48 protein-coding genes and 1 rRNA gene are annotated in these 53,682 nt (G+C 61.2%); 21 read left to right on the top strand and 28 right to left on the bottom strand.

The features are described from left to right. Window positions 1–116: 116 nt before the first annotated feature. Window positions 117–713: a Yip1 family protein gene (locus tag BLT26_RS03640; protein ID WP_091508466.1), complete on the bottom strand. Its 597-nt coding sequence runs from the start codon at window positions 711–713 to the stop codon at window positions 117–119. 441 nt (window positions 714–1,154) lie between these two features. Further along, window positions 1,155–2,222, bottom strand: coding sequence for a branched-chain amino acid aminotransferase (locus BLT26_RS03645; protein WP_175453004.1), 1,068 nt, complete (start codon window positions 2,220–2,222; stop codon window positions 1,155–1,157). Window positions 2,223–2,847: 625 nt separating this feature from the next. On the opposite strand from BLT26_RS03645, the gene BLT26_RS03650 reads away from it, so the two are divergent. Further along, on the top strand, window positions 2,848–4,149 hold the full coding sequence (locus BLT26_RS03650) for an energy transducer TonB (protein ID WP_091508841.1): 1,302 nt from the start codon (window positions 2,848–2,850) through the stop codon (window positions 4,147–4,149). 508 nt (window positions 4,150–4,657) lie between these two features. Here the strand turns inward: BLT26_RS03650 and BLT26_RS16450 are convergent. Both BLT26_RS16450 and BLT26_RS03660 read right to left on the bottom strand, forming a co-directional pair. Next, the gene (locus BLT26_RS16450; RefSeq protein WP_175453005.1) at window positions 4,658–4,831 is read right to left on the bottom strand and encodes a hypothetical protein; all 174 of its coding nucleotides are present in this window, start codon (window positions 4,829–4,831) and stop codon (window positions 4,658–4,660) included. Window positions 4,832–4,858: 27 nt separating this feature from the next. Further along, window positions 4,859–5,224, bottom strand: coding sequence for a hypothetical protein (locus BLT26_RS03660; RefSeq protein ID WP_091508471.1), 366 nt, complete (start codon window positions 5,222–5,224; stop codon window positions 4,859–4,861). Here BLT26_RS03660 and BLT26_RS03665 point away from each other — a divergent pair. The 14 genes from BLT26_RS03665 (at window position 5,190) to glpQ (ending at window position 21,332) form a co-directional block, all read left to right on the top strand. Next, entirely contained in the window at window positions 5,190–5,654 is a 465-nt protein-coding gene (locus BLT26_RS03665; RefSeq protein WP_139169385.1) for a hypothetical protein, read from the top strand. The two genes, BLT26_RS03660 and BLT26_RS03665, sit on opposite strands and share 35 nt — an antisense overlap. Before the next feature lie 17 nt (window positions 5,655–5,671). Continuing rightward, window positions 5,672–6,883: a hypothetical protein gene (locus BLT26_RS03670; protein WP_245720564.1), complete on the top strand. Its 1,212-nt coding sequence runs from the start codon at window positions 5,672–5,674 to the stop codon at window positions 6,881–6,883. A 112-nt stretch (window positions 6,884–6,995) separates the two neighbouring features. Beyond that, window positions 6,996–8,567 carry a tetratricopeptide repeat protein gene (locus tag BLT26_RS03675; protein WP_091508478.1) on the top strand — a complete coding sequence of 524 codons (1,572 nt, stop codon included), beginning with the start codon at window positions 6,996–6,998 and terminating at the stop codon, window positions 8,565–8,567. Between the two features lie 298 nt (window positions 8,568–8,865). Further along, complete coding sequence (locus tag BLT26_RS03680) at window positions 8,866–10,956, top strand: PEGA domain-containing protein (RefSeq protein ID WP_091508481.1); 2,091 nt, start codon at window positions 8,866–8,868, stop codon at window positions 10,954–10,956. Between the two features lie 10 nt (window positions 10,957–10,966). Continuing rightward, window positions 10,967–11,206, top strand: a complete 240-nt coding sequence (locus BLT26_RS03685; RefSeq protein ID WP_091508484.1) for a hypothetical protein — start codon at window positions 10,967–10,969, stop codon at window positions 11,204–11,206. A 51-nt stretch (window positions 11,207–11,257) separates the two neighbouring features. Further along, window positions 11,258–12,052, top strand: a complete 795-nt coding sequence (locus BLT26_RS03690) for a MotA/TolQ/ExbB proton channel family protein (RefSeq protein ID WP_091508487.1) — start codon at window positions 11,258–11,260, stop codon at window positions 12,050–12,052. A gap of 38 nt (window positions 12,053–12,090) precedes the next feature. Beyond that, the gene (locus BLT26_RS03695) at window positions 12,091–13,398 is read left to right on the top strand and encodes a hypothetical protein (RefSeq protein WP_091508490.1); all 1,308 of its coding nucleotides are present in this window, start codon (window positions 12,091–12,093) and stop codon (window positions 13,396–13,398) included. After that, on the top strand, window positions 13,388–14,470 hold the full coding sequence (locus tag BLT26_RS03700) for a vWA domain-containing protein (protein WP_091508493.1): 1,083 nt from the start codon (window positions 13,388–13,390) through the stop codon (window positions 14,468–14,470). The genes BLT26_RS03695 and BLT26_RS03700 overlap by 11 nt, the downstream gene beginning before the upstream one ends. Then, window positions 14,467–15,471, top strand: coding sequence for a hypothetical protein (locus tag BLT26_RS03705; RefSeq protein WP_091508496.1), 1,005 nt, complete (start codon window positions 14,467–14,469; stop codon window positions 15,469–15,471). The genes BLT26_RS03700 and BLT26_RS03705 overlap by 4 nt, the downstream gene beginning before the upstream one ends. A 32-nt stretch (window positions 15,472–15,503) precedes the next feature. Then, the gene (locus BLT26_RS03710) at window positions 15,504–16,178 is read left to right on the top strand and encodes a hypothetical protein (protein ID WP_245720565.1); all 675 of its coding nucleotides are present in this window, start codon (window positions 15,504–15,506) and stop codon (window positions 16,176–16,178) included. Window positions 16,179–16,190: 12 nt separating this feature from the next. After that, the gene (locus BLT26_RS03715; RefSeq protein WP_091508498.1) at window positions 16,191–16,853 is read left to right on the top strand and encodes a hypothetical protein; all 663 of its coding nucleotides are present in this window, start codon (window positions 16,191–16,193) and stop codon (window positions 16,851–16,853) included. A 20-nt stretch (window positions 16,854–16,873) separates the two neighbouring features. Continuing rightward, entirely contained in the window at window positions 16,874–18,328 is a 1,455-nt protein-coding gene (locus tag BLT26_RS03720) for a M48 family metalloprotease (protein WP_091508501.1), read from the top strand. A 157-nt stretch (window positions 18,329–18,485) separates the two neighbouring features. Then, complete coding sequence (locus BLT26_RS03725; RefSeq protein WP_091508505.1) at window positions 18,486–20,117, top strand: long-chain-fatty-acid--CoA ligase; 1,632 nt, start codon at window positions 18,486–18,488, stop codon at window positions 20,115–20,117. Between the two features lie 99 nt (window positions 20,118–20,216). Beyond that, complete coding sequence (gene glpQ / locus BLT26_RS03730) at window positions 20,217–21,332, top strand: glycerophosphodiester phosphodiesterase (RefSeq protein WP_245720566.1); 1,116 nt, start codon at window positions 20,217–20,219, stop codon at window positions 21,330–21,332. Between the two features lie 113 nt (window positions 21,333–21,445). Here glpQ and BLT26_RS03735 read toward each other — a convergent pair whose 3' ends face one another. Then, entirely contained in the window at window positions 21,446–21,808 is a 363-nt protein-coding gene (locus tag BLT26_RS03735) for a PRC-barrel domain-containing protein (protein ID WP_091508509.1), read from the bottom strand. 278 nt (window positions 21,809–22,086) lie between these two features. Between BLT26_RS03735 and BLT26_RS03740 the strand changes: the two genes are divergently transcribed. Further along, on the top strand, window positions 22,087–22,620 hold the full coding sequence (locus tag BLT26_RS03740) for a DsrE family protein (protein WP_091508513.1): 534 nt from the start codon (window positions 22,087–22,089) through the stop codon (window positions 22,618–22,620). A 42-nt stretch (window positions 22,621–22,662) separates the two neighbouring features. Here the strand turns inward: BLT26_RS03740 and BLT26_RS03745 are convergent, their stop codons facing one another. Continuing rightward, window positions 22,663–24,636 carry a hypothetical protein gene (locus BLT26_RS03745; protein ID WP_217631364.1) on the bottom strand — a complete coding sequence of 658 codons (1,974 nt, stop codon included), beginning with the start codon at window positions 24,634–24,636 and terminating at the stop codon, window positions 22,663–22,665. A 176-nt stretch (window positions 24,637–24,812) separates the two neighbouring features. Continuing rightward, window positions 24,813–26,039: an ATP-grasp domain-containing protein gene (locus BLT26_RS03750; protein ID WP_175453006.1), complete on the bottom strand. Its 1,227-nt coding sequence runs from the start codon at window positions 26,037–26,039 to the stop codon at window positions 24,813–24,815. Window positions 26,040–26,270: 231 nt separating this feature from the next. Here BLT26_RS03750 and gdhA point away from each other — a divergent pair, with 231 nt between their 5' ends. Beyond that, the gene (gene gdhA, locus BLT26_RS03755) at window positions 26,271–27,617 is read left to right on the top strand and encodes an NADP-specific glutamate dehydrogenase (RefSeq protein WP_091508523.1); all 1,347 of its coding nucleotides are present in this window, start codon (window positions 26,271–26,273) and stop codon (window positions 27,615–27,617) included. 43 nt (window positions 27,618–27,660) lie between these two features. Here gdhA and BLT26_RS03760 read toward each other — a convergent pair whose 3' ends face one another. Further along, window positions 27,661–27,852 (bottom strand): helix-turn-helix transcriptional regulator, encoded by a 192-nt coding sequence (locus BLT26_RS03760; protein WP_091508526.1) that lies wholly within the window; start codon window positions 27,850–27,852, stop codon window positions 27,661–27,663. Further along, on the bottom strand, window positions 27,849–28,271 hold the full coding sequence (locus BLT26_RS03765; protein ID WP_091508530.1) for a hypothetical protein: 423 nt from the start codon (window positions 28,269–28,271) through the stop codon (window positions 27,849–27,851). Before BLT26_RS03765 ends, BLT26_RS03760 begins: the two co-directional genes overlap by 4 nt. Before the next feature lie 190 nt (window positions 28,272–28,461). Here BLT26_RS03765 and BLT26_RS03770 point away from each other — a divergent pair, with 190 nt between their 5' ends. Then, window positions 28,462–30,345 carry an MFS transporter gene (locus tag BLT26_RS03770; protein WP_091508533.1) on the top strand — a complete coding sequence of 628 codons (1,884 nt, stop codon included), beginning with the start codon at window positions 28,462–28,464 and terminating at the stop codon, window positions 30,343–30,345. Window positions 30,346–30,372: 27 nt separating this feature from the next. On the opposite strand, the gene BLT26_RS03775 is transcribed toward BLT26_RS03770, so the two are convergent. The 11 genes from BLT26_RS03775 to BLT26_RS03825 form a co-directional block, all read right to left on the bottom strand. Beyond that, a complete protein-coding gene (locus tag BLT26_RS03775; RefSeq protein ID WP_091508537.1) occupies window positions 30,373–30,741 on the bottom strand; it encodes a VOC family protein in 369 nt (122 codons plus the stop codon). 47 nt (window positions 30,742–30,788) lie between these two features. Beyond that, window positions 30,789–31,826 (bottom strand): RNA 3'-terminal phosphate cyclase, encoded by a 1,038-nt coding sequence (gene rtcA, locus BLT26_RS03780; protein WP_091508543.1) that lies wholly within the window; start codon window positions 31,824–31,826, stop codon window positions 30,789–30,791. An 87-nt stretch (window positions 31,827–31,913) separates the two neighbouring features. After that, entirely contained in the window at window positions 31,914–32,138 is a 225-nt protein-coding gene (locus tag BLT26_RS16670) for a GDCCVxC domain-containing (seleno)protein (protein WP_091508546.1), read from the bottom strand. Window positions 32,139–32,371: 233 nt separating this feature from the next. Then, window positions 32,372–33,583: a serine hydrolase domain-containing protein gene (locus BLT26_RS03790; protein WP_091508855.1), complete on the bottom strand. Its 1,212-nt coding sequence runs from the start codon at window positions 33,581–33,583 to the stop codon at window positions 32,372–32,374. 500 nt (window positions 33,584–34,083) lie between these two features. Further along, window positions 34,084–34,572, bottom strand: coding sequence for a glutathione S-transferase family protein (locus tag BLT26_RS03795; protein ID WP_245720567.1), 489 nt, complete (start codon window positions 34,570–34,572; stop codon window positions 34,084–34,086). Between the two features lie 84 nt (window positions 34,573–34,656). After that, on the bottom strand, window positions 34,657–35,079 hold the full coding sequence (locus BLT26_RS03800) for a GNAT family N-acetyltransferase (protein ID WP_091508550.1): 423 nt from the start codon (window positions 35,077–35,079) through the stop codon (window positions 34,657–34,659). Window positions 35,080–35,443: 364 nt separating this feature from the next. Next, complete coding sequence (locus tag BLT26_RS03805) at window positions 35,444–36,850, bottom strand: M20/M25/M40 family metallo-hydrolase (RefSeq protein ID WP_091508554.1); 1,407 nt, start codon at window positions 36,848–36,850, stop codon at window positions 35,444–35,446. Between the two features lie 14 nt (window positions 36,851–36,864). Continuing rightward, window positions 36,865–37,242, bottom strand: coding sequence for a hypothetical protein (locus BLT26_RS03810; RefSeq protein WP_091508558.1), 378 nt, complete (start codon window positions 37,240–37,242; stop codon window positions 36,865–36,867). Beyond that, window positions 37,239–38,021 carry a TSUP family transporter gene (locus BLT26_RS03815; protein WP_091508561.1) on the bottom strand — a complete coding sequence of 261 codons (783 nt, stop codon included), beginning with the start codon at window positions 38,019–38,021 and terminating at the stop codon, window positions 37,239–37,241. The genes BLT26_RS03810 and BLT26_RS03815 overlap by 4 nt, the downstream gene beginning before the upstream one ends. A gap of 12 nt (window positions 38,022–38,033) precedes the next feature. Further along, on the bottom strand, window positions 38,034–38,645 hold the full coding sequence (locus tag BLT26_RS03820; protein ID WP_245720568.1) for a lysophospholipid acyltransferase family protein: 612 nt from the start codon (window positions 38,643–38,645) through the stop codon (window positions 38,034–38,036). A gap of 70 nt (window positions 38,646–38,715) precedes the next feature. Next, window positions 38,716–40,299 carry a peptide chain release factor 3 gene (locus BLT26_RS03825; RefSeq protein WP_091508569.1) on the bottom strand — a complete coding sequence of 528 codons (1,584 nt, stop codon included), beginning with the start codon at window positions 40,297–40,299 and terminating at the stop codon, window positions 38,716–38,718. 135 nt (window positions 40,300–40,434) lie between these two features. On the opposite strand from BLT26_RS03825, the gene BLT26_RS03830 reads away from it, so the two are divergent. Then, entirely contained in the window at window positions 40,435–42,201 is a 1,767-nt protein-coding gene (locus BLT26_RS03830) for an aminopeptidase P family protein (RefSeq protein WP_091508572.1), read from the top strand. A 31-nt stretch (window positions 42,202–42,232) separates the two neighbouring features. Here BLT26_RS03830 and BLT26_RS03835 read toward each other — a convergent pair whose 3' ends face one another. The 7 genes from BLT26_RS03835 to BLT26_RS03865 form a co-directional block, all read right to left on the bottom strand. Then, window positions 42,233–43,240 (bottom strand): alpha/beta fold hydrolase, encoded by a 1,008-nt coding sequence (locus BLT26_RS03835; RefSeq protein ID WP_091508575.1) that lies wholly within the window; start codon window positions 43,238–43,240, stop codon window positions 42,233–42,235. 54 nt (window positions 43,241–43,294) lie between these two features. Then, a complete protein-coding gene (locus BLT26_RS03840) occupies window positions 43,295–44,668 on the bottom strand; it encodes an MATE family efflux transporter (protein ID WP_091508578.1) in 1,374 nt (457 codons plus the stop codon). Between the two features lie 87 nt (window positions 44,669–44,755). After that, window positions 44,756–45,277: a ribosomal protein S18-alanine N-acetyltransferase gene (gene rimI, locus BLT26_RS03845; protein ID WP_217631365.1), complete on the bottom strand. Its 522-nt coding sequence runs from the start codon at window positions 45,275–45,277 to the stop codon at window positions 44,756–44,758. Next, entirely contained in the window at window positions 45,274–46,050 is a 777-nt protein-coding gene (locus BLT26_RS03850) for a uracil-DNA glycosylase family protein (protein WP_091508583.1), read from the bottom strand. Before BLT26_RS03850 ends, rimI begins: the two co-directional genes overlap by 4 nt. Beyond that, window positions 46,050–47,585 carry a 2-isopropylmalate synthase gene (locus BLT26_RS03855; RefSeq protein WP_091508587.1) on the bottom strand — a complete coding sequence of 512 codons (1,536 nt, stop codon included), beginning with the start codon at window positions 47,583–47,585 and terminating at the stop codon, window positions 46,050–46,052. The genes BLT26_RS03850 and BLT26_RS03855 overlap by 1 nt, the downstream gene beginning before the upstream one ends. 447 nt (window positions 47,586–48,032) lie before the next feature. Further along, window positions 48,033–48,539 (bottom strand): MarR family winged helix-turn-helix transcriptional regulator, encoded by a 507-nt coding sequence (locus tag BLT26_RS16595; RefSeq protein ID WP_281245460.1) that lies wholly within the window; start codon window positions 48,537–48,539, stop codon window positions 48,033–48,035. After that, entirely contained in the window at window positions 48,536–49,015 is a 480-nt protein-coding gene (locus tag BLT26_RS03865) for a glutathione peroxidase (protein WP_091508590.1), read from the bottom strand. The genes BLT26_RS16595 and BLT26_RS03865 overlap by 4 nt, the downstream gene beginning before the upstream one ends. Window positions 49,016–49,201: 186 nt before the next feature. On the opposite strand from BLT26_RS03865, the gene BLT26_RS03870 reads away from it, so the two are divergent. Continuing rightward, window positions 49,202–51,139, top strand: coding sequence for a cytochrome c/FTR1 family iron permease (locus BLT26_RS03870; RefSeq protein ID WP_245720569.1), 1,938 nt, complete (start codon window positions 49,202–49,204; stop codon window positions 51,137–51,139). A gap of 422 nt (window positions 51,140–51,561) precedes the next feature. Further along, the gene (locus BLT26_RS03875; RefSeq protein WP_091508596.1) at window positions 51,562–52,347 is read left to right on the top strand and encodes a Stp1/IreP family PP2C-type Ser/Thr phosphatase; all 786 of its coding nucleotides are present in this window, start codon (window positions 51,562–51,564) and stop codon (window positions 52,345–52,347) included. Between the two features lie 1,000 nt (window positions 52,348–53,347). On the opposite strand, the gene rrf is transcribed toward BLT26_RS03875, so the two are convergent. Next, a 5S ribosomal RNA gene (gene rrf / locus BLT26_RS03880) occupies window positions 53,348–53,463 on the bottom strand. Window positions 53,464–53,682: the final 219 nt, after the last annotated feature.

Below are 53,682 nucleotides of genomic sequence, written 5' to 3' on the forward strand. Positions count from 1 at the left end.
AGCTTTTCCAGCACGCGATGCGCACATCCGGCAGGACCATCGCAATCGCCGCTGTAATCGAGCCTTACCGGACCAGGGGAGCCTGCCCTCCCGCAGCCCGGTTCAGGCCCGAGCTATCAGTGAAATACCGGGGCGGAAACGAAACTCCAGAACAACACTGTCCCCACCATTACCACCACGGCCATCACCAGCGATACTGTCACGATCGCACTGGCAAACAGGAAGCCGCGCTCTTCAGACAAGCCCATCACTATGGGAATACCGCTATAGAGCAGGTAAACCGCATAGGCGACAGCAAGGGTGGCGATCAGGATATCCAGCCAGAGCACCGGGTAGAAACCGGCCAGGCCGGCGATGAAAATAGGGGTCGCAGTAAAGCCGGCAATGACCATGCCTTTCATCGGGTAGGTCTCGGCCCCGTAGGTCTTCGCCATCCAGTGGATAAAGTAACCGATGGCGATCACACCCAGGACCATCGCCAGGTAGAAGGCACCGACCAGGGACAGGGCACTCTGGCTGGTGATCCGGACCGGCTCGCCACCGCCCACACTCCAGCCCACCTGAGTGGTGCCGTAGAACCAGGCCATCGCCGGCAGAAGCGCCAGCACGATAACGTAGGGAATCTGCCGGCGCAGCCCTTTTTCAGACAGGCTTCCGATTTGCTGCCACTGCTGCCGGGGGTGTACCAGCATTCCGAACATGTAGCTCAACATCCCGTTTCTCCTCACTCAACGCAAGGAACTTTCCGCCCAGGCACGCTACTGCTTCAGTACTGCTTTTACCTACTCTGATTCTTGACTGCCATGCCTCCCCGCTTCCGGCCATTGGCCCGCGGGGATAGAAGACGGCCGGGGATGACCGATCTCAATTTGCTCTGGATACGACTTGTCAAAGTGAGGAATACCGCTGAGAGGCCATTCCCGAGGTTCCAGCTTGTTTTTATTCTCACGCCCAGTTGTATCACTGCAGACATACAAGTCAACGGCCACGACGAATTAAGTGCAGAACACCACAGTAACGTTTCCACAGGAAACATGCCTGGACAGAATATGCTACCGATTCACCCGGCAGCCCAGTCCCGCGCTGCCATCACTAGCGGAAGGCCGATCGGGAGCAGGCTGAAATGGTTCACCTGGGCGCCAGCTTCGCCGCCGTCAGGTCGTGACCGGCTCTACAGCCTCCATCCAGCCAAACCTGTCCTCTGCCCTGCCCTCCTGGATATCGAGCAGCGACTGCCGCAGGTGCTCGGCCACCGGGCCCGGGACCTGCGCAAGCTCATATTGCTGCTCACCGTCGCCCAGCAGGCTGACAGGACTCACGATGGCCGCCGTGCCGCAGGCAAAGGCCTCACTGCAGGTACCGGACTTCACCAGGGCGAGCAGGTCATCGATATCGATATCGCGCTCATGCACCGTGTAGCCAAGGGCGTCGGCCAGCTGAATCAGCGAGTCGCGGGTAATGCCTTCCAGGATTGAACCATTGAGCCGCGGCGTATGCAGCTCGCCCTCCATCACGGCAAAGAAATTCATACCCGACAATTCGTCGACGGTGTGCCGGTTACCGGGGTTGAGCCACAGGGACTGGTCGTACCCCCGCGCTTTCAGGCGCGAGATGCTCAGGAGTGAAGCTGCGTAATTCCCCCCGACCTTGGCATCCCCGGTTCCGCCCACCGCTGCGCGCGAGTCCTCGCGCTCAACCCAGAGGCGCATGTGCCCGGCGTGGTATGCCGCCGAGGGGCTGGCGATGACATAGAACTCATAAGAGGTACTCGCCGAGACCGCGAGGTCCGGCTGGGTACCGATCAGGAAGGGGCGCAGATAAAGGGATTCGCCGCTGCTGGCCGGGACCAGGTTGGCACAGTACGCCGTAATGGTGCGCACCCCCTCCATGAACAGCGACTCGGGGACCGCAGGCATGCACAGGCGCTCGGCCGAATGCGCCATGCGCGCAGCATTACGCTCCGGCCGGAACAGGCTGACCCCGCCACCCAGAGTGCGGTAGGCTTTCATGCCCTCGAAACAGGACTGCGCGTAATGCAGCACCTTGGCGGCCGGATCCAGCGCCAGCGGCGCGTAGGGGACCAGCTCGCCGCCGCTCCAGCAGCCATCCTGGCAGACTGCGCGAAACATCACCGGAGCCATCACTGTTCCAAAGCCCAGCCGCTCCGGCATTTCGAACCCGCGCAGGTGACCGGCCACGGCCGGATCGATATAAACGCTCACAGACAGCCTCCTCTATCTACAATGTGCTGATTATGGCGCTTCCCATCCAACTATCCAAACCCTCTGTTCCCTCCAGACCCGCAAACTGCACCCACTCCATCAAAAGCCGGCCCTGATTAGGATAGGCCTTTCGCACTCTGGACGCCGGGCCGCCGGTCATCGAATGGGCCCGGCGAGATCTTGCCCGGCCTGGTGATTGGGGTCAGCGACACAGGAAAAGGGGCAAGCGGAGAAAAATCTTAAATTGTGGCGCTGAGCCATTCCCCCGCCCACCGCCTGCGACGGAGGGGTGCTAACGTCGATAAAGCGAAATACGTGGAGCCGAAATCTGAGGCGCCAACAGGCCGGGGCGACAGGCGCCGCTTGGCTATACTCAACAATACGCTCACGTGACGCCGTTAATCAGGCGACGGAGCTTGCCGCAGGCACAGCACGGTTTAGTGCACCGCCAAAAAAAAGCGGCAACCGGAACTGAAAAGTCCCGGGCACAGTCAGGAACTGAAAAACAGAACCACACTTCAGGGAGAGAAAACCCGGCGGGCACCCCGCCGGAATTCGTGTCCGACCGCTCGCGCTGGAAGTGCGGGGCCGGGCGAGGCAAAACATGGATGGAAGTGGTTCAACCGTGACACAGACAGAATTCAGCAGTCCCGTTGCTATCGGCTTGATGTTTACAGCCACAGCTCTGCTGTGCAGCGGCGCCCGGGCGGAGATCAAGCCTGTGCCGACAGATGCCGGTGCTCCCCCGCCCGCTTTTATCGAAGCGGCCACCCAGCCACTACAGCCGGAGAAGCCCCGGCGTCAGCTCCGCCCCTCCGAGGCCGTGGAAAACTATCGCAAGCGAATTGAGGAAATGGAGGCCGAATACGGCGCCTACGGAGCAGGCATAGACGAGCAGCTGGTTGGTCTCGCGACCGCCTTACAGCGATCCGGTGCCCATGAAGAAGCCATCAGCGAGTTCCGGCGTGCAATGCTGATCAATCGGGTTAATGAGGGACTCTACTCGCTGAACCAGGTACCGATGATCGAGAGCATGATTGACAGTCAGGTAGCGCTTAACCAGTGGGACGACGCGAACGACAACCAGCAGTACCTGTTCTGGCTGCACGAACAGAACTATGGCGAAACCGATCCGCGAATGCTTCCCGTCATCGAGCGGTTGAGTGACTGGCACCTGAAGGCCTATGTAGAAGAGAAAGGAGAAACGCTGTTCGAGCATCTCATCAGCGCCACAAATCTCTACCAGCTGGCAGTGGATATCATTACCCAGAATTTCGGCGCAGATGACCTTCGCCTGGTACAGGCACTGCGGGGATTAAAGGTTACTAATTACTATCTCTTTACCTACAAAGGGGAGCCCCAGCAAGCGGTAATGGTCAACACCAGCTTCGGGCCCGGGGATCCCAATGCCCCACGGCGAGCAGAGCTGGACCACTACAAAATGGCCAGCTTCAGCTCGGGCAAAGACGCCCTTGCGCGCATCGTCGACGTCTACGAGCAGAACCCGCAATCCCCCCCGGCCGCCTCAGCCAAGGCAATAGTGGAGCTGGGCGACTGGTACATGATGTTCAACAAGTGGCATTCAGCAAAGGAAACCTACGGCAAGGCATACCACGCCCTGTGGGACAACGGCGCGACCAACCAGGAGATCGAGGACATTTTCGGGCACCCGGCAGCGTTGCCCGACCTGCCGATGCTGGATGAGGATGGCAATGGGCTCGCCAATGCCTACGTGACGGTGTCCTACGATGTGACCGCGTACGGCAAGGCTCGTAATATCCAGGTCATCAGTTCCAGTCCGGGCGACACAGTATCCATTCGTGCCCGGGCCAGGAATGTCATCAAACGCGCCAAATTCCGTCCCAGGTTTGAAAATGGCGAGCCGGTGGACACCGTCGGTATCGTCCAGCGTTTTGTATTTGACTAGCCCGGCCGGTACTACAGGCGGCGGACGCCAGACCACGCGGGCAGACGGAGGCGCCCCGCTGCCTGCCCAGGCTAAACCCGCGCGGCTACGCGCGGTCCAAAGGGACAGCATGAATAACAGAGAAAAGGCGGCCTCGATACCCACTTGCGTCAAGGAGCTGATGACAGAGCCGAGCGAAGCGACTTTGCCGCAATGATCACCCGGGCCACACAGGCGCCGGCGCGCGCACCAGGAGAGAGACAATGACACCACGGAATGCGGTATCCCCAACCCAGAGAAAGTGGCCGGCATGGCAGGCGCTGGTATCAGTCCTCGCACTGAGCGCGGCGATCGCGGGCTGCAAGAGCCAGCAGACCCAGCAGCAGCCCCCTGCGCAGCCATCCCAGTCGCAGTCTCAATCTCAATCTCAATCTCAATCTCAGTCTCAGTCTCAGTCTCAGTCTCAGTCTCAGTCTCAGTCTCAGTCTCAGTCGCAATCTCAGTCGCAGCCATCGAGTAGCCCGCAGAGTCAGTCGGGCCCGCAGACCGCCAGCAGCACGCCCGCCAGCAGCTCGCCCAGCAGCCGCAGCCAGTCGCTGCCCAGTATCGAGAGTGGTGCGGAAGCAAACCAGCAGTCGAGCACCGCCTCCGGTTCCGGTGAGGAACAATCCAGCCGCAGGAATAGTTCGGCCGGCGAAACCATGCCGGATGCCACGGCTCGCCGCGACAGTCAGTCCACCCCCGTATACAGCGAGGCTGAGAGCGAGCCACAGGAACGTCGTATGCCACCCGACCCATCGAGCGGCAACGAGGGAAAACCGCCGGAAGAGGTCGATTTCTCGGAAGAGGAACAGACCGCCTCTTCATCATCCAGCAGCTCTTCTTCCAGTGCCAGCAGCTCGTCAAGCAGTGCAAGCGCGTCCAGCCAGAGCGAAGCCGCCAGCACTTCGGCCACCAGCCGCAGTGCCACTGCGCAGAGTGCCAGGAGTTCCGCCAGCTCGGGCAGCCCCGGTGGGGGCAGCAGCGCTCCCGATGAGCCTCCAGCCAGCACCGCGGAGCGGGTGGCAGAACTGGAGGGTGAGTTCGACGCGACCATGGCCAGCTACGACGGCATGATCCTGCGCGAGCGGGACTATGTTCGCAATCGCCCGGTTTCAGCGGAGGAAAGTGAGGAACCTGCGGACGAGCCGCCCCCCGGGGAATCGCTCGAGGACCTGATCGAATCTGCCGAGGCTGAGTTGCCCGCGCCCCCCGGTGGCGGAGCAGGAGGTTCAGATGAGGGAAGTGGCGCGGAGCAGAACAACTCCAGTGGACAGGCTACCGGCCCGGGCATGCCCACTGCCGGGCGCAAGGGTGAATATGACCACAGTGGCAGCACGCCTGTCGTCCCCGCGGACATACCGGAGGGTGACGACGACGATGTGGTGGCCCGCCAGATTCGCGAGGCCGCGACGCGCGAAAAGGATCCGGAGCTGCGCGAGCGGCTCTGGGAGGAATACCGGAAATATAAAAACGCGAAGAAGTAACTGCGGAGGGATCCACCATGCATATCCCCGGACTGCCTGGCACCGAGAACACGTTCGGCAAAGGCCTGCTTATCACTGTGCTGTTGATGCTTGGCGCCTGTGCCACGACGGAGGTACGTACCACTGCATTCACGCCGCTTACCGTGGAGGATTCCACCATTCCAGAACAGCGGCTCCTCGACGTGGGCGTGGTGCAGTTCGACCCCGGCCTGGAGACCACTGAAGTAAGCGAGGAGGAGCTCGTCTTTCCCGAGCTGCGTCAGGCAGAATCACGCTATATTGCCGTGACCCTTGCCGAGTCACTGCAGGAGAGTCAGGGCTGGGGGCCGGTCCGGGTAATCCCCAGCAGCCGCACCAATATCGACGTCACTGTACAGGGGCGTATCCTGCAGTCCGACGGGGAGACACTCACTGTCGAAGTTACGGTGTCTGACTCCCGCGGCCAGAGGTGGTTTACCAAAGAATACTCTGAGCGGGCCTCACAATACGCTTATGACCGGAAGCATCCCACCAAGGGTGATGCCTTCCAGGGAATCTATAACCGTGTTGCCAATGACATGCTGGAGTATCGCCAGGGTCTATCGGACGAGTACATTGCCGAACTTCGTGCAATTTCAGAGATGCGATTCGCACGTAATTTTTCCCCGGATGCATTTTCCAGTTATCTGACCCAGAGCGACGACGGCATCTATCAACTCAAGGCGTTGCCTGCTGAGAACGATCCCATGCTGGAGCGTGTACGCAGGATCCGGGAGCGCGATTACCTGTTTGTCGATACCCTGCAGGGCTATTACGGCACCTTCGTGAAGTCTATGGAGACACCATACCAACAGTGGCGGGCGCTCAGCTTCGAGGAAGTCCAGCAGATGCGCGAACTCAAGCGCAAGGCCAGGAACCACACGATTATGGGCGCAGCTGCGATCATCGGTGGCATCGCCGCCGCAGGTGCTGGCGGTGGTGCGGCGCGCCAGGCGGGACATGTGGCCGTGGCTGGTGGCGGCTACCTGGTAAAGAGCGGTTTCGACCGGCGCAGCGAGGCAAAGATGCACATCGAGGCATTGCAGGAGCTGGGCGACTCCATGCAGGCCGAGGTGGAACCGCAGATCGTCGAGCTCGAAGACCGCACGGTAACCCTCTCCGGCACTGTGGAAAACCAGTATCGCCAGTGGCGAGAGATCCTGAAGGAAATTTACGAAGCAGAGACCGGCGCGCTGGAGACCAGCATCTGAGCAGCATGCCGGCCTTGACGGGCACAGCCTTCGGGGGGCTCACCGGGTAGCGATCCTCATCGGCAGGCTGCCCGGTGCCACCGGACAATAATCACAGCCAGGCGGGACTTCTATGCACCACCGCGATCGGGATTCGGAAAACCATTCCTACATCGAACCTGCTGATTTCAGTTTTGGCAGGGAGAGCGAAGGCAGTCCAGAGGGGGCTTCAGGCGCGAAGCCAAACCGGGACACGGCCACTTCAACACCCATTCGTCGGCAGCAGCTATCCGCGTTTCTGGTCGGCGCCCTGCTCCTGTCGGGTGTCGTGGCTGTCTTCTGGTTGCTGCCCCAGACAGTGGAGAAACCGCCTGTAAAAGTGTCGCCACTCGCGGACCACCGCGCCGCCACACAGGCGCCTCCCCAGGTAAAGACCTCGCCATATACGGACGCGGAAATTGCCCGGCAGCGCCGGAAGGTCCAGGAAATCCTGCAGGAAATCTTTGTCGTCCAGGAGGAACTGCAGGAGCGCCGCGTGGAAATCTGGGCCGCGGAAGATTTCTCCGCTGCGCGGGGCCAGGCCGAGGAGGCTGACGCCACCTACCGCCAGCGCAGCTTCAAGCAGGCACTGGACCAGTACGAGCAGGCTCTCGCGTCCATGAGAGCAATCCGCGAGAGCGTGCCACAACGAATCGAGCAGCACCTGGCCGAGGGCAAGGAGGCCCTGGACAAGGGTGACGCCGAAGCGGCCCATACAGCCTTCGACCTGGTCCTCACAATCTCCGAGGGACACCCACGCGGAACCCGGGGCAAGGAGCGGGCGGAAAAGCTGCCTGAGGTCTGGGAGTACTTTACCCGCGGCCGAGATGCCTTTGCCGCTGGCAACCTGGGTATCGCCCGTGAGTCGCTGGAACAGGCGCTGGCCATCGACGCAGAAACAGCTCCAGCACAGGAACTGCTGCCACAGATACTGTCTGCCATTACCGAGCGCGATTACAGCGAAGCCATGTCCGCCGGTTACGCGGCTATTGCCGCCGGAGACTTTGCCCGCGCGCAGGCCCAGTTCGAGCGGGCCCGGAAACTCAAGCCCTCTTCTCAAGATCCCGCCGTTGGGCTGCAGCAGGCCGCCAATGGGCTCGAGCAGACCAGGGTGGACAGCCTGTTTGCCCAGGCGCGGCGGCAGGAGGAATCCGAACGGTGGCACCAGGCTGTAAAAAGCTACCAGCAACTGCTGGACAGCGATAGCAGCCTCGTTCAGGCGATCAGCGGCAAGGCCCGCGCCACGGCGCGCGCCAGACTCGACGACCAATTACAGGAACTGCTCGATGACCCGTTGTCCCTGGGCAGCAACAAGCGCAATCGATATGCCCGTGAGGTACTCGAGGATGCCCGGCAGGTAGGCGCGGAGGGTCCCAGGCTCACCAGCCAGATCGACCAGCTCGAGACCGCGCTGACCCAGGCCCTGGTGCCGGTACCAGTGCGCTTCCGCTCCGACAGCAGCACCAGGGTATCCATTTACCGTGTGGGCACACTGGGTAATTTCAGTGAGCGGCAGATTACCCTCAAGCCCGGGCGTTATACAGCTGTGGGCAGGCGAGAGGGCTACAGGGACGTACGTCGTGAATTTACAGTCTTGCCGGGCGCTGAGCCCCCTACTGTCGTCATTCAGTGCGCAGAGAAAATAAACGGCGCCAATAATGGCTAGCAACACTGCAAAGGCCTGAACCGCTCCTTCTTTCCCCGTTCAAATACAGTACTGGATCAAATCCAGTCAGGCCCCGGCGGCCGGACAGAATCGCCTGCTGAGTTCAGGTGAAAAGGGGAAATCAGCGACAAAGAACCCCGCGAGAGACATGGCGCAAGGCTGGACGAGCTAAGCTTTATGTCACCGGAAAATAACGGCGGTGATGGCGCAAGACTGATTCGCTCCATGCGCTGCGCGGGCCTCAGCCGCTGCCCCATTTGCGATAACTCGATAAGTACGCAGTAACAGGGATTCACTGATGACAGCCAAGGAAGCGGTACCCGTTCGCGACGGCGATCGCGCAGAGGAAGAGTTCACGGTCATCCAGCCGGCGGGCTTTACCCCGGTGCAGGAAACATCCGGGGGCAACAGGCTCCTGCTGTCGCCGCGCGCACTGGTGATCACCGGATGCCTGCTGCTCGGCGTCCTGGTTCTGGTTTACCTGCTGGCAGCCCGGTCGCTGATTATCGAAACCCAACCCGTCGACGCCGATGTCAGCATTAGCGGACTCGCCCTGCCGCTCGGCGACGGGCACCTGGTGCTACCGGGAAAATATACCTACACCGTCAGCGCGACCGGCTACCTGCCCAAGAATGGTGAAGTAGAAGTCACCGGCGAGGAGCACAGCCGCCATGCCGTCAAACTGGAGCGACTGCCGGGGCACCTGCAGGTTATCACTGACCCCCCTGTACCCGCGCGAATCCTTGTTAACGGCGAGGAGGTGGCAAGCGAGGATGGCCTGGCGAAGAATATTCCCGCCGGCACCAGGCGCATCACTGTGGTCACCGAGCGCTACCTGCCCTTCACCCGTGAGATAGAAATCGAGGGCCTCGACAATACCCAGCACCTCCGGGCAGCGCTCCGGCCCGCCTGGGCAAACGTGGACATCAGCAGCCATCCCCCCGGTGCCACGGTGACCGTCGAGGGCGAAGTCATTGGTACCACGCCATTGACTGCGCAGCTGATCCAGGGAGACCGGGTGGTGGAAATTTCCCTGCCAGAACACAACACGGCGAAAATCCCGGTCGCCGTTACAGCCGGGGTCAACCAGACGCTGGCGCCGGTAGAGCTGGCCGCCGCCGACGGCCTGCTGCGCCTTTCCAGCAGCCCTTCAGGCGCCAGTATTACCGTCAATGGGGAGTTCCGCGGGCAGACGCCGCTGGAGCTGTCACTCTCTCCCGGTGATGTGCACCAGATCCGGTTTTTCAAAGATGGCTTCGCCTCGGTCGAGCGGCGGGTCGACCTGAGCCCCGGCAGCGAAAAGGAAATCAACGTCGACCTGTCCGCCGTATTCGGCCGGGTCCGGATAACCAGTAGCCCGGCGGGAGCCCAGGTGTTCATCGACGGCGAGCTCGCGGGCACCTCAGGCAATACTTTCACCCTCCCCGCCCGCAATCACAATATCCTGGTGCGCAAGGAGGGTTACGAGGATTACCAGACAACCGTGACGCCCAGCGCCAAGCTCGAGCAGACAGTGCGCGCGGTGTTACTGACCGCAGAGCAGGCCCGCTGGAGCAGTATTCCTGCGGAGATCACCCATGGCGCTGGCGGGCGCATGCTCCTGATGCGCCCGAATGCAGAGTTCACCATGGGCTCATCGCGCCGTGAGCAGGGGCGCCGGGCGAATGAAGTGCTGCGCCGCGTGACACTCAACCGGCCCTTCTACATCGGTACCACTGAAGTAACCAACCGGCAATTCCGTCGCTTCAAGCGCATGCATAGCTCCAGCCATGTCAATGGCGTCAGCCTGGATAACGACAACCTGCCGGTGGTCAATGTCAGCTGGACCGATGCCGCCCTCTTCTGCAACTGGCTCAGCCAGCGCGATGGGCTCAGGCAGGTCTACCAGACCAGCGGCGGGCGGGTCACCGGCTTTGACGCCAGTGCCAACGGTTACCGCCTGCCCACCGAGGCCGAATGGGCGTGGGCCGCACGCTTTCGGAATGGAACGATGCTGAAGTTCCCCTGGGGCAACGAGCTCCCGGTGGGGAAAAACTCCGGCAATTACGCCGACAACAATGCGGCACAACTGGTACCGGCGGTGCTTAGGTCTTACAGCGACCGGTACGCTGCAACCGCGCCGGTGGCAAGTTACACGGCGAACCCCTACGGCCTCTACGACCTCGGCGGCAATGTCTCGGAGTGGATTCACGACCTGTATACCATCGGCACCGGGCTCTCCATGCGTCGCGAGGAAAATCCGGTGGGGCCACAGGACGGCGACTATCACGTCATTCGCGGTTCCAGCTGGCGACACGCTGGCCTGACCGAATTACGGCTGTCATTTCGCGACTACGGTGCGGAACCGCGCAGTGATGTCGGCTTCCGGGTGGCGCGCTGGGTCAAATAGGAGACTGGATGTGAACAGGTTTTGTATTGCCCTGCTGCTTTCCCTGCTTCCCCTGGCAGTCAATGCGCAGGAGGAAAAGCAGGAGGAAAAGCAGGAGGACCAGCAGGATACGGCAAATCAGGAAGCGCGGGACGCCGGGAAAATCCAGGCCCGGGCCCCAGAGAAAAATGGCAGCGAAGATGCAGACGACTACCAGGCATCCGAAGAGATTTCCGAGGATCTCTCCGTTTCCTACCCCGTGGACATCTAGGCTGACGCACGACCAGAGAAGCGCAGGCTACGGCGCAGAGCGAGACCAACCATGAAATTCAAATCTTCCGATTTTATCTTCCAGCTATTTGCGCTACTGGGCGCAGTCATACTGGTTCACGCGATTTATGTCGCCATCATTCGCCCTAACGCGGATGCCCTGATCGAAGAACAGCTGGCCCGCGAGGCGGCTGGCGAAACGTACGTCCAGCAGCGGTCACTCTATATCGTGATGCGCGACTACGAGCAGGAAGCCTGCTTCGTGTTGATGTTGTGGGCCATGGCCATCATGGGGCTCAAGGCGCGCCGGAACGTGCAGGAGCGCAGGTTGCTTGACCGCGCACTGCTCAACGTGCGCGAGGGCACACCGATACTCCCCGAGGATGCCCGGGACCTGTCACGCCCTATCCAGGCACTACCCGAGGAAGAGCGCAATTACCTCTTGCCCCGCGCGCTGCTGACGGCACTGCAGCGATTCAGCTCCACCAGGAATGTGGCCGCAGTCTCCAACTCGGTCAAGGAGGTTTGTGATACCGAAGGCGACAGGTTGGACTCGGAGCTGGCTATGGTGCGCTACATAACCTGGGCAATCCCCTCCATTGGCTTTATCGGCACAGTGCGGGGTATTGGCGAGGCACTTTCCCAGGCTCACCGCGCTGTAGAGGGAGACATCGCCGGGGTGACCGTCAGTCTCGGTGTAGCCTTCAATTCCACATTTATCGCACTGGTCATCAGTATCGTGATCATGTTCTTCACCCACCAGTTACAACTCATGCAGGAGCGGCTGGTGCTGGACACCCAGAATTATTGCGACAGCAACCTGCTGCGCTTCCTCAAGGTCAGCTGAAATCGGTGACTCGGGGCATGGCCTGAAAGGAGAAACCCATGGCACAACAAGGTGTACTGGAAATCAACGACTGCGGCTTGCGAGTTTTCAGCGGCACAGCAGAAATACTGGAGAGTCCCGGGGTTGCCGTCGTCGACAGCCATAAAATACTTGTGGGAACGGCCGCACTGATGCGGGCACGTAGCAATCCCACGCGGGTCCACAGCCAGTTCTGGCGGCGCCTGAGCCTTGAGTCGCTGAATTCGGACAATGTCCGCTGCCGTCACCATGCCGATCTCGCCTACAGCCAGCTACAGGACATGTCGAACCACTGCGACCTGCCCGACGAGCTGATGCTGGCAGTGCCCGGGAATTTTACCCGCGAGCAACTCGCACTGCTGCTGGGCATCATCAACGAAAGTCCGGTCAATGCCGTCGGCCTGGTCGATGCCGCCACCGCCTGCGTCGGCCACTGCGCGCCCCGCGGGGTCCATCTCCATGTCGAGCTTCAGCGTCACCAGACACTGGTAAGCCGTGTTGCTGTCCATGAGCACGCTGTGCTGGACATGGCGGAGACTGTGAGCGACGCCGGCCTGCAGAGCTTCGAGGACGCCTGGGCCAGGGTATTTACTGACGCCTTCATCATGCAGTGCCGCTTCGATCCCCAGCATTCCGCCGAATCCGAGCAGCAACTCTATGACCTGATGCCGCAATGGGTGAGCCGGGCCATGCGCCAGGGTGAAGTCATGGCCGAATTGGAAGACCGGACCGCCAAAGTCAGCCTGCGACAGTTGCAGGATGCCAGCACGCCCATCCTCTCGAGGGTGCGCGCGCTGCTCGACAATCTCACTGAAGCCGGCAGCGTGGTATTTGTCTCCCACCGCTGGGCAGATATTCCCGCCGGCGCCCAGCTCGCGGAGCGCATTCACCTGCTGCCACACAACAGCATCGCCCTGGCTGTGGAAAAACGCTGGCACGAGGTGCACAGCGAGACTGCTGCGCTTCGCCTGGTCACCAGCATATCCGCAGCCCCCGCGAACGAAGTGGCGGTGCAGGTGAACGCCGCCGCGGAGGCGTCGGCCACACACCTGTTGTTCGGGCACCGCGCCCTGGCCGCCCAGCAGCCCCTGTTCGTCAGCTGGCAGGACGGCAAGCTGAGCATTACCCCGACCCCACCCAAGCACCCCGCAGCCACGGTTACCAATCACGCCGGTCGACTGGCGCTGCGTGTGGACGCCGGCGCGCAGCTGATGCTGAACGGGCAGGAAATTGCGGCGCCAGTGAACCTCAATGCAGGCGACCGGATCGGCGTAGCGGATTTGGACGAAGTCATCACGGCTATCAGTGTGGAGCGATATGGCGCGTAAAAATCGGCGGTTTTCGACTTTCAGCCTGTCGTTCCTCGACATCATGTCCTGTGGTTTCGGCGCTGTGGCGCTGATATTCCTGATCATCAAGCATGGATCAGACCACGACATCGAGGCCAAGAACCAGGACCTGGTGGCCGAGGTCGAGCTGCTGAAGGAAGAGGTGGATTACGGTCGGGAGCACCTGGTGTTGGCGCGTAATACTCTCGACACCACCAGCGATGAACTGGCAGACGCGCAGGGGTTGGCGCGCCGGATCCTCGAACAGATAGAGGAGGTAAAGGGAAACATCGCCGATATCGACAGCTCGACCGAAGAGGATGACATCAAGCGACTGCAGGACAAGCTCAGGAAACTCGAGCAGGCCAAGCAGCAGCTCGAGGAAGAGAACAAGAAGCTCGGGAACAACGTACGCAAGTTCGTCGGTGATGGGGATCGCCAGTACCTTACCGGCCTGCGTCTGGGTGGCAACCGAATCCTCATCCTGCTAGATGCGTCCGCGAGCATGCTGGGCGACGAGCTGATAAAGGTCATCCGCATTCGCAACATGTCCTCGCGCACCAGGCGCGAAGCGGAAAAATGGCGCCGCGCAATCAACACCGTGTCCTGGCTCACTGCGCAGTTCCCGCAGGACAGCCAGTACCAGATCTATACCTTCAATACCGGTTTCCAGGCGGCCATCCCCGGCACTGAAGATCGCTGGCTGAACGTCGATGACCGTGACCAGCTCGACGATGCCATGAAAGCCCTGGACGAAGTGGTGCCGGATAACGGCACCAGCCTCGAGCGGGTATTCAACGCAGTCAGCGCAATGTCGCCGCTGCCGGACAACATCATCCTGATTACTGACGGGTTGCCGACCCAGGGCATGAAGACGCCCCGCCGCAAGGTGGTTTCCGGCAAGGAGCGCCTCAAGCTGTTCTCCAGTGCTGTGCGAGCCCTGCCCAAGGGAATCCCGGTGAATGTGATCCTCGCTCCTATGGACGGGGATCCCTTCGCCGCTAGCGAGTTCTGGAAGCTCGCCATGGAAACTGATGGATCCTTCCTGGCGCCGTCGAGGGACTGGCCATGAAACGCAATCGGATGAAACGCCAGCAGGAAGAGTTCAGCATCTCCTTCCTTGATGTAATCTGCTGTGGCTTTGGCGCCATCGTATTGCTGCTGATGATTGCCAAGACCGTAGAGCCAATTGTGCTCGAGGAGGCGGAACTGGACCTGGATGGCCAGGTCAGGCAGCTGCAGGAACAGCTGGCGACAATCCGTGGTGAAACCACTGTCCTCAACCGGGACCTGAACGCCAAGCGCGAGCAACTGGATATCGAGCGGGAACGTATAGCCAACCTTCGTGGTGAGCTTTCTGTTCTGCAGGCTCAATACGCCAGCAAGACCGAGGGCGAAACCGAGGAGGGCAAGCTCAAGGGCGAGCTGACAGTGGCCCTGCAGACCATGACCGACGAGATGCGGCGACTGCTCGGTGAGAACTACCAGCGCAAGAATAATGTCATTGGTGGCATACCCGTCGACAGTGAGTACATCCTGTTCATTATTGATACGTCCGGCAGTATGTTCAATTACGGCTGGGACCGCATGATGAATGAGATGGTCAATACGCTGGATCTCTATCCGAACGTCAAGGGCATCCAGGTAATGAATGACATGGGGGACTACATGTTCTCCAACTACCGGGGCAAATGGATCCCGGACACGCCTGGTCGCCGGCAGGCCATCCTGCAGCGGCTGCGATCGTGGAATCCCTTCAGTAACTCCAGCCCGGTCGAGGGTATTCAAAAAGCCGTACGCAGCTTTTACGACGCGGACAAGAAAATCAGCATATATGTGCTCGGTGATGAATTTACCGGAAAATCCATTCGCCGGGTGATGTTGGCTGTCGACCGCGTGAACGCCCAGCACGGTGAGGGAAAGCGCAATGTGCGCATACACGCAATCGGGTTCCCGATCCAGTTCTCCAGGCCACCGCACTTACAGACCACCGGCCTGAGATTCGCCGCGCTGATGCGCGAGCTTACTTACCGCAATGGGGGCACGTTTGTAGGACTCAATGATTTCAGGTAGTCCCAAACGGGACTGCCGAGCAGGAGTGAGCCATGGCTTTGATGAAAAAGGGACTTTCCGCGGCAGTGAAAGCGACCCTGCTTGTGACAGCAATGCTTGTAACAGCATGCACACACACTGTCCAGGTGGATGGGGAATACCCGCAACCCGTAGGCGACCAGTACCCGCTGACCGTGGGCTTTTACCTGAGTGATGATTTCAGCCGGTTCACCTACCACGAGGACAGCGAGGACCGGGACGAATGGAATATCAGTACCGGGCCCGCGCAGCGAAATCTCTTCGCGACAGTGCTCGGCTCGATGTTTACGGAAGCGATCCCGCTCACCAGCTATCCCCAGGACCTGCCGGAAAATGTGGAGCTGGTCATTGTTCCGGAGGTGCGGGAACTCCAGTTCACCATGCCCAGGGAGACCCGCGTGAATATCTTCGAGGTGTGGATCAAATACGACATGCACGCCTATGACAACCAGGGTGCACAGGTCGCCAACTGGGTGATCACCGCTTACGGAAAGACTCCAACTGCGTTTCTGAAGTCGCAGGAAGCTGCTCTCGCACAGGCTATCGACATCGCCCTTCGCGATGCCGGCGCGACCCTGTACACGGGCTTTGATCGCGTCCCCGAGCTACAGGCCCTCGTAGCCAGCAAGCAGCGAGCCATATCGATGCAGGAGCAGCCCGCCGCAGAGGCAGGCGATACCACGGATTGACAGGAGGTTATTGTGGTCAAGGCATTTGTTGTAATTCTCGCAGCTGCCGTAAGCGGCTGCACGACCGTCGTGATCGACGAGTACCATCGCACCCCGGGTGAGCTGGCCGAGGGGGACTCGGTTGTCATTCTCGGCCGGCGGCATTCCAGCGAGTACGAGACCGAGCCCGACCTCATCGATTGCGTTGGTCGCTCCCTCCATAACCCGGACCGGGGTGTAAGGATTATCCCGGAACAGCATTTCGTCGATGCGCTGTATCCATGGTTTGAGCCACGCACGGCGCCTCTTCACCTCAAGTCGCTTGATCGCCTGATGCAAAACGAGAAGGTTCGGGAGCGACTGGAGGCCTACGGGATCAAGTACATCGTCTGGATCGACGGGTCAACAGAAACCACGGCCAGTGCAGGCTCGATCGGGTGCTCCATCGGCACCGGCGGGGCAGGCTGTTTTGGGTTCGGCACCTGGGACAAGGAATCGGACTACGAGGCCGCAGTCTGGGACTTTCGCGATCAGGAACTCTCCGGCAAGCTCGCCGCCGACGCCAAGGGAACCTCTTATATGCCGGCTATTGTAGTTCCCATTCCCCTGATCGCGCGGGTCCAGAAAAATGCCTGCAAGGGCATGGCCGCGCAGCTGGAGCAATTCCTGCTCCCGGAGCAGGAAACCAAAAGTTAAACAGGGAGGGACAGTGAGCGATGCAACATACCAAGAAAATCCTGCTCGGCGCCTTGCTGGCAGTGCTGGCCGGCTGCGCCTTCAACCCGGCCACCAACCGGCCGGACCTGGTTCTGATGTCGGAAGAAAAGGAAGTCCGGATCGGGCGAGAAATGCACGAAAAGCTGGTGGCAAGCACGCCGATTTACCGGGATCCCGTGCTCAATGCCTACGTTGACTATGTCGGGCAGAAGATCGTCAGGACGAGTGACCGGCCCGGCCTGACCTACCACTTCACCATCATCGACAGCCAGGACATCAATGCCTTTGCGCTACCGGGTGGTTACGTCTATATCAACCGCGGCCTGCTCACCTATCTGCACTCGGAGGCCGAGATGGCAGCGGTGCTCGCGCACGAAGTGGGGCACATCACTGCACGGCACGCTGTTCGCCAGAAGACCGCCGCGACCGGCGCCGGTGTGGCGTCGGTACTTTCGGTACTGGTCACTGGTAGTGGCGTAGTCGGCGACGTCACCAATCTCTGGACTACCGCCGCCGTTAAGGGGTACGGCCGCGACATGGAGCTGGAGGCTGACCGTTTTGGTGCCCAGTACATGTTCAATGCCGGATACGACCCACAGGCGATGATCAATGTGATTGCGCTGCTGAAAGATCAGGAGACCTTCGCCCGCCGCAAGGCCAGGATAGAGGGCAAGAAACAGCAGACCTACCATGGCGTTTTCTCCACCCACCCCCGCAATGATATCCGCCTGCAGGAGGTGGTTGCAGCTGCAGGCGAGCTACCGGAGGAAAAGAAAGAAGTAAAGATCGAGAAATACCGGGAAAAAACCGAGGGGCTCGTCTACGGGAAAAACGCCCAGGAATCGGAACGCAATCGCTACAACCACAAGCGACTGGGATTCTCGCTACTTTTCCCCGATGGCTGGGAAGTTGAAAACCAGCGCTCCGCCATTGTCGGCATCGCCCCGGATGGCCAGGCCAGTATCACCATCAAGGTGGAGCGTCGCAATGGTAACCAGCCTGCGGATATGGCGCTGCGTGAAGTCTACGACGTACGTACCCTCGAGCAGGATGAGGAGCTCAACCAGTACCGCCTGACCGGGCATACCGGCAGGCTCCCGGCAGCGGGCGGCGGCAATCCCGATCGGGTAGCCGTGGTGTTCTATGGCAGCCGGCAGTATATCCTCGAGGGCAGGATCAATGACGAATCACTGCGTGGTGCGGAGTCCCTGAACAAGTACGACAACCTGTTCCTGACCAGTATTCGGAGCTTCCGCCCGCTGCGCAAATCCGACGTTATCCAGCCAGATATCAAGCGCGTGCGTTACGTACAGGCCAACGAAAAGACCACCTTCGCTTCCCTCGCGCGCCATATGGATATCGGCGAGTATGCCGAGGAGCAGCTGCGGCTCCTGAACGGCTACTATCCCCGCGGCGAACCCAAGCCGGGCGAGTGGATTAAGATCGTACAGTAAAGGTGGTGGCCAGGGCGCGCTCTGCGTGGGTCTTCCGCCCCCCTGCGGCGCCCTTCCCCCGGCGCCTGCTGCGATAAGCGAAAAGCACTTCCCGGGGCAGGCAAGAGCCGCTACCTTTAGGGACGACAGCCGACAATAAAGATAAGAGGAGCCGACCATGAACGGTTTGATGATGCAGTCACAGCTTACCCTGACCGCCGTCATGCGCCATGCGCTGGCGAATTTTCCCCGCAGTGAGATAGTGTCATTCACGGCCGAAAACCCCCACCACCGGTATACCTATGCCGACGCCTTCGGGCGCAGTGCACAGCTGGCCAATGCACTGGGGAAGCTGGGCGCTCGCCCCGGTGACCGGGTGGGAACCCTGGCCTGGAATGACTACCGGCACTTCGAACTCTATTACGGCACTTCGTGTAGCAGCCTCGTCTGCCACACCATCAATCCGCGGCTGTTCCCCGAGCAGATTGCCTACATTGTCAATCATGCGTGCGACCGCTGGCTATTTGTCGATCCGATGTTCATCCCCCTGCTGGAGGCCCTCGCTCCAAAACTGAACTCGGTTGAAGGCTTCGTGGTGCTCACTGATCGCAAGCACATGCCCGACAGCAGCCTGCCGAACCTCATCTGCTATGAAGAGCTACTGGCTTCCCAGCCGGGTCAGTACGACTGGCCGCAACTCGACGAGGACGCCGCAGCAGCGCTGTGCTACACATCGGGCACCACCGGCAATCCCAAGGGCGTGCTCTACTCACACCGGGCGATGCTACTACATACCTATGGCGTGCTTATGCCCGACGTCTTTGCCCTCAAGGGCGATGAAGCCGTGCTGCCTGTGGTTCCCATGTTCCACGTCAATGCCTGGTCGATTCCCTACGCCGTGCCTGCGGTCGGGGCCAAGCTGGTGTTCCCGGGCCCCAGGATGGCCTGCGGGGAGACCCTCAGCCGCCTGATCCGTGAGGAGGGGGTAACTATCGCTGCCGGAGTCCCCACCGTCTGGCTGGCCCTGCTCAAGCACCTGCGCGACACCGACACTACACTGCCCAGCCTCAACCGTGTGGTGGTGGGCGGTTCCGCCTGCCCCTGGAGCATCATGGAGGAGTTTGAGGAACATCACGGCGTCTATACCCACCACGCCTGGGGCATGACCGAGATGAGTCCGCTCGGGACGTACAACCCCCGGGTTCCCGAGGGGTTGTCCCCGGAAGAGTCGCGAGCCCGGCGACTCAAGCAGGGGCGGGCCGGATTCGGCGTCGAAATGCGTATCGTCGACGAGCAGGGAAATGCCCTCCCCCACGACGGCGCTGCCTTCGGTGCTTTGCAGGTCCGCGGCCCCTGGGTGTGCGAGCGCTATTACCGCGCCGCGGAATCGGCACTGACAGACGATGGCTGGTTCGACACCGGGGACGTGGCCACTATCGACCCGGAAGGTTTCCTGGGTATCACCGACCGTACAAAGGATGTGATCAAGTCCGGCGGCGAATGGATATCCTCAATTGAACTGGAAAACTGTGCCATGGCGCTCGACGAGGTGGCCGAGGCTGCGGTGATTGGCATCAGCCACGATAAGTGGGCCGAAAGGCCGTTGCTGGTGGTGGTGCCGGCCCCAGGCTGTACACCGGACCCCCGGCAACTGCTGGCGTCATTCGACGGCAAGGTCGCCAGCTGGTGGATCCCCGATGATTGCGTGATTGTCGACGAGCTTCCCCACACAGCCACGGGCAAGGTAAGCAAGAAGGACCTGCGGGAGCAATTTGCGGAGTACCGCTGGCCCGAGCAGGAAACAGCCTGACCCTGCTGCACCGGGCTCGCCCGGTGCAGCCCCTTCCCTCTTGTGTCACCATTTTGTGACAATGCCTGTGGCACACTGGTATTGCGCCAACAGTCACCAATGAGTCTGCCCATAATCATGCATATCACCAACTGCAGGCGACTGTTCGTTGCCATGATCCTGCTTGCCATGGCAGTGCCAGGCCTTGGGGCGGAGAGCACTGCACCGCTGGTGATTGCCCATCGCGGCGCCTCCGGTTACCTGCCCGAACACACCCTGGAAGCCAAGTCCCTCGCCTACGGCATGCGCCCGGACTTTATAGAGCAGGACCTGGTGCTGAGCCGGGACGGGCACCTGATCGTCATGCATGATATCTACCTCGACCAGGTCACCGACGTGGCAAAAGTGTTCCCGGATCGCGCACGCGGCGACGGCCACTTCTATACCATCGACTTTACCCTCGCCGAGCTGAAGCAGCTGCAGGTCACGCAGGTATTCGAGGGCCCAATCGGCACTGCCACCCCCAAATACCCCGGGCGCTTCCCGCTGTGGAAATCCAGCTTCGAGCTATCCACCTTCGAAGAGGAAATAGAGCTGATCCAGGGGCTGAACCAGAGCCTGGGTTACGACATTGGTATCTACCCGGAAATAAAAAAGCCGTGGTTCCATCATCGCGAGGGACAGGACATTGCGCAAAAGACCCTCGCAGCGCTCAAGCGCTATGGCTATAGCGACCGCTCCAGTGGCGTCTTCCTGCAGAGCTTCGACGCAGAGGAACTCCAGCGGATCGACAGGAAACTGATGCCGGCCATGGATATGGACCTGCCATTGGTACAACTGGTGGCCAGCACCAGCTGGGGCGAGAAACGTGTGCAACAGGCGGGGCACTGGGTCAACTACGACTACGACTGGATGCTGACCCCCGGGGGGCTGGAAAAAATAGCCTCCTATGCCGAGGGCATAGGCCCCTGGGCCATGATGCTGGTGAAGACCGGAACAAACGGTATCGCCGACAACGGACTCACAAAAAGCGCCCAGTCCCAGGGCCTGGAAGTGCACCCCTATACGTTCCGCGCTGACAGCGCGCAGATTCCCGAGGCGCCAGGGGACTTCAATGGGCTGCTGTGTTTCTTTGTGGGTCAGCTGCGGGTCGACGGGCTGTTTACCGACCACCCCGACAAGGTAATCGACTTCCTGGAAAAGGAAGCGGACCGCTGCGAAGGGGCTCCACCATAAGCTATGCCAACCGGACAATACCCGAACCGGCGAGCGGCTAGCCCCACAACTGACGCGATTCATCGCGGCCCCCAGGCCGGCGCCACATGGCGACCTGGCCGCGAACCCGGGCCTCAGTGTCCCCGGTGCCTGAATTGCTGTACGTCGTACTGGCTGTAAAGGTTTGAGCGGAATTCAGGGTCGGCCATGTTCGGCCAGTGATCCTTGTCAAAACCTTCCGCCTGCTTGAGCTTTTCCTTATCAATATTGAGGATAAAACACTTTTCATCGGTATCCACACGCATGGCTTCCGGCGGAATCGCGTACAACTCCTCACCCAGGCCGAGTATGCCGCCAAACGACAGTACGTAGTAGGCCACCGAATGATCCTCGGTATCGATCATGATTTCCTTGATCCGGCCCAGGTCTTCTCCCTGGCGGTTTCTGACACTCTCATTTTCCAGAGAGGTCGCTGACAGGAGTGTGTGGGTTGGCATCTTCTGCTCCCCTGTAAAAAACCAAAGGTTTCCAATGTTACTTGCGACCAAAAGTTACTTGCGACCAACAGAAAGCTCGCACATGCTTTCGGCTTGCCAGAGTGTAGCAGTACGAGGGAAACTGCAGATTAAAAGGGTGACGCACCTTTCATTCCGGGCAAATCGAGTTGTATTGACCGCAGTGCAAACAATCTCATGGATGGCTTGCGCTGCGAGACTGCATAGACTGACCTTATGTTGCCGTTCCAGAAGGCCAGGTTGGACAAAAGGAGATTTTGATGACGAAGAAACTGCTTTTACTGACGATACTGGTTCCGCTTTTCTGCGCCGCTGCCGAGCCCCCGACCAGGGGACCGGTCATTGAAGAATACGGTCCGGTCTTTCCGGTTGAACAGACAGACCCTCTCACCGGCACTGAATCCTTCAAGATATCCTTCGACATGGTCGACATGGGAAAGCCGGATAAGGTCAACGGCAAGATCGAGAGCCTGGCGCGGTTCCTGAACATGCATGCGCGCGCCGGGGTAAAGCCGGGGAATATCCGGCTGGCGCTGGTATCCCATGGCAATTCCGGTTTTTCGCTCTTGAACGACGAGCAGTACCGCGCAAAATACGGGCGCGCGAATCCCAATACTCCGCTGATTAACGAGCTGCTCAAGCACCAGGTGAGGATTATTATCTGCGGCCAGTCGGCCGCCCACCACGGCATCGCCAATGACCACCTCCACCCCGGGGTAGAGGTGGCTCTATCGGCCATGACCGCCCACGCTCTCCTTCAGCAGCAGGGCTACACACTGAATCCGCCTTCCTGACACTCCTGCTTGCGCATGCCGCGCTGGCAGCAGGCTGCCGGGTCAGGGCTGGGCTGCTGTCTCCCGCTCCCGGCCTGCGGCCCAGCTCGCCAGCGCCATCTGCCGAACCTCTGCGAGCTCTGCGTTATCCGGACTGGAAGTCGGTACCAGGGCTTCAGTGTCGTCGTGGAAGAGGTAGAGGCGCGAGGCCAGCTGGGTGAACGGCAGTGAAGCCTCGCCGTGGCGCTCACCATGGCCATGGGTCGAGACGGTCACCCCGTGCCCCCAGTCCTGCCCGCTGTCATTGTTCGGATTGAAGAAATAGACCCGCATGGTGTTTTCCCGGTCCAGGGCCACACGGATCAGCGTGATGGCATGCCAGCCGACGAAGGTGCCGCTACTGTCGGTCACTGCGAGGCCCGCTGGCTGCGGGTGGATAATCGGTTGGTTGCCGTTATAGAAGGGATGGTAACTACAGTAAAAGCGCCGCAGAAATTCGCTGTAATCCCGCAATCCGCCGGTGTGGATGTCGACCGCCAGGAAACACTCACGCCCCACCCACCAGCCGTGGAGCTCGGGGTTGATCCAGCGGTGCGGGTCGTCGCCGCGGCCCGCACAGAGCTCTCCCATCCGCCGGTACATGACGTCGAGATGGGGAACCAGCAGCACGGAGACCGGATCCGTATCCAGCGGCACAGGCGCCCCTGCCGTCATGCCGCCAGTGCTGATCGCCTCCCCCTCGAAACGCATCACGATCTCGTCAAAATGCGCGGCGCGCGAGATGAGGTGCAAGAGGTAATCGGGATCGTTGTACGCCCATACCGAGATGGCCCGCGCCGACTGGCAGGTGGGGTTATTGCCCTGGCCGATTCCCAGCGGCTGGCCCAGCACGCCGATGGTCCCCGCCAGCAGGCGGGCAGAGGGCGACACACCCCCGCCGAATACGCGAGTGAGCAGTTCACTGCAGTAAGGCGAGAGGCGCAGGTCGATCTGGCGCCAGAGACCCGGCGCCACCGGGGCGGCGTACAACTGGCCGCTCTCCAGCAGCAGGGCCAGCCCATAGGCCGCCTGGGCCGTGCCCACCTGCACTGCGCCCTCGACCAGGCGGCAGACCAGTTCCGAAAAAGTGCGGAGCGCATCCAGGCCGGTGCTGCTGAGGCCCAGCGCCAGGGCCAGCACACCGTCACGGGTGCCGGCCAGGTCGCCCCGGTGCTGCACCAGCCGGCGCAGGAATACGGCGTGGTAATCCGACACCAGCCCGCTCGCGTGCATGGCATCGGCAAAGCCGCGCGCCTCCGCCTCCAGCGCCGCCGGTGACAGCTGTTCGACCCGCTGCAGGTAGGCGTCCACCCCCGGGTCATCGGCGCAGGTGGCCGTGGGCCCAAACAGCTGGCTCACCAGGCGGTCGGCCTCGGCCGCCGCCGCGCCTGAGCCCCCCTCGCCCCGGCCACGGGCCAGGGCAATCTGGGTGATCATGGACTTGACGTTGTCCACCTGCAGGGGGCGCTGGGACATGATCCGGCGCACCTCCTGTACCAGCCGGCCGAGGATATCCTCGAAGGGAGTGTTTTCCAGCAGGTAGCGGAACACGCCGGCAACCGCTGCGCCGACCCGCCCCAGGCGCACCCGCATGGCCTCGCCGGGCCCCGCCACCAGGTGGTCGAGGTTCAGCGCCATCACCTGGGACAGGAAATGCCGCGCCTGCTCCGCGGACATACCCGCATGGGTGTAGGCGCCACGGCTCAGGGCCAGCAGGCGGACCTGGCTGAGCAGCTCGATGATGACGGTCTGCCGGTCCCCCTGTTCCAGCGTATTACGCACCAGGCCCGGCAGCAGGGTGGCGGGCTGGTCCCAGGGGGTATCCGCAAAGATCCCCGCCCGGTCATAGCGTGGCGCGAGGTCGTAAAGGATGTCGATGCCGCCGGGCTCGGCGGCCAGGCGGGCAGCCACATCGAGCACTGCCGCGCGAAAGCGCACCTTGTTAAAGGGCCGCGCCAGCTCCAGCTGCTCCAGTGCGTATTCCAGTTTTGCGATCAATTGCCGGCTTTCCACTTCCCCAACCTGCCCAGCTCAGAAAACAGCAGAGTTTAACGCGCCCACCGGCAAACCGCCGTGCACGGTTCCCGCGGTGGCCAATCCGGCCCTGCCACGGCACCCGGGACAAGCCCTGTCCGCACCGGGTGGCATTCGCGCTTCCCGCCTATAGCGCCGCCTTACAAGTAGTAATCGAGGTCTTCCTGGGCCTTCAGCAGGTCGCGCAGCCGATAAGGGTCGTCACCGAAAAAGTAGACCAGTCCCCAGTGAGTACCGAAGGCACTGCGCTTGGGCACCTTGTTCTGCATGGGCGACTGCAGCTCGTGAAACTCGAAGTACTCATGGTTTTCTGTTTCATCGGGAATCTGCAACTCGTTGATCACGCGGCGGCGCGGATAGACACCGAAACAGCCGGCATGCCCCTTGGCATCGACCACCTCGCGCGGGAAGAAAGCCTTGATTTCTTCATCGGTGGTTTTCGGGTCGAACATCATCACCATAGCCTGGTAGGCGTTAAACCCATAGGCCCGCTCGATCAGTTCGAAGGCATTGAAGCCCGGTGGCCGGTAGGCCACCTCGCCGAAGTACATCTTGCCGTCGCTGGTGACAAAGTACTCTGGGTGGATGAAACCGAAATCGATCTCGAAGGTGTCGATCAACTTCTGGATTTCCTCCTCTACCCGCGGGCGCCATTTTTCCAGGTCGGGCGTGGCCGGCACGAACACCGAGTAACCGAGCGTCACGTACTCGGAGATGTTCATGAAGTGGATCTTGCCATCCTTGATAAAGGCCTCCACCGCAAATTCCCAGCCATCCAGGTGGCTCTCCATCAACACCGGGAATTCGTCCTCGGGGATATTGTCGACATCGTCGGCGGTGCGAATTACCCGATGCCCGAGGCAGCCGGCCTTGTCGAAGGCTTTCAGGTGAATGGGATCATTGGGATCACCGTCGAGCTTGAGCAACGCCTGGTTGACGCGGGTCAGGAAACGGATCACATCGGACTTGTCCTGGGCCTCCTCGAAAATACCCACACGGATACCGCCCAGCTGGGCGCGGCGCTTCATCAGCGCCTTGTCGCGAAACAGCAGGGACTGGCCCATCAGGCGTGGATTGTCCAGCAATACCGCATTGATGGCGCCGGCCCACTCCACCGTCTCCTCATAGAGCGGGATGGCTACATCGACACCCTCTTCTTTCAGGCGCTGCGCAATCTCCATCGAGCGCTCATTCAGGCGTTCAAAGTTCCAGGATATAAACGGGATGTCGTGTTTGTTCGCATACTCCTCTGCCCAGGGCGGTGCGACGATTACATAGCGGCGATCGAAGCGGTCGATTGCGTCAATGGCGTTCAGGCTCCAGCCGAGGATGGCCACGTAGCCCTTGTTGCGGTCGTAATTTCCCATGTCGATCTCCATTCGCGGGTTTTGCAGCAAAACCATGCAGCGGAAGTTACCATCGAGCCGCAGGCGTCACTTTGAAAATGTGAACCTCTGGCTCCACCCTAACGTACGTTCGGCCAGGATGAAACGGATACTGGCGCGTCAAGCTACCCGACACCTAAATCACGCGGCATCAGCGGCCATAATTGGCTCGCAAGCGGCACCGGGAACAGATTTCGCCCCAAAGGAGGAGATGTGGCACAAGATGACAGCCTGGAAAAATTCATGGACTGGGTCGCCGAGCGCAATCCCGGCGAGGATGAGTTCCTGCAGGCGGTAAGCGACGTGGCCGAGGACGTCTTTCCCCTATACCGGGAGCATGAAGACTGGCAGCAGGCCGGCGTTCTGCCCCGCCTGGCCGAGGCGGACCGGATCATCTCTTTTCGCGTCTCCTGGGAGGATGACCGGGGCAAGGTGCATGTGAACCGTGGCTGGCGGGTGCAGTACTGCGGAGCCATCGGTCCCTACAAGGGCGGTATCCGCTTCCACCCCACCGTCAACCAGTCCATCCTGAAGTTCCTGGCGTTCGAACAGACATTCAAGAATGCGCTCACCGGCCTGCCCATCGGCGGCGGCAAGGGCGGCGCGGACTTCGCCCCGCGCGGGAGATCCGACCGCGAGATCATGCGCTTCTGCCAGGCGTTCATGGACGAGCTCTATCGCCATATCGGGGAGAACACAGATGTGCCCGCCGGGGACATCAATGTCGGGCGGCGCGAGATCGGCTACCTGTTCGGCCACTACCGCCGCCTGGCCAACACTTTCAGCGGCGCCCTTACCGGCAAGGACATCGAGTTCGGTGGCAGCCTGGTGCGCCTGGAGGCGACCGGCTATGGCCTGGTCTATTTCCTCCGGTGCATGCTCGGCAACTGCGGCAGCGACCTGGAAGGCAAGGTCATCGCGATCTCCGGCGCCGGCAACGTGGCGATGCATGCGGCCCAGAAAGCCGTGCACCTGGGCGCCAGGGTGGTCTCGCTCTCATCGAGCAAGGGCGCCTTCTATTGCAAAAGCGGTATTCCGGTAGCGCTGATCGATGAAGGCCTTGAACATCCGGGCAGCTCCACGGAGCTACTGAAAGACATGTCGCGCAAATGTAGCGGCGAATGGTACCCGGGCGAACGTCCCTGGCGTTTTCCCTGTGAAGTCGCCCTGCCATGCGCCACCCAGAATGAGCTGGATGAAAATGACGCGCGGCAATTGGTTAATAACGGCGTCAAGGCGGTGGCGGAGGGGGCGAACATGCCCTGCACTGCAGAGGCTGTGCGGGTGTTCCGGGACGCGTGCATACCCCATGCACCGGGCAAGGCGTCCAACGCCGGCGGCGTCGCCCTGTCCGGGCTGGAAATGGCCCAGAACGCGGCCTTCACCAGCTGGGAGCAGGAGCGCCTCAACCAGCAGCTGCTCGATATCATGCAGGATATCCACCGGCAGTGTGTCGCCGATGTGCAGCGCCACGACGGCTACCTGGACTACCATCGCGGCGCCAACCTGGCTGCCTTCCGGCGCGTGGCCAGCGCCCTGCACGCGCAGGGTATCGGCTGAGCCCGGGGGCACCCGCCGCACTGGCCGCAGGGTGTGCCGCCTGCTAGTCCTCCATAAAAATCTGCTCTATCGGCAGGCCAAACACCCTCGCGATCCGGAATGCCAGCGGCAGGCTTGGGTCGTATTTGCCTTTCTCGATGGCCACGACCGTCTGGCGCGACACGCCCAGCTGTTCGGCCAGCTGGGCCTGGGTCAATTGCCGCTCGGCGCGAAGCTCCTTCAGGTGGTTGTTCACTGCAGCCTCCGGTGACCCACCACCAGGCTCAACAGGAAAGTCAGCCCCATCAGCATGATCAGGTGCGAGATCTGTGGCTCCAGGGAAACGAAGGCGAGCTTGCCATAGAACTGCCAGGCGGTGCCCGCCACCAGGCCGGCTCCCAGGGTCACGGCGGCGGCATCGAGGAACAGTTTGCGCTCCATCTCATCCTGGGCCCGCAGGTGGCGCACGACAGCCAGGATCATGCCCGCCCCCACAGCCAGGTTCAGCAGTATCGACAGCAGGCTGAAAGCCTCGCTGCCGGCCCATAAGTGCCGTGCGCCGAAGGTCATCAGGGCGGTTGTTGCCAGCCAGCCCCCGGTCCACAGGGCCAGTTGGCGCGTGCTGTGGGCCAGGGCGCTGCATCGCGAAACCGCGGCTGATTCTTGATTTTTCATGGAAGATCCCTCTTGTTGTTCTCGAGTTATTGTCATTCGGTACATGTGCCCACACGATGTAAAGCACACTTTACAAAGATTAAGCGCGCGACCCTCGCATGTCAAGTGGGCTTTACATTGAGGGAGGAGAGGGATTTCATCGCGCCCGGATTTGCGTACCATGAGGGAAAATACAACGAAGGATCCGCCCATGGCCCAGCAAGGTCAGTTCCGGCTGCTAGCCAGCCGCCGCTTCCTGCCATTCTTCCTCACCCAGTTCCTGGGCGCATTCAACGACAACGTGTTCAAGAGCGCGCTGATGGTGATGATCGCCTTCCGGCTGGCAGCGGACCAGGCCAATGCGCTCAACAACCTGGCCGCAGGGCTATTTATCCTGCCGTTTTTCCTGTTTTCTGCCACTGCCGGCCAGCTCGCGGACAAATACGACAAGAGCCTGCTGATCCGGCGTATCAAACTCGCGGAGATCGGTATCAGTCTGCTCGGTGTCGCCGCGCTGGTGCTGGGCCACAACGGCCTGTGCCTGCTGGTACTGTTCCTGCTGGGCGTCCAGTCCGCGTTCTTCGGGCCGATCAAGTACGCCATCCTGCCGCAACACCTGCGCAAGACGGAGCTGGTGGGCGGCAACGCCTTCGTCGAAATGGCCACCTTTGTCGCGATCCTGGGCGGCACCATCGTCGGCACAGTCCTCTCGGGAGCGAGCGACGCGGCCAGTGGCAGCCAGTGGATCGGGGCAATGATCATCGGTGTCGCGCTGGTGGGCTACCTGGTGTGCCGCGCCATCCCTGCTGCGCCGGCCCCGGTACCGGACCTGAAGATCGAACTGAACCCGATTACCCAGACCTCACGCCTGCTGCGGGAAATCACCAGGACGCCGGCGATTTTCTACTCGATCATCGGTATCTCCTGGTTCTGGCTGCTGGGCGCCGCCTACCTGACCCAGATTCCCAGCTTCGGCAAGAACGTGCTCGGTGGAGACGAGCCGCTGGTGGCGCTGCTGCTGTGCAGCTTTACCATCGGCGTGGCTATCGGCTCGCTGCTGTGCGAGCGGCTCTCGGGGGGGCGTATCGAGCTGGGGCTGGTGCCGCTGGGCGCGGCCGGGCTGACCTACGGCGGTATCGCCCTGTCGGTAATCGGTGGCGGCCTGCAACCACTGGCGGACACCTCGCTGGCGGCCTTCTGGGCCAGCGACGGCGCCAAGGCCTTCCTGCTGCACCTGGCGCTGATCGGTGTCTTCGGCGGCCTTTACATAGTGCCGCTCTACGCCATGATCCAGGACCGCACCGACAGGGCGCTGCGGGCGCAGGTGATTTCAATTACCAATATCCTCAACGCCCTGTTCATGGTGATATCGGCGGTGCTGGGCATCGTCTTCCTGAGCGTGCTGGACTTCAGCATCCCGCAGTTCTTCATGGTCATCGCGCTGATGAACGCCGCCGTGGCGGTGTTCGTGTTCAACCGCGTGCCTGAATTTGCCATGCGCCTGCTGGTGTGGCTGCTGTCACACACCATGTACCGGGTGAAGCACGAGGGGCTGGAACAGATTCCGGCAGAGGGCCCGGCCATCATCGCCTGCAACCACGTCAGCTATGTGGACGCACTGCTGCTGGCTGGCGCCGTGCGCCGGCCGATCCGCTTCATCATGTACAAGCCCATCTACGAGATACCGGTGCTGCACTTCATCTTCCGCACCGGCCGCGCCATCCCCATCTGCTCGAAACAGAAAGACCCCGAAGGTTATGCACGGGCATTTGAGGAAATCGAGCAGGCCCTGGAGGACGGCGACCTGCTGTGTATCTTCCCGGAGGGACAGCTGACAAAAGACGGCGAGCTGGCGCCGTTCAAGGCGGGAATCGAGAAGATCCTGCAGAAGAATCCTGTACCGGTGATTCCCATGGCACTGCGGGGCCTCTGGGGCAGCTTCTTCAGCCACAAGGACGGCAATGCCTTCTCCACCCTGCCCAAGCGCTTCTGGTCGCGGGTGAGCGTGGTGGCGGGCAAGCCGCTGGATGCGGCCTCGTTGCGCGCGGAGAAGCTACAGGAAGTGGTGCTGGGTCTGCGTGGCGAGCAACGCTAGGGGCGGCCCGTACTGCCTCTCACGCTGTCAGGTTGCGACTGCCTCGATCTTGTTACCGTCCAGGTCGAAGACAAACGCGGCGTAATATGAATCGCTATATTCCGGGCGCAGCCCCGGCTTGCCGGCACAGCGCCCTCCCAATTCCAGCGCCTCACGATAGAACTCATCGACGGCTTTCCGGTCGGGCGCCTCGAAGGCGACGTGGACGCCGTTGCCGGCGGTCGGCCTGCCCTCGCATGGCGTGCCTACCCAGAACTCCAGCGCCTCACCATAGGATGCAGTCACATTCTCTTCATAGTGCGAGCGGGTGATGGAGAGTGTCGCCAGGACCGCATCGTAAAATTTCACGGCTGCTGCAACATCGCCGACACCCACAGAGACATGGCTCAATATCATTCGTATTTCCTTGCACTTATCCCGACCTTGCACTTGCCGATCAAGCTTCAGCCGGGAGCAACTTCAATCGGGTAAAGCCCTTGCCGAGTTTCGACCCTGAAGCTCACCGGCAGAAACTGCTCCACCAGCCACATAACCGTGCGCGAGTGCTCGCTTACTTCGCGCACCAGTAATCTGGAAGGTCCAGCTGCCTGTGCGGCGTAAAGCAGTAGCTGGTCACAGGCGTGGGTATCCATGGCTGCCCCGGCCTCCAGCTCTGCGCGCAGTGACTGCCCCGCCTGCCGCCCCAATTCCTCAGCCGGCACGCCCCGCTGGGCGACTGTAGCGGACCCCAGGAAGCTGTTGCCAGTTTCCGCGACCAGTACCAATGCGCCGCCGCTACCAAACGCGTCCCCCCTTCCGAGCCTTCGCTCCTCAATCTGCACGGGCTCATATCCGGCCAGTGCGCAGCTGGCGGCCGACGCCATACGTGCGGCAATATCTGGGGGGAGATGGGCTACATGGGAAACACCACCGATGCGAACCAGCCGGCCTGGAGTGGCGGCCTCCAGCGGGGAAGGTGAAGGGCAAGGCTCGACCCGCAGCCTGATCAATCCACCACCCCGTGGGTAATACCCGTGGCGGGCTGCCTGGATATGCACCCGAACGCCCATGCGGGCCAGCCAGGGCAGGAAGATCATGCGAAAGTAGTCCAGTGGCGGGGCCATCCTCACATCCGTACCGCCGGTGACGGTGAGCTCCACCGGGCTGTCGGCGTGCAGTGCCACTGGCAGCAGCGCCTGCAAAACCAGCACGACACTGCCGGCAGTGCCGACATCGAAGCGATACTCGCCGCCCCGTATGCGCCCGGGGGTGAAGCGCACTTCGATAGAGCCCAGTTCATCGCCGTACAGCGCCCCGCCACCCACGGCGGCGGCAGCCCGCAGCGCGGCCAGGTGCTGGGGCATCAACCCCGGCCGGGCGCGCCTGGAGCGGATATTGACGAGACGAAGCGGGCGGCGCGTGATTGCGGCCAGCGCCACTGCGTAGCGGCTTAACTGCCCACCGCCCTCACCGTAGCTGCCATCAATGGTGAGATAGCCCATGATCGAATTCCTTCAGGCGCCGACCAGGCGGGCCCCGCTACTTAGGCGGTGCAGGCGACAGGCGGCGATAACGAATTGATGCACCTGTTACTCACCCCGGCCAGCGCAGCACCCTGAGTCCTGCTGCACTGGAGGGCACGCCACGGTCCCAAAGGAGCAGAAAACACAGCAGTCCCCGGCCAGCGGCTCCAAGAGGGTATGGCAGGACTCACATTCATAAAAATACTGGCACGCATCTGTCGGCATGACTTCCGTTTTTTCATGACCACACTTTGGACATGTGAGGGCAGATTCCAAAATCACATCACTCATTCTATTCTCCCCGTTTGGGCCGAACGTGGGCCACCGGCTAAAAAATACAACCTCGTGAGAGTTTTTCTACAGCCTGAACGCTGTGTTCAGGGAATTCTAAAGCGGCCCAAGTTTTGTGTAAAAACTGAGCGCTGCGAGCCACATAAAAAAAGGTGCATAACTTTGGGGGCCACCTGCAACGCTTGGTTAGCTGTTTATCAGTGAGAGTCCTTTTCTGGTTCACGTGAACCTTGTTAGATGAAAGCTGGCAGGATCCTCTCTGCGGTTATTTGCAGGGTACTGTTATCTCTATCATGCGCAGTAACTATTACCATCAGATCAAGATCCTCGATCAGAATGATATACTGGCCACCACCACCCTGAGCAGATGCACTGAAGTAGCTATTATTGCCATATTTCAAATCTGCACTCCACCAGAAATAACCGTACCCCTGATTAGAAACATCTTTACCGCCGCCAAAGACGTCATCATCACCGGTATAGATGATTCTGTTGATTGCTTTGTCGATAAAGGCTTCTGGAATCAGCTGTTCGCCATTCCATTTGCCTTTGTTCATGGCCAGGAGGCCCCACTTGACCATCGCGCGTGATGTCATACTCGCGCGCCAGCCAGCTTCTGGCAGACCACTATCGGCAGTTCGCCAGCGATAATTCCTAATGCCCATTTTGTCGAGCAGTTCACTTTTAATGAATTCCTGTGCCGTCCCCGGCACAACGGCGTCAATAACCTGCATCACCAAAGGTGGGTTAAAGTTTCCATATGAAAAACTCTGAGACTGCAGGGTAATAGGCGCGCTATGCTCTAGAAGGGCCTGAACTTGGCTCTGGCCTTTTAACTTGCTTGGATTTGTCTTAAATTCTTCTCTCTGTTCTTTACTGATACGAAGCCCTCCCCGCATGGTCAATGCCTTATGAAGCGTGATTTTTTCTGCGCCCTCAACAAATTTTGTTGGGTCCAGGTCTTTGAGAAAGCTAACCAAAGGCTTGTCTAAATCGGCCATGGTCAGATAACCCAGCTGGATTGCCCGGCCAAGTGCCAAGCTGGTGTAGGCTTTAGTCGCTGACGCTTGCGGGTGGGGCAGGTTGATGCGACCGCGTAAATAATAGGATTCAAATAATAGCTTGCCCTTATGGGCGATCAGCAGGCTGTCGAAGTTACCGTGCTTACCGTCAGCGATTTCTTGAGCCAGCTTGACAAGCATATCTTTATTGCCGCCATCAATGCCTAATTCGCCCACGGCGAGTTCGTCTTTTCTGTCCGCCGGCGCTGTATCAATAAAGGCTTTTTCGAGATAGGGAATATCTCTGAATGAGAGCACCGCCTCAGCGGCATTAGCCTCCTTTGCGAGGCCATTATTTTCTTTGACGCTTACCGCGGCAAAGCTGCTGATGCTGCCTAATAATGCGACAGTGAGCAAGCTCGTAACGTTTAATTTGATGGTCATATTAATCCTATTTTTACCACCAAGCCCCACGCAAGGTAAGGTCAGCGCCTCCAGTGAGCCACTCTTTATCTCTATTTTGAAGCCAGAGGCTTATTTAACTTCGCCTAAATGTAATCAAACAATCGTTTAACTTAACCAGACCAGCTTCAAAATAGCTAACACCCTTATGACTTCCAGATAGATATTTAACGCCGAATTAATGGGTGAGAAACACTCACCACCTGATCTAATGCATATCACCTTAAACACTAAAGCCGATTAAAAGTAAAACTGCCGAGCGTTGTGAATCATTCTTAAATACTCTTTTATGAGTATGGCTTAAATGATGTGAGATCTATACCTTCGATGTCGCAAACCGCCTTTATCGTTGGATTTTCACAAAGACGCTTCAAATATGCCGCTAGATGCTTGAAAGCCAATGGCGATTTCTCCATTGGTAGCGACCACTCCGCAAGCATGAACAGGAAATAGTCACATGCAGTTAGCATATCACCAAGTAACTATTCATTGTGTTCAAGTTGGCCGTTAATGATAGACAAAACATCCGCGATTCTATCTTCTTGTGCCGCTATAATATTTGGAATCGTAGCTTCTTCATTAGTATGTCGATGAGGGTAATACCGAACCATCAACTCGGCTTGAAGTGTGTTATTGAGAAATGCTAGCCATTGATAAAACAAAGGACGTTGAGGGCTGCCTAAAGCTGGCATCAAATTCGATTCAGGATGCAATTCACAAATGTGCATGCAGATAGCAGGACTTTCAAAAATTACCAGATCATCTACCACCAATGTTGGTATACGACCTGCGGGATTTAACCTGAGATAATCCGCTGACTTCTGTGAGTTCGTTTTCTTGTCAACCAACAACAATTCATAGTCTGCATTTAAGTGATGCAGTAAAAAATGAGGAGCTAAGTTCGCATTGTTTGGATAGTAGTAAAGCTTGAACAAACTTGGCTCCTTGCCTGTTATTTTGCGGATACTCATAACGCCGTCATTTGCGGCCAATTTGTAGCGGCAAAGCCGCGGGAAAATTGTCCAGGCAGCTTGCTGGCACGTAACATGGCTTTGTTATGAGATATCAAGGCTCATGTAGTAAAATCGATCGTCCTCTGCATCAATAGTGAAACCAAGCCTGAAATACAGATTTCTAGCTGGGCTGCACTTGAACACCTTTAAATCGATTGCTGCCAGGCCTTTTTCCATTGCAATACGCTTTGCTTCTGCAATTGCTTTACTGCCGTAGCCATTACTTTGAATTTCCGGCTTAATCTGAAGGTCTCGGAGTTGACATCGGCCGCCTTCGAAAGTTAGACGCATAATACCAACCAATACCCCATCTGCGCATAAATCAAAGTTCTCTAAATTTTGAGTCGACTCAACGATAACCTCAACGCCCCAATCTACTGAATACTTGTGGTAGTACGACTTCATATTACAAAGAGCTAAATTCGCCGCAGATATGAGGTCATCATTTTCAATCAACTGGATCATCGATTAAGTCTCATCACAGTTTGATTCAGAAGCCAAGGGCTCCATATCCGTTTGGCTCTTTATCCCGCAGGACGTACGTAATAGCAAATAAAAATCCCCACTAGAATCAAACCGATAGCGCACTCTCAAATAAGTCAGGCTTGAATTAACGAGTCCCCCCTTATAAATACCGGAATCCAGAGCGCTCCTGAACACGATAGATCCTGAAAGAAGCCACTAGAAATCAACGGGTTACACGGCGCCTGGAGTTGTTCACCAGCCCGCAGCTGATGAATACGGCTCTTATTCAAACAGGCGGGCACAAAAAACCCCGCACGGGGCGGGGTTTGTCGGCTCAAATGGTACCAATGTACATTCTGGGCAATCAGTGCTCCGTTGGCACCCGGCCCAGGTCGCCTTCCATTTCGGTGGCCAGGAAGGACATCACTACCCATGCGGCCACGTTCTGCTTCAGGTTCTCCGGGTCCACCTTGTCCAGCGTGTCGTTGGGCGTGTGGTGGTAATCGAAGTAGTCGGTGCCGTCCTGGTACAGGCCGAACGCCGGCACGCCGCGGGCAACGAACACGCTGCTGTCCGGGCCGCCGGAGGACTTGTTGTTGCCGCGTTCGATGCCCAGCGGGGCCAGCAGCTGCATCATCTGGTCGGCGATATCGAAGCGGGAGTCCGGCAGGCGGGTGTCGAAGCGCCAGATCTTGCCGGCGCCGAAGTCGGACTCGGATACCGCGATGATATTGTCCAGCTCGTCCTGGTGCGCTTCCACGTACTGCTTGGCACCGACCAGGCCGATCTCTTCGGCACCGAACAGTACCACCCGCAGGGTGCGGCGCGGGCGCTGCGGCAGTTCGGCGATCATGCGGGCGGTTTCCAGCACCACCCCTACGCCGGCGCCGTCATCCAGCGCGCCGGTGCCCTCGTCCCAGGAATCCAGGTGGGCGCCGATGATCATTACTTCTTCCGGATTCTCGCGGCCGGTGATCTCGCCGACCACGTTGAAGGACGGGCCGTCTTCCAGGCGCTGGTTGTGCACGTCCAGCTTCACCTGCACCGGCTTGCCGCGCTTGAGCATGGCTTCCAGCAGGTTGGCGTCCGGGGCGGACAGCGCCAGGGCCGGTACCGGGTCCTGTACGCCTTCGATGTACATCATGCCGGTGTGGGCGAAGCGGTCGGAGTCGGTACCCACGGAGCGGATCATCAGCGCCGCGGCACCCTTCTCGGCGGCGGCGCGCATGCCCTTGCTGCGCCCGCCCACGACCGGGCCATAGCCCTCGCCGGTACGGGTGCGCTCCATGCGCTTGTTGATGAAGGCGATCTTGCCCTTCACCTTGCGCGCGGGCGCCTTCATCAGGGCTTCCACGTCCGGGAATTCGACGATCTCAGCGGTCAGGCCACCCTCGGGAGTGCCCACGCTGTAACCCAGCGAGGTCACTATCAACGGCTGCGGGAAGGGCGACACCACGCGCGCGTGGGCGTGGCCGCGATTCCAGCGCGGCACTTCGATCTGCTCGGTGTAAACGCGGTCAAAGCCCAGTTCTTTCATCTTCTCCTGCGCCCAGGCCACCGCGCGCTGGTCGCCGGCGGAACCGGCCGGGCGCGGGCCCACTTCCACGGTCAGGGACTCGACGATGCTGTAGGCATCGGAGGACTCCAGTGCGCGGTCGCGCAGGACCTCGGCTACGGACAGGTCTTCGTCGGAGAGCGGCTTGGCATGCAGTGCGCTGACAGCGAGGGTGGCGATAATCCCCCCGGTCAGTGACAGCAGTGGTTTCAACATGTCGTTATCCTTGGTTACAGCTTTGGTTTCTTGTCGGATTCAGCGGTGCCAGTGTCGTCGCCGGCGCCGTCGGTCAGTAACTGCTCACGTACCTCGCGCAGGCGCTCCAGCCCGGCATCCGTAAACAGGTAGGGCATCCGCCCCGTGTATTCCTCTTCCTCTATCTCCAGGCACTTCAGGCGCAGCCGCTCCAGCTCCGGGTCGTGGCGCATGGGGTAGCCGGTCAGCACCCGCCACTCGTTGTCGTCAGCCTGGCCGGTGATCACGTCCTCCAGGCCGCGGACGAAATCCTCGCGCTCCACGCGAAAGCGCGGCGTACGCATGTGCATCAGGCCCCAGAATATCAGCGCGAAGACGGCAAACGAAATCAGTAGGGTCAGCAATATGGTCACGCGGTGTTCCCCCAGGCGTCCCAGAGCAGGCGCAGCGCCACGGCGATGGTGGCAATGATGATCACCGGGCGCACCAGGCGCGCGCCCCGCGCCACTACCAGGTTGGACCCCAGCCGGGCGCCCACCGCCTGGGCCGCAGACATGCACAGCGCCAGCCCCCATAACAGGTGACCGCCCGCCATGAAGATCAGCATCGACGTGGTGTTGGTGGCCAGCACCAGCGGCTTGGTGTGCGCCGTGGCCCTGCGCATGTTGTATCCCAGCAGCGCGGCAAATGCCAGCGCGTAGAAGGAGCCCATACCGGGCCCGAAGAAGCCGCCGTAGAAGCCGATCCCGCCGCCCACCAGCAGGTTGAAGGCGCCGTTGCCCATGCGCGGGCGCGAGTCCACATCGGCGATGCGCGGCGAGATGGCGAAGTAGACCGCAATGGCGATAAGCAGGATCGGCAGCAGAGCCTCCAGCAGCTCACCGCCGAGCCGGGTGACGCTCCAGGTACCGAGCGCCGCGCCAGCGGTGGCGGCCAGCAGGCCGGGCCAAAGGGGCCGCAGGTCCAGGTGCCCCTTCTGGAAATAGTTGATTGCCGACGAAAGGGTGCCGAACACGCTCTGGAACTTGTTGGTGCCCAGGGCATCCAGCGGCGGTATGCCGGCCCACAGCAGGGCCGGCAGGGTGATCATGCCACCGGCACCGGCGATGGAGCTGATAAAGCCCGCGGCAAAGGCCACGGCGGACAGTATCAGGTACGTAGCAAGTGAGAGTTCGCTGCCTAGTTCCGCCACGGTGTTTGAGGGTCAGTTGCCCTCGATAAAGTCGGTCTGCTTTTCCGGCCGGCAGCCCTGGTACTTGCTGAAGCGGCGCTGGATCTCCTGCATATCGGTGTCCAGGTCCCCGGTGGGCCGGTACAGGGAGTCCACCTTGATGCGCTTGTTGGGGAAGTCCCAGGCAATCAGCAGGATGGGCACGTCTGCCGCGTAAGCGATGCGCAGGAAGCCGGTCTTCCACTTGGCCACCTTCTTGCGGGTGCCCTCGGGAGTGATCGCCATCCACATCCTGTCGTTGTTGCGATAGGCCTTGGCCATCTGCTGGGCCAGGCCGCGCGGTGAGCTGCGATCGGTGGGCAGGCCGCCCAGCCACATGAAGAGCCGCTTGAACGGGAAGAAGAAGGCCTCCTTCTTCATCATGAAGGAGATTTTGACCCGCAGTGCCAGGATCATCGGCATGGCCACCACAAAATCCCAGTTGGAGGTGTGGGGAGCCAGCGCCACCATCAGTTTCTTTTCCGCCGGCAGGTCGCCGTCGAAACGCCAGCCGATCAGCCGGATGAACCACAGGCCGATGCCGCGGGTGAACCCGTTGCCGATCCGGGGGACCTCTTCCGGAATATTCTCTGGGATGGTGCTCACTTTATTGTTCTCTCGCGTTACTGGCTGTTCGACCTTCATTGTGCGTTTCTCTTTCGATTATCCCGCAGCGTCAGTGCTCGCGGGTAGCGTAGAAGCGAATTTCCGGATAGCGCTCCTCGGCCAGCTGAAGGTTGACGCGGGTGGGCGCCAGGTAGGTCAGGTGACCGGAGCCGTCCAGGGCCAGGTTGGTGCTGGCCTTGCGGCGGAAGTTGTCCAGCTCCTTCGCGCTCTCGCTGTCCACCCAGCGCGCAGTGTGCACGTTCACGTTCTCGTAGATGGCTTCCACCTTGTACTCGTCTTTCAGGCGATACGCCACCACCTCAAACTGCAGCACCCCCACCGCGCCGACGATGATGTCGTTGGTGTCCAGCGGGAAGAATACCTGGGTGGAACCCTCTTCCGACAGCTGTTGCAGGCCCTTCTGCAGCTGCTTCAGCTTCAGCGGGTCCTTGAGGCGGATACGGCGGAACAGCTCCGGCGCGAAGTTGGGAATACCGGTGAACTTCAGCTTCTCGCCCTCGGTGAAGGTATCACCGATCTGGATGGTGCCGTGGTTGTGCAGGCCGATAATGTCGCCGGCGATGGCCTCCTCCACGTGGGTCCGGTCGCCGGCCATGAAGGTCACCGCATCGGCGATCTTCACGTCCTTGCCGATACGCACATGCTTCATCTTCATGCCGCGGCGGTAGGTGCCGGAACATACGCGCATGAAGGCGATACGGTCGCGGTGCTTCGGATCCATGTTCGCCTGGATCTTGAACACGAAGCCGGAGAACTTGTCCTCGTCCGGCTGCACGGTGCGCTCGTGGGTCGCGCGCGGCTGCGGGCCCGGCGCCCACTCGACGAAGCCGTCGAGCATCTCGCGCACGCCGAAGTTGCCCAGCGCGGTACCGAAGAACACCGGCGTCAGGCGCCCGGCCAGGTACTCGTCCAGGTCAAACTCGTGGGTGGCGCCGCGCACCAGCTCGATCTCCTCGCGGATCTCGTCGGCATACTCGCCCAGCAGCTCGGTGGCCTCGTCGGAGTCCAGTCCCTTTATCTGGATGTCCTCGGGGATGGTGTGGCCCTGGCCCTGCTTGAACACGTGGATGGTGTCGGTGTACAGGTTGTAGACGCCCTTGAAGTGCTGGCCGGAGCCCAGCGGCCAGTTGATCGGCGCAGCCTGGATGTCCAGCACTTCCTCGATCTCGTCCATCACCTCGATCGGGTCGCGGATATCGCGGTCGAGCTTGTTGATGAACGACAGGATCGGCGTGGTGCGCAGGCGGCAGACGTTCATCAGCTTGATGGTGCGGTCCTCGACACCCTTGGCGCCGTCGATCACCATCAACGCCGAGTCAACGGCGGTCAGCACCCGGTAGGTGTCCTCGGAGAAGTCCTCGTGGCCGGGGGTGTCCAGCAGGTTGACCGTGCGTTCCCGATAGGGGAACTGCATGACAGAAGAGGTCACGGAGATGCCCCGCTCCTGTTCCATGGCCATCCAGTCGGAGCGCGCGTGGGGACCCTTCTTGCCCTTCACGGAACCGGCCAGCTGGATGGCGTTCCCGAACAGCAACAACTTTTCGGTCACGGTCGTCTTACCGGCGTCCGGGTGGGAGATGATGGCGAAGGTGCGGCGGCCGCCAATGCCCGCCAGTGAGGAACTCTGGCCCATAATTCAGGAAATCGACTCGACGTCTGTATAAAAACAAGGCGCGCATTATACACGCCAGCGGGCGCAAAAGAGACCAGTCCGCTACACTGCGCGCTTCCCGGCAAATCCAGCGAGACAAGAACTTTCGGAGGCTGCATGAGTAGTGAACGCTTACAGGCACTGCGTGAGGAACTGGCGCGCCAGCAGGTACAGGGCTTCCTGGTCCCGCGCGGCGACGAGTACCAGAACGAGTACGTGCCCGCCTCCGACGAGCGCCTCGCCTGGCTGACCGGCTTCACCGGGTCCGCCGGGCTGGCGGCGCTGGCCGGCCAGCACGCGGCGCTGTTCGTGGACGGCCGCTACACCATCCAGGCCCAGCAGCAGATCGGCGACCAGCCGATCGAGCGCCAGGACCTGAACGGCGAGGCCATCGCCCGCTGGCTGTGCGACAACCTCAAAGCCGGCGAGGCGCTGGGCTACGACCCGCGCCTGCACACCGACCCCGGCCTGGCGCCACTGGCCAGGCGCCTGGCGGCGCGGGATATCGAGCTGCGCCCGCTGGAGACCAACCCCATCGATGCCATCTGGAGCGACCGGCCGACCACACCGTGCGGGTCGGCGCGCCCCCACCCCGAGGCATTTGCCGGCGAGGACTCCGCCAGCAAGCGCCGGCGCATCGCCGAACTGCTGGCCGACAAACCTGCCGATGCCCTGTGGCTGGCCAATCCGGAGGTGTGCGCCTGGCTGTTCAATATCCGCGGCGACGATATTCCCCACCTGCCGGTAGCGCTGGCCTGCGCCCTGCTCTACCGCGACGGCACCGCTACCCTCTACCTGGCGGAAGCGGCCGCGGGCGACGCGCTGCGCCGTCACCTGGGGCCGGAGGTGACGCTGGTGCACGACAAGCAGGCGCTGTTCGACGCCGCCCGGCGCCAGCACGTAGCAAAGGTCTGGGTGGATCCGGGGCTCACCAACAGCTGGACCCTGCAGCAGCTGCGTGCCCAGGACATGGAACTGCTGCTGGAGCGCGACCCGATTACCGCCGCCAAGGCGCGCAAGAATGCCGCCGAACTGGCCGGCTCACAGGCCGCCCACGAGCGCGACGGAGCCGCCCTGTGCGAATTCCTGGCAGAACTGCCAGAAAGGGTCGCCGCTGGCGATTTCGGTGAACTGGAGGCAGTCCGGCTGCTGCGCGAGAAACGCGAACAGCGGGAGGGCTTCACCGACGACAGCTTCGACTCCATTTCCGGCTACGGCCCCAACGGCGCCATCGTTCACTACCGGGTCAGCCCGGAGTCCAGCCTGACAATGAAGGCAGAAGGCATCTACCTGATCGATTCCGGTGGCCAGTACCCGGACGGCACCACCGACGTCACCCGCACGGTGGCACTGGGGGATTTCCCCGAGCATGCCCGCGACCACTTTACCCGGGTGTTAAAGGGGCATATCGGGATCGCGACATTGCGCTTCCCCGCCGGTACCTGCGGCGAGCAGATCGACGCATTTGCCCGCAAGTCACTCTGGGATGCAGGGCTGGACTATGCCCACGGCACGGGCCACGGGGTGGGCAGCTTCCTCAGCGTGCACGAGGGTCCCCAGCGGATCGGCAAGGCGAATACCGGCGTGGCCCTGCAGGCGGGCATGATCCTCTCCAACGAGCCGGGCTTTTACCTCACCGGGCAGTATGGGATCCGTATCGAGAACCTGATTTTCGTCAGGGAGAGCGAGGCGCACCCGGGCTTCCTTGAGTTCAGCGAGCTGACCCTGGCACCGATCGACCGCCGCCTGGTCAACCGCGACCTCCTAACTGAGCAGGAGCTCGAGTGGCTGAACCGATATCACCGGCGGGTGCGGGAGACGCTGATGCCAATGGTGAACGAAAAGACGCAGGCCTGGCTGGAGGAGGCCACCCAGCCACTGTGACCCCCCCCCGCTGGCGGGACAGGCAGCAGTGCTAGTTTTCCGGCCGCTGCCCGGGGGAAGCCAGGAATGGCAGTAGCACTTCCAGCACCCGGGCGCTGCTGGTGGGATCGAAGGTGTGCCCCATTTCCGGGATAGCAGCGAATTCGGCCCCGGGAACCTTGTCGGCCGTGTCACGGCCGTGGGCCACCGGCAGCAGCGGGTCGGCCTTGCCGTGAATCACCAGCGTCGGCACCCGGATTTCCCGCAGTAGCGTCGAGCGGTCACCGCTGGCCACGATGGCCTGGAACTGGCGCACCATGCCGGGCGCGTATCCGCCGCGATTGGCCACCCGCTTCGTCATCTGCCGGGCGTGGGCCTCGTCGAATGTCTCATCCGCCCCGAGGGCCCGGGAAATCTCCACACCCTTGTCGATACGCGCAGCGCGGGACGGCGAGGCTTCCGAGGCACTGGCCAGCGCCTCCACCGCCGCCGGCTCGGATTCCGGCAGGCCCGGCGCACCGGAGCTAGACATGATGGAGGTCAGGCTGCGCAATCGCTGGGGATACTCCGCCGCCATCACCTGGGCGATCATGCCGCCCATGGAGGCACCCACCACATGCGCGCGCTGGATGCCCAGCTCGTCCAGCAGGCCCACCGCGTCCGCAGCCATATCCTGCAATGTGTAGGCGGGATCCGGATCCAGGCCCACCTTGTCCTTGAGCATGGTCCACCACACCGGCGGCGCAGCGAGTTCATAGAACTTCTGCGACAGGCCGGCATCGCGGTTGTCAAACACGATCACCCGGTAGCCGGCGTCCAGCAGTCCCTGCACCAGGGTATCGCCCCAGTGAAGCATCTGCGCCCCCAGCCCCATCACCAGCAACACCGGCTCGCCGTCGCGCGGCCCCATGTCCTGGTAGGCGATGGAAACGTCCCCGATTGCCGTGAAGTGAATCGGATTGCGGTCAAATGGGTTATCGGCCGCGGGCGCAGGCGCCGGGCGGGCGGCAACCGCCGCACACCAGAGCACTACACCGAAAAACAGGATCAGCCGTTGCATGGCTCCACCTCCATGGTTTTTATTTTGGTTGTTTCCCTGCCGGTCCGCCGCGCCTCACTGCGCCTGCAGCCCGGCCTCACTGTATTCGTGTTCATCCACCGTGCGGCGCAGCCACCACCAGGCCAGCCCTCCCAGCAGCAGGTTGGAGGCGGCGGTGGCCGCGAACAGCCCGGTGATTCCCCAGAGCTGGTTACCCAGCCACGCCAGCGGCAGGTAGATACCCAGCACCCGCAGGAAGGAGATCAGGGTGGCCGGCAGCGGCCGGCCCAGCCCGTTGAAGGAGGCATTGGCCGACATGACAAAACCGTAGCCGGCATAACTGAACGGCACCATCGTCAGGTAGGCCACCGCCACGGCGATCACCGCACCTGAATCACTGAACAGGCGCACCAGCGGTTCGGCGGCAAAATACAGCACCCCTGCCAGCAGCAGGCCGAAAGCCAGGCAGAAGCGGGCCAGCACATTCACGGTCTCGCGCATGCGGTCGACGTGGCCGGCACCGGCATTCTGGCCCATGAAGGGCCCCACCACTGACGACAGGGCGTAAAACACGATCAGCGCCAGCGGCTCCACCCGCAGGGCCACCCCCAGGCCTGCCACCGCCTCCGCGCCGTGCACCGCCACCAGCGCCACCACCACGCCTCCGGCCATGGGAATGATGACGTTGGTGGCGATCGCCGGCAGGCCAACCGCGAGAACGTTGCGCCAGGACTCCAGCAGCGCCCCCAGCCGCAGCTGCGGCGCCGCCAGCAGCTGCTCGCGACGCACCAGGAAATAGAACGCGGCGCAAAAACTCACCCCGCGGGCGATAACGGTCGACAGGGCCGCGCCCTGCAGCTCCAGCCGCGGAAAGCCCAGCAGCCCAAAGATCAACAGCGGGTCCAGCACCAGGTTGAACAGCGCCACCGCCACCATGATGCGCCCGGTGACCCAGCTGTTGCCGATTGCGCGCAGGGCCGACAGGCACACCATCGGCACCACTGCGAAAGTGGCGCCCAGGTACCAGGGCACCATGTAATCGGCGATCAGCGGCAACATCGAATCCTCCGCACCCAGTAGGCGGAACAGCGGCCCGATGGTGAGCAGGCCAAGCGCGCTTACCGCCAGCGCCACCAGGAAAGCCAGCAGCGCAGCGTCGGTCACCAGCCGGCGCACCTTTTCCAGGTCGCCTGCACCATAGGCCCGCGCCACCGCCGATGAAGTGCCCGCGCCCAGGCCGATGGCAAAGGCGTTGATGACCATGACCACCGGGAAGGTGAAACTCATCGCCGCCAGTGACTCATTGCCCAGCTGTGCGACGAAATAGGTGTCCACCACATTGAAAGACATGGTGGCGAGGATGCCCCACACCATCGGCAGGGCCAGCCGTTGCAGGTGGCCGGCGACGGGGCCTTCGAGCAGGGAGGGATTGTTGCCGGAAATCGCCATGGGAAACTCTTTGGGCAGTGGCAACGATACCACTGCGAATCAATCGGGAATCAAGGATACCGTTATTCTACCAGCCCCGATCGATGATCAGGCGGGCGGCTGGGGCATCTGGTGGAGGTCGAGGCTCATCAGCACCGCGTCCTCACGGCCGCCCACCGCCGTGGGATAGTAGCCGCGGCGCACGCCATCCTCGACAAACCCCAGCGCGCTGTAAAGCGACCGCGCCGGGGTATTGGAGACGCGCACCTCCAGCAACAGGCGGGCAGTCTGTCCTACCAGGCGCTGGATCACCTGGCCCAGTAACGCGCGGGCAATACCGCGGCGGCGCCAGGCGGGCGCCACGGCAATATCGAGGATCTCCGCCTCGTCCAGCAGCTGCGACACCACACAGCAGGCGATGGGCTCCCCGGCTTCATGCTCCAGCAGCCAGACCCGATGGCCCGAGGCCATACTGTCGCGGTATTGGCGCTCGCTCCAGGGGTGACTGTGGGCACTCTGCGCCAGGCCGGCCAGCGCCTCGCAATCATCGACGCGGGCAAGGCGTAACCGGGCACCGGCCACGACCGCGGGCGACAAAGGGTTATTGGGAAAGTCGGGGGGTGGGTTCACCGGACGCGGGTCTGCTCGGGGTAATTTGCCCGCAGCAGTTGCCATACCTCGCGCTTGCGCGCCGGCTCCCGCAGCAACTCACTGAGGCTGGGCATGGCCAGCAGGCGAGTGCCGTTCCACTCGCCGGCGGGACCCTCAAGGGCGACCGGGGAACAGAAATCACGGGCCTGCGCACCCATCAGCCAGATGGATTTCACCGGGCGGCGCGCACTGGCTGCCTCGAGCCAGCTGGAGCAGGTGTCGCGGGCATCGCTGGCCGCGGCCGGGCCGGCAAAGCGGTTCTCCGCCAGCGGCCAGCGCAGCCGGTCCTGTTCGCGCGGCAGCTCGTGCCAGGCCAGCGCACGGACAATATTGTTGAACAGGGATTCCACCGGGAGCGCGGCGCCGGGCTCGCGGCTGTCTACCGCCAGCAGTTCCTCGCCGAGCCACCAGCAGCTGAGCACGAACGGTGCCACTTCCTGCCGCGGCGGCGCCAGCTCGGATGGCCGCGGCGCGGCGCGCGTCTCGCGGGTGATATCGCCCACTTCGCGCAGCACTTCCGGCTGCGGGGCCGGGCGGGGCGTCGCTGCCCCGGAGGGCTGTGCCGGAACTTCCACCAGCTGGGCAGCCGAACGCGGCAGCGGACCGCTGGCCCGCTGGCTTTCATCGGCCGCCGCCTCAGTCGGGGGCAGCTCCGCCTGGCGCGGCTCGGGCGCCAGCGGCAGCACAAAGCGCGGCATGTAGCTGGTGACGCCCAGCGCCTGCAGGTATTCCGCGCGATGTAGTTCGTGCATCAGACGCCCTTTCTCTTGCTCTCTCCACTGGCGAGCAAGTTTAAGGCATCCAGGTAGGCCTGTGCAGAGGCCACCAGGATATCGGTATCGGCACCGACCCCGTTGACCAGCCGGCCGTTCCGCTCCAGGCGCACGGTCACGCTGCCCTGGGAGTCGGTGCCCTGGGTCACCGCATTGACGGAATACAGCTTCAGGTCTGCATTACTGTTCACCACCGACTCGATGGCCTTGAAGGTGGCATCCACCGGGCCGCTGCCTTCGGCTTCCGCGCTCACTTCCGCACCCTCGATCAGGATCTGCATCTGTGCGCGCGGGCGGTTGCCACTGCGGCTGTGGACATCCAGGGATTCGAGGCGGTAGTGCTCTACCGGCTCCTCGGCACCGGCGATGATGGACTGCAGGTCCTCATCGAAGATCTCGTGCTTCTTGTCTGCCAGGTCCTTGAAACGCTGGAATACCACCTGGAATTCCGCGGCGTCATCGAAGGTCACGCCCAGTTCCTCGTAGCGGGCCTTGACCGCAGCGCGTCCGGAGTGCTTGCCCAATACCAGCCGGTTCTGTCCCCAGCCGACATCCTCGGCACGCATGATCTCGTAGGTCTCGCGGTGCTTGAGCACGCCGTCCTGGTGGATGCCGGACTCGTGGGCGAAGGCATTGGCACCGACGATCGCCTTGTTGGGCTGCACCGGGAACCCGGTGATCGACGACACCAGGCGCGAGGTGGGCACGATATGTACGGGGTCGATGCCGGTCTCCACCGGGTAAAGGTCCTGGCGGGTCTGCACCGCCATCACGATCTCCTCGAGCGAGGCATTGCCGGCACGCTCACCCAGTCCGTTGATGGTGCACTCCACCTGGCGCACACCGTTCATCACCGCGGACAGGGAGTTGGCGACGGCCAGGCCCAGGTCGTTGTGGCAGTGCGTGGAGAAGATGGCCTTGTCGGAGTTGGGCACATTCTCGATCACGCGCTTGAACATGGCGCCGTACTCGCCCGGCTCACCGTAACCCACCGTATCGGGGATATTGATGGTCCCGGCCCCGGCGGCGATGACCGCCTCGATGATCCGGTACATGAAGTCGGGCTCGGAACGACTGCCGTCCTCCAGGGAGAACTCCACATCATCGGTAAACTGCCGCGCCTGCTTCACCGCAGCCACCGCCTGCTCAAGCACCTGTTCAGGCTCCATCTGCAGCTTGTACTTCATGTGGATGGGGGAGGTGGCGATAAAGGTATGGATGCGCGAGGCATTGGCCTTCTTCAGGGCCTCACCGGCGCGGGCAATATCCGGGCCCACCGCGCGGGCCAGGCTGCAGATGCGGGAGTCCTTGACGGCCTCGGCCACCGCCTGTACCGCGTCGAAATCGCCCTGGCTGGCGATGGCGAAGCCCGCCTCGATGACGTCCACCCGCATGCGCTCGAGCATGCGCGCGATACGAATCTTTTCGTCCGTCGTCATGGAGGCGCCGGGGCTCTGCTCCCCGTCGCGCAGGGTGGTATCGAAAATGACTAATTTATCTTTTTTAGTGTTCATCAGGCTCTCTCCTCGTATGGGCCGAGGCTAAACAGCCGCTGTGTCGCTGTCTACGCATTGACCAACAATAAGTGGGGAATTCTGTGGGACCGGGGGGTAGTAAAATTATCTGCCACAACCGGGCAGTCGCAGCGAGAAAGTTAGCGCGCGATGGAGGTGCCAAGTGTTGGAGTGAACAGTGTGCATGACAGTGGCGGTGCAGGATGGATTATGGGCATTATGCGCCCCGCACTCCCGAACCGTCAATACTCATCCTAATAATGGCAAGAAGAAACCTTCATCAAGGCGAGCGCATCCTATTATCCCTCGTTAATTAGGACAGCAATAAACAAGGCTCGGACAGGCTGGTGCAGCACCGTGCTTTCCGGGGCGGGCGCGGCTATAGGGAACACATAATGACGGAAGGGGTTACAGCCGGCGAAATTCCACATTGGGAACCGGGTCAGATCAGCCCGCGGTGCCCAATTTGCCGAGGAACTGCCAGAGCTGGCAGCGCAGCCGGTCTACTTCCTCACGGGAGACTCCCGCACCCTCGAGCTGCCTCTCCACCCACGCCTGGGCGCGGGGCCGCAGGGCGCGCCCGGCCTCGGTAATCGATACCAGGGTCACCCGCTCGTCCCGGGGGGCGCGCCTGCGCTCCACCAGGCCCCGCTGCTCCATGCGTTTCAGCAGCGGCGTCAGGGTGCCCGAATCAAGCATCAGTCGTCGCCCCAGCGCACCCACGCCGGCATCGGGGGATTCCCCGCGCGCCACTGCGGCATCCCACTCCCACAGCACCATCAACACCAGGTACTGGGGATAGGTCAGAGCCAGGTCCCGCAACATGGGCTGGTAGGCGCGGGTCATGGCACGGGATGCAGCGTAAAGTGCAAAGCACAGCTGGTTATCCAGCGCCAGCGGCTCCCCGCCGTCACAGGGAAACGCCGGCGTCGCCGGGCCGGGCTTGCTGGTCACAGCAGTGCCTCGATCTCGGCCTCCAGCGCTTCCGGCTTGTCCTTGGGTGCGAAGCGCTTCACCACCTGCCCGTCGCGATTCACCAGGAACTTGGTGAAATTCCACTTGATCCGCTCGGTACCGAGGATACCGGGTGCGTCCTTCTTGAGCTTGCTGAAGAGCGGATGCGCCCCCGGGCCATTTACCTCCAGCTTGGAGTAGAGCGGGAAGGACACGCCGTAATTGAGCTCGCAGAACTGCTGGATCTCGTCGTCATTCCCGGGCTCCTGGCTGCCGAACTGGTTGCAGGGGAAGCCCAATACTTCGAGGCCGCGATCGCGGTACTTTTCGTACAGGGCCTGGAGTCCCTTGTACTGCGGGGTAAAGCCGCACTTGCTGGCGGTGTTGACCACCAGCAAAACCTTGCCACGATGTTCATCCAGGGAGGTTTCACGACCATCCTGGGTCTTGACGGGGATCTCAAATAACTCGCTCATGGTGGTCTCCTTTCGTTTCTCGGCTCGCACAGCAATTTATATTGTGCACAATATATTTGTGCACAACTCAGGTTGCAAGGCCGTGAACGGGAGTTGGGGTTGAGAGAGTGTCCGGAGGGGTTTATTGTGAGAATAATTATCAATAATATTCGCACCTGATATTTTCCCCTGGAACGGATGACATCCATGCGCACCATTACCCGGCGGCTACTGTTACTGCTGCCCCTTACCCTGTTCGCCCTCCACCTCCATGCCCAACCGGCAGGCCTGAGCGAGGCGGAGCTTCGCCAGCTCATGCAAATGGCGGAATATATTGGCGTCGATTACCCGGAAGCGGTGGAAGACGGTGAAGTCATCAATAGCGGTGAATACACGGAAATGCAGGAGTTCGCCGAGATGCTGGCGGAGCAAAGTGCCCGGCTTCAGCCCTCCAGTGAGGCCGCCGCTATCGGCGCGGCGGCAGGGAAGCTGCAAGAGGCCATTGCCAACAAAGCCAGCCTGGCCACAGTCAAGGCCCACACTGCGAAATTGCGCCAGGGCCTACTGTCAATCTCTCCCCAGCTCTCCCTGCCCGGGTCGCTCCTGGACACCGCCGAGAGTGAGGCGCTGTACCAGAGCCACTGCGTGGCCTGCCATGGCCCCGCCGGCAGGGGCGACGGGCCGCTGGCCTCCGGCCTGGAACCGCCACCCACAAACTTCCACGACCGCGAGCGGGCCGAAAACCGTTCGGTGCTCGGGCTCTACGATGCCATCAGCAATGGTATCGACGGTACCGCCATGACCTCCTTCAGCGGCCTCAGTGAGCGGCAGCGGTGGTCGCTGGCTTTTTATGTCGGCAGCCTCGCATTCGGCGATGCCGGCGGCCGCGCTGCCGGATCCCCCCAGCCCACCCTGGAAGACCTGGTGATGTACAGTCCGGAGGTACTGGTCGCCGACCGTCCGGGCCTGGTGCCGGCAGATGTCGCCGCGCTGCGGGCACAGCCGGCGCAATTGTTCGAACCTGCTGCGACTTCCGCTGGCACCCAACCCCTGGAGACCGCCCGCGATCAACTGCGCGGCGCGCTGGTTGCCTACCGGGAGGGCGATTTCCACGCCGCCCGTACCCTTGCGGTAAGCGCCTATCTCGATGGGTTTGAACTGGTAGAGGGCACTCTCGACTCTCGCGATGTCGAACTGCGCAAAGCCATCGAGAAGCAGTTGCTGGGCCTGCGTGCACAGCTTTCGGCCCCGGGCGACCCACAACAGGTCGAGCAGCAGGTGGCCGAAGTCCTTGCCCAGCTGGAGCTTGCCCAGTCGACCCTGGAGGGTTCGGGCCTGTCCTCCCCCGCCCTGTTCCTGGCCAGCCTTCTGATCCTGCTGCGGGAGGGGCTCGAGGCTCTGCTGGTGGTTATTGCCCTGACCACCATACTGCTCAAGACCGGTCGCACCGATGCCCTGCGCTACGTGCACCTGGGCTGGGTTACAGCATTCATCGCCGGCTTCGCCACCTGGCTCGCGGCCCAGCATCTCCTCACCATCAGTGGCGCCAGCCGTGAGGTAATGGAGGGTGTGGCCGCCCTCGTCGCCGCCGCCGTCCTCTTCTATGTCGGGTTCTGGATGCACAGCAAAACCCAGGCGACAGACTGGCAGCAATACATCCAGGCCAATATTGACCGGAGCCTGAGTAGCGGCGCCCTCTGGGGCATCGCCGGCCTGGCCTTTATCGCAGTCTACCGGGAGATATTCGAGACCATCCTGTTCTACCAGGCCCTGCTGACGCAGAGCGCCACCGCCGGTGAAGGTTCACTCTGGGCGGGACTCGCGACCGGCGCAGTGTTGCTCGCTGTGGCCGGCTGGCTCATGGTGCGCTATTCGCAGAAACTGCCGATCGGGAAGTTCTTCGCGACCACCACCTTTATCTTGCTGGCTCTCTCCTTCGTGCTGGCAGGGAAGGCAGTCGCGGCGCTGCAGGAAGCGGCCCTGATCAGCATGACGGCACTGCCGTTCAACCTTTCGATCGGGTGGCTGGGGATCCATCCCACCTGGGAAGGCGTCGGCCTGCAGCTGCTGATCGCGCTGCTGTCGCTGGCCATCATAACCCGGGGCAGCCAGCGTAATAGTTCAACTGCCGCGGTCGAGGGCTGACCCGGCAGGAAACACCTGGTTGAATCGGCCCGGCGGTCCCCTCCACAGCAATCCGTGGGCGGCTCCGCCGGGTGGCCGTGAACGGTTCGCGCAGCGCGCTCCCTTTTCTTTTCCCTTTCCCTTATTCTCTTTTTCTTCGCCCCTTCCTCCCTGTTTTTTCACACCCGTCCCCGGCGCCTCTCAATCTTGTATCTAGAGGACATGCCGGCCGCTTACGTCCGTAAATAACATTGCTTTTGCCGGCCGCACCTGCAGTTTGTACCCATGTACCGGCGCCGCATTACAAGCGCTTACAACCAGTTAAGCTGCCGCCTGAAATAACGTATCTTCCAGTCAATCGCAGCAACCTTGGCCACTCGATCTGGGCGCAGTCACCTGCCTGTCGCCACGTCTCGATAACGAATTAGAGGAGTTCAGCTGCCATGACGTCAGTACGGCTCGCCGTTGATGGACGCTCAGACATTGGGCTATTCCGTGAGGACAATGAGGATCGCGTCTTCTGTTATGAAGACACTCACCATCCATTTGCCTATGTCATCCTTGCGGATGGTATGGGAGGGCACCGTGGCGGTGCCATGGCCAGTGAAATCGCAACAAGGTCTATCCACAATTGTCTCGATCAAGTCCTCTCTGAGTCGTTTCTGGCGAGCCCCGCTGCGCAGCAGGAGGAGCTGCTGAAGAGCACCATGACCCGCGCTATCGACTCGGCAAACCAGCAGATTCTCGAGGCGAAAAAATCCAACCCTGAGTATGCCCGGATGGGAACCACTGTCGTGGCCGCGGCAATATGGAACGACTATCTGGTAGTGGCCCACGTGGGCGACTCCCGCGCCTATCACTGGTCCGGCCGCCGGCTCCAGAGACTGACCCGCGATCATAGCTTCGTGCAGGAACTGATCGACAGTGGCCAGCTAAGCGAGGAGGAGGGGCGGAAGTCCCGACTGCGCAACCAGCTCACGAGCGCCCTGGGAATTACCGAAGAGGTCAGTCCTTCCATCTTGGCCAGGCGCCTGACAGACTACAGTCTGCTGCTACTCTGCAGCGACGGGCTCACGGACTACCTCGACGATCCGCAGCTTGAGAAAATCCTTAACACCCATCGCCCGGCCTTGAGCTGTACTCACCGGTTCATTGATGAAGCCAACCGGATGGGCGGCAAGGACAATATCAGTGCCGGAATGATCGAGTTCCAGCGCGAGGCGGGTTAGGCACCAACCTGCCGCAACAAACCTTCGCTCAGCTTGTCCGGTAGCGCTGTACAGCGCAGAGCCGCTCTTCTCGGGATCGATATAACCGCTACTCCCCTTATCATGAGGTTTCGCGCTTCCCGCCGGGATTTCGTTTTTTCCACCCAGGATCTACAGGGTATTTATTCACAGTGAGGTACCAAGCGCATACTCGGGAATGGGCATGCTGACGGTTACCAACAGAATATCTGGACATACCTGTGAATAACCTTGGGGTATGAACGTTTGGCCCCCTAGCCGTGAGCAACGGGGCGGATAGTGTAAAAATACGTCGACTACTGGTCCCAAGCTTTCACCTGCAGTGCAACGCCCCGGGATCGCGCACGAATCGCATGGCAGCGCATACTGCGCTGCGTGGTAGTGACAGTAATTCATCGTATCCAAAATAAAAAAGGGCCACCCGACTGGCGCTCCCCTGACAAACTGCAACGTAGTTTGGACTGCCGTAGGCAGCCCGAAGGGTGGCGCGCACGGAAATACAGCATCACCTGACCGTACCGCGTAACGATGACCTACACTGTGTCCCGCACCTTGCGCGGTCTCGCTGCGCGATGCCTGCGGCACACCAAGCTTGCACCTTCGGTGCATCGGTCCGGGGTCGCGCACGACTCGCATGGCAGCGCATGCTGCGCTGCGTGGTAGTGACAGTAATTCACCGTATCCCAAATAAAAAAAGCCCTGACCGCGTTAGCGATCAGGGCCTTTGGAATGAAAGCCTGACGAAAGCTGGCCCCATGAGCTTAGCGAGTGTGTTGGGTCTGACCTACACTGTGTCCCGCGCTTTGCGCGGTCTCGCTGCGCGATGCCTGCGGCACACCAAGCTTGCACCATTGGTGCATCCGGGGTCGCGCACGACCTTGTCGCATGGCAGCGCTTTGCGCTGCGTAGTAGTGACAGTAATTCATAGTATCCCAAATAAAAAAAGGGCCACCCGATTGGGTGGCCCTTTTTTTATTTAGAAGCCTGACGATGACCTACTCTCGCATGGGGAGGCCCCACACTACCATCGGCGATGTTGCGTTTCACTTCTGAGTTCGGCAAGGGATCAGGTGGTTCCACAACTCTATGGTCGTCAGGCAAACTGGCTTGGGTTGGCGATGGTCTTACGGGCTGTGCCCTGCTCTGCCTGTTACCGCCGTTTGCATGATCTCTCGATCAACGGTAACCCCAAATAAGTCGGTGAAACATTCTGTAGTAATACACCGCAAGAGGTGTGTCTCTCGATTGGCCACAATCCAATCGTTAGTAATCATCTCTGTTGTATGGTCAAGCCTCACGGGCAATTAGTACTGGTTA

The organism is Microbulbifer yueqingensis, assembly GCF_900100355.1.
GTDB lineage: Bacteria > Pseudomonadota > Gammaproteobacteria > Pseudomonadales > Cellvibrionaceae > Microbulbifer > Microbulbifer yueqingensis.

Bases quoted from the DNA above. Each gene is read 5' to 3' on its own strand.
- BLT26_RS03865 (WP_091508590.1), bottom strand. From the start codon at position 49,015: ATGAGCGAGTTATTTGAGATCCCCGTCAAGACCCAGGATGGTCGTGAA.
- BLT26_RS03695 (WP_091508490.1), top strand. From the start codon at position 12,091: ATGGCACAACAAGGTGTACTGGAAATCAACGACTGCGGCTTGCGAGTT.
- BLT26_RS03870 (WP_245720569.1), top strand. From the start codon at position 49,202: ATGCGCACCATTACCCGGCGGCTACTGTTACTGCTGCCCCTTACCCTG.
- BLT26_RS03805 (WP_091508554.1), bottom strand. From the start codon at position 36,850: ATGTTGAAACCACTGCTGTCACTGACCGGGGGGATTATCGCCACCCTC.
- BLT26_RS03775 (WP_091508537.1), bottom strand. From the start codon at position 30,741: ATGATATTGAGCCATGTCTCTGTGGGTGTCGGCGATGTTGCAGCAGCC.
- BLT26_RS03725 (WP_091508505.1), top strand. From the start codon at position 18,486: ATGAACGGTTTGATGATGCAGTCACAGCTTACCCTGACCGCCGTCATG.
- BLT26_RS03660 (WP_091508471.1), bottom strand. From the start codon at position 5,224: ATGGTCGCGTCGAACTCACCCTCCAGTTCTGCCACCCGCTCCGCGGTG.
- BLT26_RS03850 (WP_091508583.1), bottom strand. From the start codon at position 46,050: ATGCACGAACTACATCGCGCGGAATACCTGCAGGCGCTGGGCGTCACC.
- BLT26_RS03790 (WP_091508855.1), bottom strand. From the start codon at position 33,583: ATGACCATCAAATTAAACGTTACGAGCTTGCTCACTGTCGCATTATTA.
- BLT26_RS03705 (WP_091508496.1), top strand. From the start codon at position 14,467: ATGAAACGCAATCGGATGAAACGCCAGCAGGAAGAGTTCAGCATCTCC.
- BLT26_RS03675 (WP_091508478.1), top strand. From the start codon at position 6,996: ATGCACCACCGCGATCGGGATTCGGAAAACCATTCCTACATCGAACCT.
- BLT26_RS03765 (WP_091508530.1), bottom strand. From the start codon at position 28,271: ATGAAAAATCAAGAATCAGCCGCGGTTTCGCGATGCAGCGCCCTGGCC.
- BLT26_RS03840 (WP_091508578.1), bottom strand. From the start codon at position 44,668: ATGGCGATTTCCGGCAACAATCCCTCCCTGCTCGAAGGCCCCGTCGCC.
- BLT26_RS03720 (WP_091508501.1), top strand. From the start codon at position 16,874: ATGCAACATACCAAGAAAATCCTGCTCGGCGCCTTGCTGGCAGTGCTG.
- BLT26_RS03670 (WP_245720564.1), top strand. From the start codon at position 5,672: ATGCATATCCCCGGACTGCCTGGCACCGAGAACACGTTCGGCAAAGGC.
- BLT26_RS03800 (WP_091508550.1), bottom strand. From the start codon at position 35,079: ATGATCCAGTTGATTGAAAATGATGACCTCATATCTGCGGCGAATTTA.
- glpQ (WP_245720566.1), top strand. From the start codon at position 20,217: ATGAGTCTGCCCATAATCATGCATATCACCAACTGCAGGCGACTGTTC.
- BLT26_RS03640 (WP_091508466.1), bottom strand. From the start codon at position 713: ATGTTGAGCTACATGTTCGGAATGCTGGTACACCCCCGGCAGCAGTGG.
- BLT26_RS03680 (WP_091508481.1), top strand. From the start codon at position 8,866: ATGACAGCCAAGGAAGCGGTACCCGTTCGCGACGGCGATCGCGCAGAG.
- BLT26_RS03710 (WP_245720565.1), top strand. From the start codon at position 15,504: ATGGCTTTGATGAAAAAGGGACTTTCCGCGGCAGTGAAAGCGACCCTG.
- BLT26_RS03875 (WP_091508596.1), top strand. From the start codon at position 51,562: ATGACGTCAGTACGGCTCGCCGTTGATGGACGCTCAGACATTGGGCTA.
- BLT26_RS03825 (WP_091508569.1), bottom strand. From the start codon at position 40,299: ATGGGCCAGAGTTCCTCACTGGCGGGCATTGGCGGCCGCCGCACCTTC.
- BLT26_RS16450 (WP_175453005.1), bottom strand. From the start codon at position 4,831: ATGGTTTCGCCGGCCGAACTATTCCTGCGGCTGGATTGTTCCTCACCG.
- BLT26_RS03690 (WP_091508487.1), top strand. From the start codon at position 11,258: ATGAAATTCAAATCTTCCGATTTTATCTTCCAGCTATTTGCGCTACTG.
- BLT26_RS03740 (WP_091508513.1), top strand. From the start codon at position 22,087: ATGACGAAGAAACTGCTTTTACTGACGATACTGGTTCCGCTTTTCTGC.
- BLT26_RS16670 (WP_091508546.1), bottom strand. From the start codon at position 32,138: ATGAGTGATGTGATTTTGGAATCTGCCCTCACATGTCCAAAGTGTGGT.
- BLT26_RS03795 (WP_245720567.1), bottom strand. From the start codon at position 34,572: ATGAGTATCCGCAAAATAACAGGCAAGGAGCCAAGTTTGTTCAAGCTT.
- BLT26_RS03750 (WP_175453006.1), bottom strand. From the start codon at position 26,039: ATGGGAAATTACGACCGCAACAAGGGCTACGTGGCCATCCTCGGCTGG.
- BLT26_RS03700 (WP_091508493.1), top strand. From the start codon at position 13,388: ATGGCGCGTAAAAATCGGCGGTTTTCGACTTTCAGCCTGTCGTTCCTC.
- BLT26_RS03830 (WP_091508572.1), top strand. From the start codon at position 40,435: ATGAGTAGTGAACGCTTACAGGCACTGCGTGAGGAACTGGCGCGCCAG.
- BLT26_RS03855 (WP_091508587.1), bottom strand. From the start codon at position 47,585: ATGAACACTAAAAAAGATAAATTAGTCATTTTCGATACCACCCTGCGC.
- BLT26_RS03735 (WP_091508509.1), bottom strand. From the start codon at position 21,808: ATGCCAACCCACACACTCCTGTCAGCGACCTCTCTGGAAAATGAGAGT.
- BLT26_RS03770 (WP_091508533.1), top strand. From the start codon at position 28,462: ATGGCCCAGCAAGGTCAGTTCCGGCTGCTAGCCAGCCGCCGCTTCCTG.
- rtcA (WP_091508543.1), bottom strand. From the start codon at position 31,826: ATGGGCTATCTCACCATTGATGGCAGCTACGGTGAGGGCGGTGGGCAG.
- BLT26_RS03835 (WP_091508575.1), bottom strand. From the start codon at position 43,240: ATGCAACGGCTGATCCTGTTTTTCGGTGTAGTGCTCTGGTGTGCGGCG.